Source organism: Streptomyces sp. NPDC058646 (assembly GCF_042716875.1).
In the GTDB taxonomy this organism is placed as follows: Bacteria; Actinomycetota; Actinomycetes; order Streptomycetales; family Streptomycetaceae; genus Streptomyces.
Map to the genome: position 1 here is coordinate 228,261 of NZ_JBHXRK010000006.1, position 46,941 is coordinate 275,201.

Genomic DNA, 46,941 nt, shown 5'->3' on the forward strand with positions numbered 1-46,941 from the left:
CGCAGGCCCGTATCGACTCGGGCCGCCAGCCGGTGATCGGCGTGAACAAGTACCGGGTGGAGAACGACGAGCAGATCGACGTGCTCAAGGTCGACAACTCCTCGGTGCGCAGCCAGCAGATCGCGAAGCTGCGCCGGCTGCGCGAGGAGCGCGACGAGGCGGTCACCCAGGACACCCTGCGGGCGCTGACGAACGCGGCGGAGCGCGGCGACGGCAACCTGCTCGCGCTGGCGGTGGACGCGGCGCGCGCGAAGGCGACCGTCGGTGAGATCTCGGACGCACTGGAGAAGGTGTACGGGCGGCACGCGAGCCAGATCCGTACGATCTCGGGTGTGTACCGCAACGAAGCAGGCGAGTCCCCCTCGGTGGAGCGCACCCGTGCGCTGGTCGACCGCTTCGAGGAGGCGGAGGGCCGCCGTCCGCGCATCCTGGTCGCCAAGATGGGCCAGGACGGGCACGACCGCGGCCAGAAGGTGATCGCGACGGCCTTCGCCGACCTGGGTTTCGACGTGGACGTCGGCCCGCTGTTCCAGACCCCGGCGGAGGTGGCCCGCCAGGCCGTCGAGGCGGACGTCCACGTGGTGGGCGTCTCGTCGCTGGCGGCCGGGCACCTGACCCTCGTACCGGCGCTGCGCGAGCAGCTGGCGGAGGAGGGCCGTGAGGACATCATGATCGTGGTGGGCGGTGTCATCCCGCCGGCCGACGTCCCCACGCTGCTGGAGATGGGCGCGACGGCGGTGTTCCCGCCCGGAACGGTGATCCCTGACGCGGCCCACGACCTGGTGACGCGGCTGGCCGCGGACCTGGGCCACGAGCTGTAGGCGCCCCGCGGATGCCCCCGAAGATCGACATCGACGTGTACGTCAAGGGCGTGCTCGACGGGAAGCGTGCGCACATCGCGCGCGCCATCACCCTCGTCGAGTCCACCCGGGCCGACCACCGGGCCCTGGCCCAGCGGCTGTTGACGCAGCTGCTGCCGCACGCGGGGCAGGCCCGCCGGATCGGCATCAGCGGGGTGCCGGGGGTGGGGAAGTCCACCTTCATCGACGCCTTCGGCACGATGCTGACCGGGCTGGGCCACCGGGTCGCGGTGCTCGCGGTCGACCCGTCGTCGAAGCGCACCGGCGGCTCCATCCTCGGTGACAAGACGCGGATGGAGCGGTTGTCCGTCGATCCGGCGGCGTTCGTCCGCCCGTCCCCCTCGGCGGGGACGCTGGGCGGGGTCGCGAAGGCCACCCGGGAGTCGATGATCGTCATGGAGGCGGCGGGCTACGACGTGGTCCTCGTCGAGACGGTCGGCGTGGGCCAGTCGGAGACCACGGTCGCCGGGATGGTCGACTCCTTCCTCCTGCTGTCCCTGGCCCGTACGGGCGATCAGCTCCAGGGCATCAAGAAGGGCGTGCTGGAGCTGGCGGACGTCCTGGCGGTGAACAAGGCGGACGGCCCGCACGAGCGGGAGGCGAAGGCGGCGGCCCGTGAACTGTCGGGCGCGCTGCGCCTGATGCACCCGGCCGACGCGGCCTGGACCCCGCCGGTCCTGACGTGCAGCGCACGCGAGTCGGCCGGGCTGGACGAGGTGTGGAACCGCCTCGAACAGCACCGGACGCTGCTGGAGGCGGGCGGCAGGCTGGCGGCCAAGCGGGCCGCGCAGCAGGTGGAGTGGACCTGGTCGATGGTCCGCGAGGAACTGCTGGAACGCCTCCGCGCCGACCCGGCCGTACGCGACCTCGCCCCGGCCCTGGAAGCCGCCGTCCGCGCCGGCACCACCACGGCCACCTCGGCAGCGGACCAACTCCTGGCCGCCTTCACCCGCCCCTGAACCGCTCCCCCGGCCCGAACCCTCCCGGCCGGGCCGAACACTCCCGGCCGGGGCGGGCCCACACGGCCGGCGCGGGCCCCGGTCCCGGGAGGGTCATGCGTCGACGAGGACCGCCCCGCCCACGTCCAGCGTCCCGCGCAGGACCCGGGTCCGCTCCTCCACCCCGCCGGAGGCGAGCAGCGCGGACAGGACCGCGATCCGCGCCTGCCCGGCCCGCAGCGTCCCCATCGGCACGGCCCCGGCGGCCACCAGGTCCACCGCCCCGCCCTGCGTGTAGATCTCGGTGACCGGCCCGGCCATCACCCGCGTGGTCAGCGCGACCAGCACCCCCCGCGCGACGGCGGCCCGCACCGCGTCCGCGATCTCGGGAGTCGCGTTCCCCGCACCGGTCCCGATGAGGACGATGCCCCGCGCACCCGCCTCGACGGCCGCGTTCAGCAGCACCGCGTCCCCGTCCGCGTGGTGCATGACCATGTCCACGCGCGGCGGCACCTCCGGCATGGCCGGCAGCGGCAGCGGCGCGGACCGCTGCGGCGCGCGCAGCATGGTGACCTTGCCGTAGCCGATCTTCCCGAGCAGTTCCTTCGACGGGTCGGCGAACGCGTCCAGCGCCACGGCCTCGGTCTTCACCGTGCCGCGCGCGGCGTGCACCCGCCCCGCGAAGGCGACCAGCACACCGAGCCCGCGCGTGTTCGCGGCGGTGAGCAGCGCGTCGTACAGGTTGCCCGGGCCGTCGCCGTCGGCGGTGCCCATGGGCCGCTGCGATCCGGTGAACACCACGGAGCGCGGATCGTGGTGGTGCAGGTCGAGGAGGAAGGCGCTCTCCTCCAGCGTGTCGGTGCCGTGGGTGACGACGATGCCGTCCACCCCGGGGTCGGCGAACACCTCGTGCACCGTGCGCAGCAGGGTCAGCTGGTGTGCGGTGGTGAGCCGGGGGCTGTTCACGCTGAACAGGTCGACCAGCTCGACGGTGACCCCCTCGGGCACCGGCGCGGTGGCCATGACCTCGCGGCCGTCGGCTTCCGCGGCGAAGCCGGAACCCTGCCAGCGGCTGGCTATCGTCCCGCCGGTGCTGATGACGACGATCCGTCCCATTGGCCCGAGGCCGCCCTTCTGTCGTACGTGAGTGACATCTCGTACAGATGTGCTGAAAGCAGCAATGATAGGGAGATCTACGCGCAACGCGATTGCCTCTTCGAGCTGCCGACCTGACACATTGAGGTGGATAATTGCGGCATGGACGCGATCGACCGGGATATCTTGCGCGAGCTCCAGGCGGACGGCCGTCTCAGCAACCAGGAGCTGGCCCAGCGGGTGGGCCTGACCCCCTCCCCCTGCATGCGCCGGGTCCGCCAGCTGGAGCAGGACGGGGTGATCCAGGGCTACCGCGCCGTGATCTCCCCCGAGGCGGTGGGCCGAGGTTTCGAGGTGCTGGTCTCGGTCGAGGTGCGCCGGGACCGGGAGGCGGTCGAGGCCTTCGAGGCGGCCCTGCAGGACATCCCCGACGTCATCGAGGCGTACCGCCTCTTCGGCAGCCCCGGATGCCTGCTGCGGATCGCGGTCGCGGACCTGCGCGCGTACGAGCGCCTCTGGATCGAGCAGCTCACCGCCCTCTCAGGGGTCACCGAGGTCAACTCACAGATCATCATGAAGCGCATCAAGGAGCCGACCGGTCTGCCCGTCGGGCGCTGACGCACCGGCGGTTCCCGCGGTGAGGACCTCGCGCGGGACGGTCCTCGGGTGGCCGGGGCGCTTCCACTCCCTGGGATAGCCGACCGACACCTCCTCGAAGCGCACCCCGTCGTGCCAGGTGGTCCGGGGGATGTGGAGGTGGCCGTAGACGACGACGCCCGTGTGGAAGCGCAGGTGCCAGTCGGCCGTGCGCTCCGTCCCGCACCACTGGGCGAACTCCGGCAGGCGCAGAATGTCCAGCGGCGCCCGTACCAGGGGGTAGTGGTTGACCAGGACCAGCGGGACCTCCGGGTCGCAGGCGGCGAGGCGTTCCTCGGTGTAGGCCACCCGGGCGTGGCACCAGTCCTCGCGGGTGGGGTACGGGTCGGGGTGGAGGAAGAACTCGTCGGTGCACACCACGCCCGCCGCGAGGGCCTGGGCGAGGGACTCCTCCTTGTTCGCGGCGGTGGGCGTGCGGAAGCTGTAGTCGTACAGGACGAACAGCGGCGCGATCCGCACCGGGCCGCCCGCCCCCTCCCACAGGGCGTAGGGGTCCTCGGGGGTGAGGACGCCCAGGTCGCGGCAGAGTCCGACGAGGTGTTCGTACCGGGCCACCCCGCGCAGTGCGTCGGGATCCTGCTTCGGGGTCCACAACTCGTGGTTGCCCGGAGCCCAGATCACCTGCGCGAACCGGTCCCGCAGCGTCCGCAGGGCCCAGGCGATCTGCTCGGGCCGTTCCGCCACGTCACCGGCCACGATGAGCCAGTCGCCGTCCGACTCCGGCCGGATCCCCTCCACGATCGCCCTGTTCTCCGCGTGGGCCACGTGCAGGTCGCTGATGGCGAGCAGCCGCGGCCGGACCGGCTGCCCCGTCGGGTGCTCCGTATCGATCTCACTCATGACGGCACGGTGTCACCCGCCGCCCCCGCCCACACCCGGAACGGGCGCTTCGGGCCCGAAACGGTCCGGACGTCCCCTCAGGCCCCGACCAGATCGGCCTTGTTCATCGCTACCACGGTGTGCGAGGACTCCGGCGCAGCGGAGGAGGAGGCGAGCTGGGCGGCGGCGCCGATCAGGATGCCGGTGGCGGCGAGCGCGAGCAGGACGAAGGAGAGACGGCGGTTGCGCATGGATCCACTCCTGGGGTGCGGTACGGGTGTGCACGTACGGGAAGGCGCCGCCCGGCGGGCGGTGCCTTCGACGGTAGGACGGATCCGTCGGCGGACGCGAGCACTCCGCGCAGATGACGGTCAGCCGTCCGGTTGCGCCTGGGGGAATGCGCCGGTCCACGGCGGAATTCGGACGAACGCGAAGCGATATGGACCCTTCCGGGGCAAACCTCCCTCTTCCCCGGCAGCATGAGGCCCGCACATGTCATGACCTAGCGGGGCACTGCACCTGACCAGGGGGGAACACCACATGAGCAGAAACATGTCCGCGGCCGCTGCCGCCGTCGTCGCGGCCGCACTGCTGGCGGCCGCGGGACCGGCTTCGGCGGCCGGTCCCGGAACCGTCTGCAAGCCCGACCTCAAGCACCTGGAGAACGTGACGCCCGGCGCGGCGGCGGAGGTCCTGGGGCTGGGGGCCGGGGACCTGGCCGTCGGCACGTCGGACGAGCTGCCGGTGTACTGGCAGGGCACCCGCCTGTACCGGGTGCCGCTGCCGGCCGGCTGGACCGAGGGCAGCGTGCGCAGCGTCAACGCCAAGGGCCTGATGGCGGGGACGCTCAGCCGGGACGACCGCAAGCAGGTGCTGTTCACGTACCAGAAGGGCGCGCGGTCGGTGCAGATCCTCACCGCACCCGCGGACCGGGCCGGGGGGACCGGCGGGATCGCCGTCAACGACGCGGGCCGGGTCGCCGGGGTGACCGGCGCCGTCGCGAAGGAGTGGCAGGACGGCAGGCTGGTGCGCGAACTCCCGCTGCCCGCCGGGGCGCAGGACGAGACCCGGATCGACAAGATCTCCGGGATCAACAAGCGGGGCGACATCGTCGGCTCGGCGTACCGGTGGAAGGAGCAGGACGGCTGGCCGAACATCCTGTACCGGTCGTACCCGGTCGTCTGGCCGGCCGGCGGCGGTCCGGCGTACGCGCTCCCGGGCGTCGACGAGAACAACCCGGCCCGCGAGACGCACCCGGCCGGGATCGACGACCGCGGCATCGTCGCCTCCGCCGAGGTCTCGTCCTGGCACGGCACCCTCGACGCCGTGGGCTACGTCTGGCAGAGCCCGTACACCGCGGCGGCCACCGCCCTGCCCGTCCTGCCCGGCCAGGAGGAACTGGAGATCGAGGACCTCAGCCCCACCACCAACCGCCTGGTCGGCACCGCGATGACCTACCTCGACGGCGGCTACGCCAAGCCCTCCCAGGCCACGTACCAGGTCGGGCGCGGCCCGGTGAAGGTCCTCCCGGTCCCGGACCCCCTGTCGGGCGCCCGCGCCACGGCGGTGTCGGACGACGACCGGGTGGCAGGCACGATCGCGGACGCCCCGGTCATCTGGACCTGCGCCTCCCGCCAGGCCCACCTCCCGCAGAACTGATCCCGCCCCACACCCGCCACCCATGCCGTCCCCGGGCCACGGACCCGGGGGCGGCGTGCAGGCGAGGGCTCAGAACGCGGCGGGGACGCCGTCCTCGTCGAACGGACGGCACGCTCCCGCCGACGCGACGTCGTGGACGATCCACTCCGGCACGCCCCGGCGGAGCCGACCGGCTCGCTCGACGCGCAGCTCTCCTCCAGCCGGCGCAGGATCTGGCAGCGCCGCGGCTGCTGCGGCCCGACGTGTGCAGAACGGGCGCGTACGGATCGCCTCGCGTACGGCGCCGCCCCCGGGCCAGGCCCGGGCCCTGCCGCGCCCGGCCGTTGTTCCGACGACCGGGTCGAGCCAGACCAGCAGCTCCAGCTCGGCCGGGCCCCGCAGTTCCTGCACGGGCAGCCACCGCTTGCGGCAGACGTCCTCACCCCCTGCCGGACAGGCACATGAGGAGGCAGTGCGCAGCAGGTCGCTCCGGCTGAGCCCCACGCCCGTGCCGTTGACCGACTCGAAGATCCGGTGGACGCCGGCGCCTTCGGCGACCGGCAGACGGGCACGTAGTCCTCGACCGGCGACGCACCCGGGCACGGCGCCCCCGCCCTCCGGGCCGTCGGCCGAGCTCACCCCCGTGAAGCTCGACCCCGGCCCGGCCGGCGCCACCGCCCCCCTCGACACTTCAGTGGCGGCGAAGCATTGGTAACGTACACCAGAGTGACTGTCCGGCGTCAACCAGAGTGTTGCCGGTGCCAGCCTGAAGGGCTTCGAGAAACACTGTGGTGGGCAAAGACTCGGCATCACGCCAAGGAGGCCGTGTACATGGAGGATGACCAGTCGCCCACCTTCGCCCAGCTCCTGGACCACCTCTTCCGCGAGGTGCACCCCCCTTCCCGGGGGCCGTACACCTACGCGGAGGTGGCCGAGGGCATCCGCAAGGCCGCGACCGGAGAGGGGCGCGGGGTGACGGCGAGCGCCATCCAGCAACTGCGCACCGGCGCCAAGCGGAACCCGACGCGACACACCATCAAGGCCCTGGCCGACTTCTTCGGCGTACCGGCGGGCTACTTCGTCGACAGCGCGGCGGCCGAACGCACCAAGGCGGAGATCGACCTCCTCACCGCCATGCGCGACCAGGACGTCCGCAAGGTGGCCCTGCGCGCCAACGGCCTGAGCGTCGACAGCCTGAAGATGCTGTCCACCGTGATCGAACAGGCCCGGAAGCTGGAAGGGCTCACCACCGACGACACCGCGCAGGACCTGAACCTGGACGACTGAACCGCGCACCGGGCGGCGATCATGCGATCCCCGCCCCGACGCCACACCCCCCGGTGGCCGCTCCTCGCCAGGGGGCACCAGGCGTTCCCCGGGACAGGGACGACGTCCGGGGCCGCGGAGCACGTCCGCGTCAACACCCCGCCCGCACAGCGGAGTCGCGGACATGTCAGCATGGGGGCGCGCATACCGGGCTTCCAGGGAGAGGCCCGCAACGGCCGACCGCCCCGACCGGCGTCACCGGAGTGAGGACATGGACTTCGAGCAGCTCCGCGCCGCGTGTGAGGCACGCGTCGAGGCGCTTCGACTCCCGCACCGCTTCAGCACCCGCGACCTCCGTGACGCCGTGGCCGGACAACGCGGACGCCCCATCATCCTGCGCCCCCTGAGCACCTTGGGTGCCATGGACGCTCCGTGCGGGATCCGCCTGGAGACCCCGGACGCCGACCTGTTGTTCTACGAGGAGGCCACCTCCCCCCTCCACCAGAACCACATCCTCGCCCACGAGATCAGCCACATCATCTGCGACCACCCCGGCAGTCTGGAACTGGACCGGGACACCCTCCGCGCCATCGGTTTCCACCCCACCCTCGTCCAGCGCATGTCCGGCCGGACCAGCTACACCAGCGAGGACGAACGCGAGGCCGAGGTGATGGCCAGCGTGATCCGGCACCTCATGTACCGAGGACGCGAGGCTCCGCCGAGCCGGCCCGCCAGCGGCGCCGAGAGCTGGGACGCGCTGTTCGCCGAGCCGCACAGGAAGAAGCGCCACCCGAAATGATCAACATCCTCTTCACGGGCACGGCCGTCGTTCTGCTGTGCTTCGCCGTCTACTGGGTGCGAGGGCGCGGCGGACACCGCCCCACGGGCACCTGGGCGATGGCGGCGCTGCTGACCTCGTTCGCCCTCGCCTTCGCCTCCTACGCCCCGGCCGTGGAGCGCGCGGTCGAATCGGTGGTCCCCCACGTCGCCCGGCTCCTCAGCAACACCTTCACCCTGACGGCGGCCACCTCGGTCCTCACCTTCCTCTTCCAGCTCAATCTGGACCGCGAACGGGCCCACCGGCAGATCCGACTGCGCGTCATCGCCCTCGCGATCTCCGTCGCCGGCATGACCGCCTTCTTCGCCGCCGAACAACTCACGGGCCGCAACCGGGTGTTGTACGCGTGCTACGTGCTCATCTACATCTCCTTCCTGGGGTACACGGCCAAGGACTTCCTGCTGCAGACCTGGGCCCAGTCCAAGCGGTCGACCCGGCGCAGTCAGCGCTGGGGCCTGCGCACGACCTCCGTGGGCTGTGGTTTCGCCCTCGCCTACGCCGCGTACAAGCTCTTCGCCCTGGTCTCCATCGGCCTCGGTCTGGGGCTCGTCCCCGACCACGCCCGGTGCTCGACGCCGCTGACCCCCTTCCGCTGCGCGTTCAGTGTGACCGCGCCCGCCGTCGCCGTGCTCCTCATCACCGTCGGACTCACCCTCCCCGCCCTGCTGTGGCCGCTCAGCCAACTGCGCCGGCGCCGCTGGGAACGGAACTCGTTCACCGCGCTGGAACCGCTGTGGCGGGAGGTCACCGCAGCGGTCCCCGAGGTCGTACTCGACCCGGGGAACACCGCGGCCGGCGGAGCCGACGCCCACGACCTCGACTTCCACCTGCACCGCCGGGTCATCGAGATCAACGACTGCGTGCTGGCCCTGCGCCGGTACCGTCCCGCGTCGGTACGCGACGCCGCAGCCGCCGAAGCCGCCCGCCGCGGCACGGCGGGTACCCCCCGGGGCGACGCCGAGGTGGAGGCGGCGGTCGTCGCCGCGGCCGTCGCCGCGAAGCACGCCGGAGTCACTCCCGAGGGCGACGAGGCGCCACCCGCCGCCGGCACCGCCTCCCGCAAGGGCGACCTCCAGGCCGAGACCGCCTGGCTGCTGCTCGTGGCGGACGCCTACGCACGCCGCCCGGCAGCCGCGAACGCGGGCGCGGCCGCATGACCGCCCCCCAGCAGGATCCGCTGCGCGACCCGCGCTTCTTCACCGACCCCTACCCCACCTACGACCGACTGCGCGAAAGCTGCCCGGTCCAGCGGATCCCCACCGGCTCCGGCGGCCACCACGCCTACCTGATCACCGGCCACGCCGAAGCCCGCGAGGCGTTCACCGACCCCCGCCTGTCCAAGGACTCGGCCCGCTTCTTCGCCGATCGTCCCTCGAACCGCGACCTGCACCCGGCGATCTCCCGCAACATGCTGGCGAGCGATCCTCCCGCGCACACCCGCCACAGGCGGGTGGCGACACCGCTGTTCACCACCGGACGCGTCCGGGCACTGCGCCCGTACATCACCCGGGTCGTCGACGACCTCATGACCACGTGGCGACCTGGCACGGACATCGACCTGGTCGCGGACCTGGCGGTGCCCCTGCCGGTCACCGTGGTCTGCGAGCTGCTGGGGGTGCCGTCGACGGACCGCGCCACGCTCGCCGCCTGGTCCCACGACCTCTTCGACGCATCCGACACCGACCGCATCGACGCCGCGTCGCACCGGATCGGCGACTACCTGACCCACCTGGTCGACACGGCCGTCGCCACCCCCGGCGACGGCCCGCTCCACTCCCTCCTGCGCGACTGCGAGGAGGGCGGGCTCGACCGGGACGAGACCGTCTCCCTGGCCGCGCTCCTCCTGGTCGCCGGACACGAGACCACCACCCAGTTCATCGGCAACGCGGTGCTGGCCCTGCTCGGGCACCCGGAGGCCTTCGACCGCCTGCGCCGGGACCCGGACCTGATCCCCGGCGCCCTCGACGAACTCCTGCGCTTCGACTCCCCGGTGAGCGTGGCCACCTTCCGCCACAGCACGCAGGACCTTCGCATCGGCGGGGTCGACATCCCCGCGGGCTTCCCCGTGCTCATCGCTCCCGGGGCCGCGAACCACGACCCGGCGGCGTTCCCCGACCCCCACCGCCTCGACCCCGACCGCGACGCCGGCGGCCACCTCTCCTTCGGCCACGGCATCCACCGCTGCCCGGGCGCCCCCCTGGCCCGGGCCGAGGCGGACATCGCCCTGCGCACCCTCCTGACCCGCTTCCCGAACCTGCACCTGGCCGTCCCCGCCGATTCCCTGACCTGGCGCCGAACCCGCCTCACCCGCGGCCTCACCACCCTCCCGATCACCCTGGCCTGACGCACCGGGCAGACGAAAGCCCGCCACGGATTCCCGGTCCAGGAAATCCGCGGCGGGCACGGGAGCGGGGCGGGTCAGGCGGCCTTCGCGACCGGCTCCAGGATCGCCACGCACTCCGTGTGGTGGGTCAGCGGGGGGGAAGGGATACTCAGGCTGACGCCCAAGAAACTCGCAGGTCGGAGGTCACTCGGTGACCCTGACAGGGCAGCCGTGCGTCAAACCCCGGGCGGCCCCGACAGGGCGGCGTTCACCTTCGCGTCGACGAACGAGAGCGTGGCCAGGTCCCTGACCTTGCGCGGGCCCATCTTCGCTTCGCTTCGTCGCCCGCCGGGTGAACTCGTCGATGGTTTCCGCGAGGTGGGGCAGGCCGAGCATGCCGGCCGTGGTGCGGATGCGGTTGCCAGGGGGAGCTTCCCCTGGCCGCTCAACGCCGGCCCTCCTGCACACCCAGGGCGGCGCGGAGGGTTGCGAGCACCTCCTCCTGCCTCGGAACCAGATAGAAGTGGTCTCCGGCGAACCTCTCCGCCCGGAAGCCGGCCTGCGTGGCCCCCGACCATCCGGCCATCTCCGCGCCGGTTACGTAAGGGTCGGCAACTGCGTTGAGCGCCAGAACCGGTGTCACGGCGAGGGGTTCCGCCAGTGGCGCGTAAGCCTCAAGCAGGGTGAAATCTGCACGGATATAAGGCAGGACCAGATCCCGCAGCTCCAGATCCGCTAGGACCAGAGCATCGGTGCCTCCCATCTTCATCAGTTCTGCGGCGAGGGTCGCGTCGTCCAGCCCTGCGACGGGCGGTCTACTGTCGGCGACCTGCGGCGCACGGCACGCCGAGGCGAACAGATAAACGGGTGGCTGACCGATCTCCTCAAGATGACGAGCCGCCTCATAGGCGACCAGAGCGCCCAGGCTGTGACCGAACAGGGCCGTCGGGCGCTCGTCCAGCGTGGCGATCGCTTCGCCGACCTCGCGGCCGAGCTGTTGCAGATCCTCGGGAAATGGGTCTCCGAAACGATCGGCCCGCCCCGGATACTGGACACCGACTACCTCGACGTCGGGTCCCATGTCCCAGGAGCGGAAGGCCGCGGCAGAGCCGCCCGCGTGCGCGAAACAGACGAGCCGCGCCTGGGCACCGGGCAGGGGTCGGGGGCAGCGGAACCAGATCTCGGACGAGGTCCGCGGAGCGCGGCGAATTCTCAACTCCCCACCATCTCTTCCCTCTCTGAGTGGACCACCCGGCCTCTCGCGAGCACAGCGGTGACGGCGCGGAACGCATCGTTCTCCTCCGCAGGGCCGATACTGATGCACACTCGCTCACCGCCTGGTGAGGTTTTCACAAGCAGAGGCTCCACTGGACGGTGCACCAGTCCGGATGGTAGGCCGCGGGCATGAGCCCTTCGAGCCGCCATCCGCCCCCTTGCATGAGGGCAGTGGTCGCGGGCGACGCCGGAAGATGCGTATAGAGCTTCCGGCCCAGGGTTCCGAAGAGTCGGGGGATCTCGTCGAGCATGAAGCCGAACGCTTCGGGAGACCTCGCGCACAGCGGCATGAGCTTCACCGGCTCCCCCTTCTTGGGGCCGGCGGCGACGGTTCCCTGTATCGCCCCGAACGAATCCACCGCCACATGAATGATCTTGTATTTCTGATTGAGGTCCCTGCCGAACCGGCGGCCGTGGCCATCGAACAGCGCCCGGACCCAGTCGTCGTCCACGCCCTGGAAGGCGCTGGGCATCGAATCCAGGATGAGATCGCGCACCACGGCCGCGTCGCCGTCCTCGAACAGGCGCATGTGCAGGTCACACGGTGACTCGCCGTCTGCCGCGACGAGCCCGCGGTAGAGAATCAGCTCGGTCATGCCGGGCTTGTACTGGTTCGGCGACTCCCCGGCGATCCTGAATCCATGGCGCGTGAAGAACGCGATGGCCGGCGTGTTCTCCGCGGCGACCGTGCAGTAGAGCTGCCGCGCGCCCTGCTCCCAGGCGAAAGCCAGGGCGGTGCGGAGGAGCACGCTTCCGAAACCGTCGCGCCGGCGATGGCTCGGAATCAGGATCAGCGGGCTGATCTTGACAGTTCCCTGCCGTTTGACCGCGAGGTGCAGGACGCCCAGTCGCTGCGCTTGCGGCGAGCCGTCCGACCAGAGAACGAAGGTTCGCTGCGCCACTGAGAAATGGCCGTAGCTGTCGGTTCCCGCGGCGAGATGGGCGTCGAGGACCCGGTCCGCGTGCGCCTCGTGATCCCCGTCGTAGAAGGGGTCGAGACTTGACGCGAAGATGCTTCTCAGGAATTCCCGGTCGCCTTCGGTCGCGAGCGCCACGACGGGACCCGACGGACATGGTGAGGCTTCAGCGCTGAATTCGTTGTTCGTGAGGATTGTCATCAAACATCAACCTTGTCTGGTCGGGCAATGTGAGACGCGTTCGAGTGATCTCCGGGACGCGTGAGCAGCGCGTCAGGCGGGGCGTCCGCCAGGCCGGGCCATGAGGGGGCGCCGCCCGCCGAACCAGGCCACGAGTGCGGCCAGGGATCCGCCCACCGCGGCCGGCGTGAGCACCCCGCCGACCCCGGAGTCCTCGATGAGGAGCCCTCCGAGCCGTGTGCCGAGCGAACTGCCCGCGACGGTCCCCGTCATGACCCAGGTGAAGGCCTGCGCAGTGGTGCCGCTGGGCGCATGGATGCCGACCAGCTCGTACTGAACCGCCGTCAGCGGCCCCCAAGCCGTCCCGCCGCCGGCCGGAGCCGACGCCATCGTCCACACATCCGTCGCGGCCAGTGGCAGCAGAAGCCCCGCCGCGAACAGGGTGACCGCGAACGTTCCGCCGGCGATCACTGCGGTGATCACAAGAAGTCCGGGGGAGCGAAGCGGGCCGAGCCCGTGCTCCTGGGACACCGTCACGAACAGGACGATCCCGAGTGACACCAGGAAAAGGGGGGAGACGGCCGTAGGCGGAGGCCTTCATGGCGCGTCCTCCGTCACCAGTTCGAAGGCACCCAAGACCTCGGTCATCCGGTCCTCCACGATCTGCCGGGCCGGGCCGACGATCTGCACGTAACCGGCGGAGGCGTGGGAGGCCCGCTGATCCGGCAGGACGTCGCCGCTCGCGACATTCATCCGGCCGTGAACCACCCCGGGCATGGAGAGCAACGTCTCCAGGGGCGTGACCTTGACGACGCGACCGGGCTCGTAGGGGAGCAACAGGTCTCCGGCACAGCGCGGCGCCGAGTACTCCAGCGACGGCATGCGGCCCAGGTACGTGTCGAGCGTCGCGGCCATCATGTCGAAGTTCCGGGCGAGCCCGTGGTTGGAGGGCAGCTCGCAGCCGGCGAGCCTGGCTCCCACCTCGCTCATGTGGACGTCGCCGTCGTCTGATCGAAAGAACTCCATGTGCAGGTAGCCGTGGTCGATGCGCATGCCGTCGACGATGCGCTGAACCAGTTCCTTCGCGTCGATGCCCAGTTCGTCGTCGACGCCGAGGCTGATGGAGCCGTTGATGCCGCCGTAGACGGTTTCCAGCAGCGCGCACGGCGTCCACGAGACGTAGGTGTCGAGGACCCGGCCGCGAGCGACGAGAGCGCACAACTGGTACTCGCGTCCGGTGAGGAACTCCTCCACCATCCACCGCCGCGAGGCGGGCAGGGGAAGGAGCTTCGCGAGATCGCGCTCGTCATCGAGCTTGTAGGTGTCGATGGACGACCAGCCGTCAACCGGCTTGAGGATGAGCGGCCATCCGTGCGCGGCAGCGAAGGCGAGGACGTCGTCGCCGTCCGCGACCTCGGCGAACTCCGCACAGGGGACGCCGATTTCCCGGAACCGCCGCTTCATCGCGGTCTTGTCCCGGACCCAGGCGACCTGCTCGGCGTCGAGGTGCGGCAGGCCGACGAGGCCGGCGAACCGCTGGGATGCCTCCTGCAGGGGCTCCTGCGGATTGCAGAAGTGGGCCGGTCGTGCCGGAAGCCCTGCCACCCAGGTGAGGTAGCGTTCAGCCTCCTGCCGGAGGTCGGTGTCCGCGGCGATGGTGAACGCGGGGATGTCCGCCGTGCGCAGGAGGTACTCAGCGGGCAGTGAGGAGAGGTGCTCTTCGAACCTCAGGAGCACGAGGTCGAGATCGTCTCGGCTCAGGACGTGATCGGTGAAGGTGCCGGGCCGGCCATCGACGAGCAGGAGACAGGGACGCATGACTTCTCTCCGGAGAGGACTGAGCGGACGAGGTCGCTGGAGCGGATCCGTTCGGGCCAGAAGGTCCCTGGTCCGGGCGGATCCGTCACGGAAGATCGCGCATGAGTCGCCCTCGGCCAGGTTCGGGGGAAGCCGTCGGAGCAGAGCGACGTGCGGTCTCTGAGAACAGGGTGGTCGGGGAACTGCGCATGGTCTTCCAGTCCGCGGTCTCACGGACATGCACCAGCCCGCCCCGTCCCGAAGTGCGCAACTTGGCGTGGTGAAGCTGTCGGCCCCCGCGGATCCCGTGGTGCCGACCATGGCACCGTCTGGGTGGACTGCGCCCATGGCCTGGGCGCAGTCCTCTCCCCTGCCTCAGCCGATCACTCGGCTGGAGGATGAGCGACGCAGACCGCGCGAAGCGCGCAGGTTCCTCGTCACCGTGAGCTTCTTGAGCCAGCGGTCGCGTCCGTCGTACTTCGCGCGGAAGGGACGTCGGCCGTGCACCGCGGTGAAGTTGTCGACGTAGACGATGTCGCCCGGCTCAAGCACGACGTCGTACTCGGAGATCATGAGCTTTTCGCAGATCTCCTTGAGCGCCACCTCGGCCTCGGGGTCGGTATCGAAGGTCTTCATGTAGAAGGGGTCGAGCCGCAGGTAAGGCTCATCGGGGTGACCGAAGAGGACGGCCACGGGCTCCGGATCGTCCCGCAGCTTCTGGATCTCCGACAGTCCGAAATGGGTCCCGTCGTCGGGGGTCTGGCCCAGGTGCTCGGTGTCGGGATAGATCACGTAACGGCGCTCGGAGAGGATCCTCTTGGCTTCTTCGCTGAGCTCGATGTCCCGAATCGAGGCGACCGTCGTGGGAATCCGGTCGAGGTTACGGATGCCGAGCAGGCCGACATAATCGCACCGATAGGGGTGGAACGCGTCCTCGGTGTGCCACCCGAGCAGGACGTCACTGCTGTGGCCGCTCTGCTCCTGCTCGACGCCCGGCAGTGGCAGGACGTTCTGGATGAGACTGCCGTTCTGGATGGTCGACCAACCGAAGACCTCGCCGAGGCACATACCGGTGAGCGCGAGGAAGATTTCCTCCCTCCGCAACGAGTCGGCATCGGCCCAGCTCGCCGGGGTCGGCTCGATCGCGTCCGGGTCCATGCGGAGGCCCCGGATCGCGAACGCGCTACCGGTCTCCCCGTTGCGGAAACCGCTCAGCGCCTCGCGCAGACCCGCGGGGACGCCCGCCAGATACCGCCACGCGAGGTCGTACAGGTCACCGGTCCTCGGGTCGTGCCCGGCTCGCAGGATGTCGTCGATGACAGCGTCGAACGCCTCGTTGTCTTCTTCGCTCAGCACATAGGTCACGAGCGTCTTGGGGGGCATGAGTGTTTCCGCCTCTCTCATTTAACGGCTTTGACGGCGACCATCGAGTCGGCCCACCAGTAGGTGCAGTCACTCGGCGGCGCGAGATCGCGCACCACCTCGACCGAGAACGAGGAGAAATGCCTGAGCAGGCTGCGCTGGTGGGAGCGTCCGACGGTGTCGATCTCGTTGGTGTAGTAGGAGAAGACGCCTCCGGTCCGAAGATGGGCGGCGGCCGCCTCGAAGAAGTTCTCCGCGTAGTTGGTGCTGTGCACGACCGTGTCGCGATACTCGCGCTCGTTGGTCGGATAGGTGTCGAAGAAGATCGCGTCGAACTGTCCGAGCTGGTCGATCACCTCGTCCCAGAACCCGCGAACCAGCCGGATGTCGCGGTCCGGGTAGCCTTCGCGCCACCGTTTGAACTCGACGATGACGTCTTCGTTCGGCTCGATGACCGTGTGGGAGGCCGCTCCGAACTCCTGGATGAAGGTGGCCGAGATTCCCATGCCGAAGCCCACCTCCAGCACGTGACCTCGGCTCTCGGTGACGTGGGCCGCCATCGCCCGCATGAGCGGGCGCTCCCAGTCCTGCATGACCTCCTGGCCCTCGATGACGAGCTCCGAGGGCGTGTACCGAGCTCCGCTCCGATCCCAGGACCCATTGATGGCAGGTCGGTCGACGCCGCGTTCCTGCGACGCGACGAGCCGGTCCAGGTGCTCCAGATCCGACTGGAATTCGCTGAGGGAACGTTCCAGCATCCAGGTGCGACGGTGACCGACCGGCGTCCCGAGAAATCCTGGATCGCTGACCGAGACCGTCACGTCGAACGCTGCGGAACGCGTCTTGAAGGTCTCCTTGGCGGCGAGACGGGCCGAGTCGCGCCGTACCAGGTCCTCCACGAGCTCCGTGAGATCCGACAGACGGCTGTGCTCCATGAGCTGACGCAGCGGAACCCGGACTCCGAACACCTCGCCGATGCGCGCACTGAGTCGTGAGATCTTCAGCGAATCGCCGCCGAGATCGAAAAAGTCATCTGCCCCGGTGGCCGGCGCAGTGCCCAGCAGCGACTCCCAGATCTCCGAGAGCCCGGCTCCGGTGCGGGAGGAGGACCGGGCCCCCTTCGGGTCGGCGACGATTCGCCCCGCAGCGGGCAGCGCCGCCCGGTCAACCTTGCCCCCAGGCGTGAACGGCAGCGCGTCGAGCGTTGCCCACTTCGCCGGGACCATGTGGTCCGGGAGCCGTTTCCGGAGGTCCTCGGCGAGCTCCCGCACATCCACGTCTCCCACGACGTAAGCCGTGATCGCGACCTCGTCGCGGTCCATTTCGGCCCGAGCGTGAGCCGCGCGGACGCCCGGATGAGCACGCAGAGCGTGCTCCACCTCGCCGAGCTCGACCCGGAAACCGCGGATTTTGACCTGCCCGTCCCGCCTCCCGTGAAACTCGAGAACGCCGTCCGACCGCCTGCGGACCATGTCCCCGGTCCGATACATGCGTGTACCGGACTCACCCGCGAACGGGTCGTGCAGGAAGCGGGCGGCGGTCTCCTCGGCGCGGTGCAGATAGCCGGCGGCGACGCGCGGCCCGGAAATGAACAGTTCCCCGACAGCACCGTCCCCGACGGGGCGCAGCTGTTCGTCCAGCACGTTGACACGGGTTCCGGGGAGCGGCGACCCGATCGGGACCGACGCTGACGGGTTCTTCCCCTCAGCCATCGCCGGAGTGACCGGGTACACGGTGGCGGTGATCGTGGCCTCAGTGGGCCCGTAGCAGCAGATGACATCCGCCGGAACGTCCTTGGCGAACCACTCTTGAAGGTCCCCGTAGCGGATGACGTCATTGCCGATGTTCAGCAGCCGCAGGGTGCGCAGGCGGGGATCGCGGCGTTCTACATGGGCAAGCGTCTCGCGGAAGTAGGCCGGCGAGATGTCGGCCACCGTGACGCCGAACTCCGCGATCTTGCCGGGAATCTCCTGCGGCATCCAGACATCTGCGTCGGGCAGGATGAGCGTGGCGCCGCTGAGGACCGCGAGGCCGAGCTGCTCCAGTGACACGTCGAAGACCGGGCCCGCCAGCATCAGGATCCGGTCGCCGGAGCTGCAACCGTAGACGTCCCCGACCCTCGTCAGGTGGTGGAGGAACGCCTCGTGGCTCACCATCACGCCTTTGGGCGTGCCGGTCGAGCCCGAAGTGTGGATGATGTAGGCGAGATCACCATGCGTATCAGGCGGTGCCGCGGACGCCGACAGACGTTCAGTGCTCAGGCCGCGACCGATGCGAGCGTGGGCCTGTGCGGCTTCAGCGATCGACTGCCTGCGCTCGGCCGGCTGGTCCGGATCGATCGGGACGTGGGTCCCGCCGGCCCGGAAGACTGCCAGGAGCGCCACGAAGTGGTCGATCGAGCGCGGGATCTCCACCGCCACCCGCGCTCCGTGCCCGACGCCCAGGTCTCGCAATCGGATCGCGAGCTGCGTCGCCCGTTCGTCCAGCTCGGCGTAGGTCAGCACGGCACCGCCGTGCTGGATGGCCGGCGCGTCGGGTGTGAGCAAAGCGTAGTTCGCCAGGTGGTCGGCGAGGGTCCTGGGGACCGGCTGCCCCGGGCCGTCCAGGGGTGGTGCGCCACGTCGATCAGCGTCTGCCATCGTCCGGCGCTCCACGTCTGCATGAAGGGCTGACAATCTAGACCCTCCTCCGTATCTCCTGTGGTCCAACGGCAGCGGTCGAGCCCTGCCACAGTTCCGCTTCAGCCGGAAGGAGCCCCGGCCTGCCTGGCTGGAGATCCTCGGCACTGAGACGATGTTGCTTCAGTTGCCAAAACGATGTCAACTCTTGACAAGTTTTCTTGCCTGAGATGTGCCTAGAGGGCACCTTGCCGTGGCTCTCGACCAAGCCCTCATCCCGGTGCCGTCCGCCCCGGGCCACGGGCGGCGCCGGCGCAGCCCGTGCGCATGTTCATGGCCGAACTTGGCCCACCACCCGGCGGATGGTCCCGTACGAGACCTCGACGCCGCGCTCGGGCATCAGCTCCTCGACCTCGCGGTGTGGAGCGGGAAGCGGAGGTCGCAGCCCCACGCAGGGGGACATCGCCCGGGGAGCAGGGCCGCCGGGGCGAGGTGGCGAAGCTCCAGCACGGCGTGTGGCCTAAAGTAGGGGGTACAGCCCCCTTAGCACGACTGTCGTGCCAGGAATTTCCAACAGCTTGCCACAGCTGGCAATGATGTAGTGAGTTCTTAGTGATCTGACACAGTCGCCCTGCAAGTACGTGACGAGTGGAACGTGGAATCTCTGAAGCAGCCCGACTTCGGGCGCCGCCTCAAGCAACTGAGAACCGAGCGGCACCTGTCGCAGGCGGCCCTTGCCGGTGAAGGCATGTCGCCGGGTTACCTCTCCCGCCTGGAATCCGGCGCCCGGCCGCCCACCGCGCAGATGGTCGCCTACCTCGCCCAGCGACTGGACATCACTGTCGAGAAGCTCGCAGGAGAGCCGGGGGGTGACGTCAGTTCGCTTGCACGTGCTCTCGTTTCCGCGACCTCTGCGGGGTCGGACGCGGCAGTGGAGGCATTGGCGGAACACGGGGCCCTCGATCCCGGGGAAGACCCGTTCCTTCGCGCCCAGGCTCTTTGGCTGCTGGCTGATGTGTCAGGACGGACCGGAAGCCGGCAAGAGGAACAGAATTACCTGGAACGCCTCGTCTCACTCAGTGATGACCTGGGGCTCGACGACCTCAGGTCCCGGGCCCGGTCCCGGCTGGGCCGCTCCCTCCGGGCGACGGGAGCGATGCGTCGGGCAAGGGAGATCGCAACAGGGGCCCTGGAGATCGCTCGCGGAACGCCGCTGGATGCGCCCGAGATCGCCGGTGCTCTGATCACGATGATCTCCATCGAGGCCGAGGACGGCCAGCTCACCACCGCCCTGTCCTACGCGGACGAATTGCGCGGCCTCGTTCCGAACGACAGGCTCGACCTGCGGGCCGAGGCCCTGTGGGCGTCGGCAACCGTCCGGGTCCGGCTGGGCGACTACGCGACCGCGGAGCGGCACCTGGAAGAAACGCTGCAGCTGCTCGCCACTCACCACGATGCGAACCTCTGGCTCCGCGCCAGGCTCGCGACCGCCTCCCTGTATCTGCAACTGTCCCCGCCCAAGACGGAGATGGCGCACCGTCGGCTCGTTGAGGTCTCCCACGCGGTCGAGATCACCGGAAGTCCCCTGTACCGCCAGGAAATGCAGCTTCTCCTTGCCTACCTGGCCTACCACGAAGGCCGGTTGTCCGACGCCAGGGCGGCCTACGAAGCCCTGCACGACTCCACGCTGCTGCTCACATACCGTGACAAGGCGCGATTGGCGGCGCTCGACGGCCTGCTCCTCATCAGTGAGGGAAAGACGACCGAAGGTACGGAGACTCTCGAGCAAGTGGCGTCGAGCGCCCGTGACGAGGGCAACTTGGATCTCACCGCCGACATCTGGCGCCTCTTGGCCAAGGCACTGGCAGGACTCCGATAGATCAGCCCGGTACGACGCCGAAGTGGCGGCGGGCCATCGTCACGGCCAGGTCCTGCACGGCGTACGCGGTCAGGTAGTAGGCCTGGGGCGAGGTGCCGGCGGACAGACGCAAGGTGAACTCGGCCTCACGGTCCTCATCGGGCGCGACGCGGATCCTGTGCAGGGCCGGCTCCACCGCGCAGTCGGCGCGCAGGTAGCGCGGCACGTGGACGCCTAGGCGCAGCGGGCCGGTGCGGGCACCGCGAACCACCAGCCGTGCCCGCAGGACGCCGCCCTGGGGCACCTCGTCGTCGGCGTGGACCAGGACCGTTGGCGCGCCGGGCAGGCGCAAGGAGACGTCCCCGCAGCGCGGGCAGATGACGCACTCGGTGTCGAGCGCGGTGGGCACCAGGGCCCTGCGGGTGTACCGCTCGGCGGGCCGGCCGCAGTGGCACAGCACCTGCACCGCGGAGGACGCGTCGAGGCGGCTGCGGTCGCCGAAGTGGGCCGGGTAGTCGCTGAGCTCGGTCTCCGGGTCCTCGGCGATCCGTGTGGCGATGGCCTGGTCCAGGGACTGCAGATCGTCCAGGAGGCTGCGCATCGTGCCGGTCTGGTCACGCACCGCCAGTGAGCGGCGGGTGACCAGCCCGTCGCACTTGGCGGCGAGCTTGCCCAGCCGGGGACGCAGCGGGTGGTTGGGGGGCAGCAGCCCGCCGGCGAGGTAGGCGGTGAGGCGGGCCGAGGTGGTGAGAAGCAGCGGCTCGGGGTCCACGGACGGCGGCTCGGGGGTGGGGCCCGCGTCGTCGGCGGCCATGCCGAAGTGGAGGTAGGCGGGGAAGGGCTGGGCGGTGGATATGCCGGCGTTCAGGCTCGGGGCGGAGGGAGCTCCGGAGAGGGCAGCGTCCATCCAGACCCGGTTCTCGACGCGGTCGGAGTCATGGATGGTGACCGCGGCGACGACGTCCTTGGCGGTGCCGTCGATCGCGTTGAGCATCAGCTGGAACTTCGGGTCGTAGCTGGCCGCGTCGGCGAAGGGAGCGTTGTTGCACGAGCTCAGGACGATCTCGGCGGCGCGGACCTCGCGCAGCTGGATCAGCTTGTCCATGGGTTTGTAGCAGGTGGGGCCGTAGGCGCAGGCCGGGCCGAGAAGCCCCGGGGCGCGCGGGGCGGTCTCGTTCAGGCCGCACACGGTGAAGTCGGCGAGGTTGATCGAGTCGTCCTTGCCGTGGCCCTGGAAGAGGATTCGCCTCCAGCGGGTGCCGAGGACCTCGGTTTTGATGTCCTCGCTCTCCACGTCGCGTTCGTCGCGCAGGTGGATGCCCGCCTGGGCCAGGGGGCGGTCGGTGGAGGTGTACAGGCCCAGCTGCTGGACGTCCGTGGCGATGCGGGCGTACTGCTTGGCGGTGAACCAGGCGAGGGACGCGGCGTCACGGCCGGTGAGGAAGGTGATCTGCATGTCGGCGCGGCGGGCGGCAGCCAGCAGGACGTCCCACAGCGGGTCGAGGGTGAAGTGCTCGTACAGGCCGGCGATCACCAGAGAACGCGCGGGGGCGGCTCCGGCCTCCGTGGTGCTGCCATCGCCAGGGCCCTCCCCCTCGTCCGGCGCCCGGCGTCGCGCGCCGGGTTCATCGAAGAGCTCGGCTGCGAGTTCCTTCTCGTCGAGCCACTCCTCGGCCAGCGGTGCGATCAGTGCCGCGAGCCCTGCGGGCAGGGTGCCGGGGCTCAGCAGGATGCCGCGTGCGCGGGGGGCCGGGCGGCGGACACCCGCGTACACCGTGGCTGCGCGCCCGGCGGAGGCGACGAGGTCCGGGCGGCCACCGGTCCACACCGGGACGGTCGCGGGCGAGGGGTCGGTGAGGAACTGCTCGACGGCCGCGGTGTACGTGGCCGGGTCGTCCACCGTCCGGAAGGGGGAGGAGGCCGGGACCGCCGTCCCGTCGGCGTCGGCGTGAAGCGCGGACTGCATCAGCGGGTGACTCCTTCGTGGAGGTTCGAGGGCTCCCGGAGGCCGGGAGCCTCCTGTCTCTCCGAGGCCCAGGCCAGGGTCTCGGCCAGCGTGCGCCAGATCTCGGAGGACAGGTGGACGTTGGAGGCGTTCTGGGCCTCCTGGGCGAGTTCCTCGATACGGCGGACGCCGGCTTCGCGGTCGCCCTCTAGGATGCGGATCTGGTGGGCGAGGACCTCAAGCCGGATCCGGTCGCGGAAGGTCAGCTGCGGCAGGGCGTCCGCGAGCTGTTCGCACAGCCCCTTGGCCAGCGCCAAGTCGCGCTGGTGGAAGGCAAGATGGGCCTTGATGACGAGAAGCTCCTGGCGGTACAGCGGGCCTTCGAAGAGGCCCAGGGCGCGTTCGGCCTCGGCCAGCCACTGCTGGGCCTCGGTCACCCGGCGCGGGATCATCTGCAGGTACAGGGAAGCAGCGGCCAGCCGCAGCCGCAGCATCAGGTCGTCGTGGCTGGGCAGGTCGGTCAGGGCCCGCTGCAACAGCTCGGCTGCGCCCTGGTGGTCACCCTGGCGGATACGTACGTTGGCGGCCGACCACAGGGCCTCGGCGCGCAGCACGGGGGGCAGGACGTCGATCGGTTCCAGCAGCTGGTCGGCGAGCCGGCGCGCCTCCGTGATCAGGCCCGACTCCGCCTCGACCGAGACGAGCACCAGTCGGGCGCGGACGGCGTCCGCCACGGGGACGGCCCCGTTGTCGGCGATACCGAGGGCGGTCTGGGCGACGGCGCGGGCCTCGTCGATGTCACCGACGGCCCGCAGGCAGCGGGCGAGGAGAGTGCGGGAGCGCACCTGGAGGGTGGACATCGCGAGGCGGTCGCTGAGCTCGGTGAGTTCGCGTGCCGCGGCGAGTTCGCCCTGGCGCTTGCCCCGCTTGGCGTGCAGCTGGGCCAGCTTCCACAGGGACAGCCAGCGCAGGGAGAGATCCTCGCCGCTCTGCGCCCGCACGGCCTCGCCGAGCAGCCGTAGGGCGTCGTCGGTGTCGTCCGAGGAACTGGCGGAGGCGAGGGCCTGACCCAGGAGCGAGGCGTGGGTGCCCTGGAAAACGGACGCGGGCACGCCCAGTCGCCGGGTGAGATGGTCGAGCACCTTGGCGGTCGGGCGCCGGGCCCCGGACTCCAGGCGTGACAGGTACGCGGTGGACATGCCCCCATCGGCAACCTCGGCCTGGGACAGGCCCCGTTCCTGCCGGAGGGTCCTCAACAGCTGTCCGAACTGGGGTTGTTCGAGCACTTAGCCATCCCTGAGCCTGTGGGTCCCCCGTGAACGGAACCATCTTCAGCGCGGGACACAGGGTTGTCAACTCTTGGCAACCCCTGACCGGTGAGGGGGCGGCGACCCGGCAAAGCGGGCCGGCACGGGGCTGCGGACTGCGCAAGCCCCGCCCGGACACCGCTTCCGCCCGGCGTGGGACGCCGCACGCGGCGCAAACCCTCCCCGCGACGGGCGCCCCGCGGATTACGGCCAGTCGATGGGGTCCGTGACGGCCGGAGCCGACTGCACGCTGACGTCGCGCGCGCCGTGCAGCGGCCAGTCGATCCTCACGTGCGCGGACCGGGCCACAGGGCCCTCTGTGCCGGCGTCGACGGCGGCCGCACCGAGTGCGAGGACGGCGGCCGACAGGACGGCGGTGGTGGTGGTGCGACGACGGGCGTTCTCCATGAATTCCCCCGGAATGTTGGTGGTGGTTCTGTAGGCCCACCGGAGGCTGACAAATGCGCGGTCGGACCGGCTCGGAAAGGGGAGTCCCCGGAAGCCGGCGGCGGCCGCTCGGTCAGGTCGAAGCTAGATCACTTGCCAAAGCTTGACAACTCTCAAGCAAGATTGACAAATTTGTTCGGCCGCCCCTAGCGTCCTGTCACGAACGAGAGAGCCGCGGTGATGCCGAGGCCCTGTCCCGGATGTCTCGGCGCCCGCCGCAGCGGGCGCGCGCGGTGACGACAGGGCGTGTGTTCCCGCGCCAGATGGCGACCCACGGTGCGGAGCCCCACGGCACCTGCCACTGGCTGAACAAGACCGTGCCCACCCGGGCACGCGCACGTCCCGTGTCATGCGGGAGTCCTCGGCCGGACGGCACCTGGTGTGAACAGCGACAGCAGCCCAGCGACCCAGACCAAGGTGGTCACACGGTGACAGCCCTGACCCATACGCCCCTGCCCACGACTGAGCCGCCCCCGGCCGGTTCCCTGCGCATCCGCGCGGCCGGCGAGGACGACCGGGACTTCCTCAGGTCCCTCTTCACCAGCGCGCTCAGCCCGTTCTACGACGGTGACCACGCCGCGCACGCCGATCGCGTCCTCGATGCGCACCTCGCCTCCGGACGCGACCCGTTCGGCCACTTCTCCCACTCCCAGCGCACCTTCATGCTGTGTTCGGACGACACGCCCGACGCCGAGCGGCTGGGTGTGCTGCACCTGGTGGTCAAGCGCCAGGGCACGGTGAAGATCAGTCCGCTGATCCTCGTGCCGGAGCACCGCAGTCGCTCCGGGCTCGGCACCGTGCTGTTGCGCGCGGCGGAGGACTTCGCCCGCAAGGCCGGGGCCCGGCAGCTGTACTGCACGGTCGCCGCCGCCAACACCGCCGCGATCGACTTCTTCCTCCGGCATGCCTTCGTGCCGGCGGGCAGCGCGCCCGGCCAGTACAAGTCGGACAGCGCCGAGCGCATGCTCTACAAGGACCTGACCCTGCGCACGGAGCCCGCCGGGGACGACCACACCGGCGCCGCGAGCGGCACCCGCATCCGCCTCTTCCGGCCCCAGGACGCGCCCGGGCTGCGCGAGCTCGTGGGGCGCGTGATGCAGCCCGCGTACCGGGGTGTGAACGCGGACTGGGTGGATGCGCTTATTGCCGGGCACGACCGGCGCCACCACGGTGATCTCAACCAGAAGTTCAAAATCATCCACGTGGCGGTGGACGAAACGGGCACCGTGCGCGGAGTGGCCGCCGCGGGCCCGAAGAAGGGCCTCTCCGTCAAGCTGATGCCGCTGTGCGCGGACCGCCCGGCCGTCCTCGCCCAGCTCCTGGACCAGCTGCCCGACTTGTACCGCGGGCTCGGTCGCAAGCTCTACACCCACCAGCCGCCGGATCCCGCCATCACCGCGCTCATGCAGAGCCGCCGCTGGTCCCTGGAGGGCCTGATGCCGACCGCGTACCACCCCGACACCTGCACCGTTCAATGGGGCCTGATCCTGCCCGCAGCGCCGCACCGCACCGGAGACGCACATGAATGACCTGGACCAGTACGCCGACGAACTGCATTCCTTCGTAACCGCACGCGGCTGGGACGCCTTCCAGAACCCCAAGGACCTGGCGATGGCCCTCGGCGGCGAGAGCGGGGAACTGCTGGCGCTCCTGCAGTGGCTCACCCCGGAGGAGGCCGCGGCACGCCCCTTCGAGGACCCCGGGTTCCGCCGCGAACTCGCCCACGAGCTGGCCGACATCCTCAACTATCTGCTGCGGCTGTCCCGCTCGGCCGGTATCGACCTGCTCGCGGCCGCCCGCGAGAAGCTCGCCCTCAACGAGCAGCGCTACCCGGTGGAGCTGGCACGCGGCAATGCCCTGAAGTACGACCGGCTGACCGAGGCGGGAGAACAGGCATGATCGGCACCACTCCCCCGCCCCCTGCGTCCGCTGCTGCGGCGCACACCGCGGCCGGCCGGCGCACCGGCGACAACCTCACCGGTGGCCTGCGTGTCTTTCTCGCCGCGCCGTTCGTGCAGTTCATCGATCCGGCCGATGGCGTGGTCCGCCCTCAGTGGAGGCAGCGGCTGTCGGCCTTGCGTGAGGCACTTCTCGACGCCGGGCACGCAGTCTTCAATGCCCACCACAACGAGGGGTGGGGCGAATGGGGTCTGCCCCCGCAGGAGTGCGTCCCCTCCGACTTCCGCGCGATGCAGTGCGCCGACCTGGTGCTCGCCTACCCTGGAACCCCGCCCTCCACGGGCGTCGCACTCGAACTGGGCTGGGCCTCCGCGCTGCGCAAGCCCGTCGGCCTGCTGCTCGACCCCGGCACCACCTACAGCCCGATGATTTCGGCACTCGGCGAGGTCTCCCCGGTGCTGCAGCTGCCGTTCGACGGCAGCTGGTCCGCGCAGTGCCTCGACGGCGCGGTCCGCACCGCCCTGGACTGGGCGGCCGGTCTCGGCGTCCGGCCGGGGCCGTGGAGCGCACCGGAACTGGACCCCGCCCTCGCCTACCACCGGCACGCGACGGACCGCCCCGGCACGCCCGCGGCGGAGCCGGCCGCTGCGGAAACGGTGGTGGCGGCATGACGACCGCACTGCGGACACTCCCCGCGGCCGCCGGACCCGCCCAGCCGCCCACCGCCGTGACCGTCGCCCTGTGCGGTGTCGAGTTCGGCTGGGGCAGCGCCGGGAAGCTCGGTGCGATCGTGCACGCGCTGCGGGCGGAGCTCGGCGACCGCGTGCGCTTCGTCGGGATCGGCTCGCGGCTCGGCCGCGAGATCGTACGCGGCCACGGTGTCGAAGAGTGGCACGACGTCGACCTCACGGACGCGCGGGCGCTGCGCGCCCTGGTGGACGAGCGGGCCCTCGACGCCGCCGTGTGCGTCCTGGACCGGGCCGCCGCAGTGGCGCTGGAGGACGCCGGCTGCCCCGTCGTGTTCGTCGACAGCCTGCCCTTCCTGTGGACGAAGGACGATCTGGACAGCCTGCCGCTGCGAGCCAGCGTCTACTGCGCGCAGCTGGTTCCCGGGCTGCCGGGTCCGGCCTGGCCCGTGCTGGCCCGTGTGGAGAACCTGCGCTGGGTCGAGTCGGTGGTCGTCCCCGGGCCGGTCCGGACAGGACGCGAGATGCGGCCGGCCGGCGAACGCCGCGCGGTGGTCAGCCTGGGCGGTCTGCTGTCACCGCTGCTGGACGACCCCTCCGCCTACCTGTCCCTGACGGTTCCGGCCGCGCTCGGCGCTCTCGCCGCCTGGGGCGCCCGGCAGGTCACGCTGTGCGGCAACGTGCCCGAGGGGATGTTCGACGACATCACCGTTCCGGAGGGCCTGGACATACGAAGCGGCGCCCTCGGCCACCAGGGCTTCCTGGCCGAGATCGCCGAGGCCGACGTCCTGCTCACCTCCCCCGGTCTGACCACGCTGCTGGAGACCAGCACGCGCGGGGTGCCGGTGGTGTGCCTGCCCCCGCAGAACATCAGCCAGATCCTCAACGCCTCCTTCTACGCCCAGGCCACCGAGGTGCCGGTCGCCGAGTGGCCCGAGGAGGTCTTCCGCGCCCACGAGGTGCTCGACGCCCGCCTGGTCACGGCATCCGGTGACGTCGCGGACGGCGGTGGATCGCCCGGCGAGGACGCCGCCCTGGAACTGATCTACGGCGGGATCGCGCGCGCCGCCCGCACCCCCGCGCCAGTCCGCGCGGCCCTGACCGAGCGCATCGGCGCTTGCCTCGCCGCGGTCGAGCGGCAGCAAGGCCAATGGATTGCCCTGGCCCGGCTGGTCGGCACCGGTGGCGCGGCCCAGGTCGCCGACATCGTGCTGGCCACCGCGGCCCGCCGCGGCACCAGCCACCGCCCCGCCGACCTCCCTTCCTGAAAGGCTGACCGATCATGCAGGAACGACACCGCTATCTGTTCATCCGTGTGCTGGAGGCGTGCAACGCCGACTGTTTCATGTGCGAGTTCGCCCTTTCCCGGGACACCTACCGGTTCAGCCCGGAGGACTTCGCCGAATTGCTGCCGGAGGCGGTGGCGAAGGGGGTGGGCTACGTCCGCTTCACCGGCGGCGAGCCGCTGATGCACCGGGACATCGTCGACCTGGTGCGCCTGGGCACGGAGCACGGCATGCGCATGTCGCTGATCACGAATGGCATGTTCCTGCCCCGCTTCGTAGACCGGCTCGCCGACGCCGGGCTGGCCCAGGTGATCGTCAGCCTGGACGGCTCCTCCGCTGCCACCCACGACGTCTACCGCCGCTCTCCCGGCATGTTCGACAACGGTCTGGAAGGGCTGCGCCGGGCAAAGGAGTTGGGGATCATCCCGCGCGTCAATTCCGTCGTGGGACCGCACAACTTCGCGCAGATGCCCGAGCTGCAGCGGGTACTGACCGACCTCGGCGTTCAGCAGTGGGAGCTGTCCGCGATCAAGCTGGACCGTGAGATCCGCTATCCGTCGGCGGAGGAGGTCATCGCCGTCTGCGAGCCCGTCTACACCGCCGACCCGACCAGCACGCTCGTACCGCTCGGCAAGCGCTTCTACGGCGACACACCCGAGGAGCAGAAGGCCTTCTTCGAGGAGTCCCTGCCGCCGCGCGCATCGGAGCCGCTGTGTCTGGTCACCGACGACGTGATCTACCTGGACGGCAAGAACGGCCGCATGTTCTCGTGCAGTTGCCTTCCGCACAAGGAGGGGGACGAGGGCCCCGGCGGCGCGCCGCTGCGCACCGACGACGGCAAGGTCATGCTCGACAGCCCGGTCTTCCGCACCCACGCGGATCTCTTCAAGCAGCAGGGTCCGACGATGTGCGGCGGCTGCTCCGCGACCGCCGCCGGCTACAGCGACGACCTCGCCCGCATGGGCGCCGTACCGGCCTGGCACTACTGACGGCCCCGCCTTCCCCTCACGCCCGCCTCTGGAACCGACCGCGCCCGGAGCCACCATGTCCTCACCCACCACCGCCCCGCCGCGGCTGCGCGTGCTCGCCGCCGCCCGATCCGCGCTGGAGTCCCAGGCCGCGCTGCGCCATGTCAGCGCCCACCTCACCGAAGTCGGGCTGACCGGTGAGCCGGACGCCGGCCCCGCCCCCGACGCCGCCGTGGTGTGCGACGACGATGTGCTCGCCGCGCGCCTGAGCGCCTCCGGCGTGCCAGTTGTGTTCGTCGCCTCCGGTGGCCCCCCGCCCGGCGGCACCTGGCCGCCGTCGACCGTCCGCTGCCTGCACCGGCCCGGCTGGCTGGGCGGGCAGCGCGCCAAGGGCGTGCACACCGTCGGCACGATCGCCCCGCCCCGGGCCGCCCGGGCGCGTGCGGCGCGCGGCGCAGTCGTCCAGCTGTCCACACCGGACCTGCACCCCGGCGACCACGCGGCCGTCGCCCGGGCGGGTGCGGCCCTGCGCGCCGCCGCGGAAGCGGCACGGTACGACGGGAAACCGCTGCTCGGTGTGGTCCTGGACGCGCCGTTGCCCGTGCGGTCCGCCCTGCTGTCCGCGGCCGGAGAGGACACCGGCGCGCTGCCCGTCGCAGGGGTCGAGGAGGCCGCCACGGAGCGGCTGCTGGCCGAGGCGTCGCTGCTGGTCTCCTCGCCCCTGCTGACTGCCGTCAACCAGGCGCACGCCGCCCGGGTCCCGCTGCTGCTGCTCCCGGCTCTGGACGCGGACCAGGCCGGTCGGCTCGCCGGGATCACGGAGGCGACCGGCGTCGAGGTGCTCGATGCGGCCGCACCGGACACCTCGGCCGACCGCGCCGTCCGAGGTGCCGACCCGCTCTGGAACCGCATTTCCCGGGCACTGGAGCACGCCGGCGACGACCGGCGCGGCGCCCAGCGCGTGGCCCGTCAGGTCCGGCAGCTCCTGCTCGCCCCGTTCTGACGCGGCCTCTCCCCGCAGCCCCTGCCCACCCACCTCGAACGGAAGCCTGCTGATGCTGCGTCCCTTCCCCTACGGCGCCAACTACCTCTCCCTGGAGGACACCCCCGAACTGCACCGGTCCCTCGACAACAAGGTCCTCTTCCGGTACAGCGCTCCCGCGCCGAGCAACGCCGACCTGCTGGAGGCGTACGCGGCCGAACGGCTCGGCGCGGGTCGCGCGCTGACCGTGCCGAACGGCACACAGGCCCTGCGTGTGGCGCTGATGGGCACCCGACCGCGGATCGGCGACCCCGTGTACATACCGGCGGTCACGTTCGTCGCGGTGGCCGGTGCCGTGCTGTCCTGCGGGCTGGTTCCGGTCCTCGTCGACGTCGACGAACGGTTCGGCCTGGATGCCTCGCTGCTGCCCGCGGACGCGGAGCGAGTGGTGGTGGCGCACATGGAGGGCACCGTCGTCGACCTGCCCGCGCGGGTGCCGTACCTGATCGAGGACACCGCGCAGGCCATGGGCGGACGCCACGCGGACGGGCGGCACGCCGGGACCGTCGGCTACGCGGGCACGTTCAGCTTCCACCACGCCAAGATCCTCACCTCCGGCGAGGGCGGCCTGGTCGTGGTCCGCGACCCCGCCCATTGGGACAGCATGCGCTCCTACACCGACCACGGCTCGGCCCGCGAGCAGGGCAAGTACCCGGGCTGGAACCCCGGCGCTTTCTACGGCGAGAACCTGTGTGCCAACGAGGCCGTGGCCGCCGTACAGCTCCAGCAGTTCCGGCGGCTGGACGAGATCCTCTGCTCTCTGGAGCGGCACTACGCCCTGACGCTGGAGGCGCTCGGCGAGCGCTCGGACGTCACCGTGATCGCCAAGCGCCCCGGTGACGTCAAGACCAGCGTGCGGCTGCTGCTGGAGTCGCGACATCTGCGAGACCGGGCCATGGAGCGGCTGGAGGAACGGGGGCTGCCCTGCTGGACCCTGGACAAGTACCTTCTGCCTGAGCACCCGGTGGTGGCGGGCCGCGCCTCACTGTACGCGGACGGGTTCCCGTGGAACCTGGCCGACGGCGAAGACCGTTACGCGCCGTTGAGCCGGGACGGTTTCGCCGCAACTCGCGACAGGCTGGGCCGCACCCTGTGCATACCGCTCACCCCGGAAGCCGACGAGGCGGAGCAGATCCTGCTGGCCAAGGAGATCGCCGCCGTCGTTGCCGCGCTCTGAACGGCACCTTCCCCCGCCCGGCAGACCGTCCCTCCTCGTGGACCGTCCCCACGAGAACCGAGAGAATGCCATGACCCACGCAGCATCCGACAGCCGGCCCGAAGAGCCGTCCCCCGAAACCGACTCCCAGGCCCCGCCCGCCGGGAACCGGTTCCTCACCGTCCTGAGCGACAAGGCCATGCGCGGCCCACTGCTGTGGAGCACCGTCGGCCGCTTCCCGCTGTACCTGGTCACGCTCGCCCTCGTGGTGTTCGCCACCTCGCGTGGCACGGGCTACGGCTCCGCGGGCCTGCTGCTGGCCTGCTACACGCTGGGCGGTGCGGTGCTTGCGCCGGTCGTCGCCCGCCGCGTCGACGTACACGGCCAGACTCCCCTGCTCCTCCTGACCGGTGTCGTCCACCCGCTGGCGCTGATCGGCCTCGTGTGCACCGCGCCCGACGCCCGCATCCCGCAGCTGGTGTGCGCGAGCATCGCGGGCGCCACGATCCCGCCGATCAGCGGCTGTGTCCGGTCGCTGTGGAGCGCGCTGCCCAGCGGCAGGGAGGCGGGCTTCTCCCTGGAGGCGGTGCTCAGCGAGGTCTTCGTCATCGGCGGACCGCTGCTGCTCAGCGCCCTGCTGTTCCGGGGGACCCCCGCCACGGCCCTGGTCGTCGGCGGGGTTCTGGCGGGCGTGGGGGCCATCGGTTTCGCCACCACGCAAGCCTCGCGCAACTGGCGCGCCGAGGAGACCGAGAGCGATCTGCTGGGCGCGCTGCGCTCGCCGGGCCTGGTCCGACTGCTGGCCATCCTGGTCTGCGCGGCCGTGTCCATGGGCGTGTTCAACCTGGTCCTGCCCGCCTTTGCCGAGGAACACGGCTCCGCGGACAGCGTCGGCCTGATCTTCGGTGCCTGGGGCGTCGGCGGGGTCGTCGGCGGGCTCTGGTACGGCAGCCGTACCCGGAACTGGCCCGCCGAACGCACCTTCGCCATCGGCCTGCTCATCCTGTCCGGGTTCACCGCGCTGCCCCTGCTCGCCTGGGACAACTGGTCGATGGGCGTGGCCCTCGCCCTCGGCGGCGTGATCATCGCCCCGGTGACGGCCGTGGAGTACGAACTCGTCGCGCGCACGGCCCCGTCAGGCGCCATCACCGAGGCCTTCACCTGGGTCATCACCGTGAACGTCGTGGGCACCGCCGTCGGCGCTCAGCTCGGCGGTCTCCTCGTCGGCGCCTACGGCACCTGGGCGGCCTTCGTCGCCGCAGTCGCCGCCCTGCTCACGGGCGCCGTCGGCGCCTTCGCCGTACGCCACCGGTTCACGGCCCCGGCCGGCGCCCCCGACCCCACCCACCCGGATCCAGCGGAGCCGGAGCGGTACGACTCCACCGCCCTGCGCCCGCCCAAGGATTCCGCATGACCGATCCCCGTCCCTCCCTGCTGCTGGTCGACGGACGTCTCCGGGCAGTGTCACCGACTCCGTCATCGGCCGGGCGGACGTCGACGTCACCCTGCTCCGCTTCGAACGCCGCGCCTCGTACCTGCGGGCGGACCACTGCGAACGCACGAAGCACCGGCCGTCCTCCACCGTCGCCGACGGGTGCCGCTGGAGCGGGAGGCGGCCCGTTATCGGGACCGGGCGGCGCGGCAGTCGCCACCGCCCCGGTACTTCTGCCCATCCGCAGGAGCCCCTGCAGGAGATCTCGCAGGCCTTCGCCGCACTCGCCGGGCTGCCGCACCTGGATCAGGAACAGGTCCCCTGGGTGCGCCACAAGCCGCGGATGAAAGACCGCTGCCGCGAGCTGGGCATCCCCTGCGCCCGTTACCGCACGGCCACCGCGCTCGACGACATCCGCGCGCATGCGTGCTGGACGCCTGGCCGTCGTGGACGCCCGCGGCGCTCCTGGAGGCGATGCCCCGGCGGCCCCGGGGACCCCTGTCCGCCGGCGGCGGCCCGGAAAAATAATGAGCAGCCGTCGACCGGGCCCGCCTGGCACCGTGGTCCGGGAACCGCCCGGCACCACAGCGCGACGGCGCACCAGACCGTATCCGTACGGCAGACAAGGACACAGGAAAGATGGGACATCTAGAGGCCTCTCACCTCGAGTACTACCTGCCCGACGGGCGGACACTGCTCGGCGACGTGTCATTCCGGGTGGGCGAGGGAGCGGTGGCGGCCCTGGTCGGCGCGAACGGCGCCGGCAAGACGACCCTGCTGCGGCTGCTGTCCGGCGAGCTGAAGCCGCACGGCGGCACGGTCACGTCGAGCGGCGGTGTCGGGGTGATGCGGCAGTTCGTCGGCTCGGTGCGGGACGAGAGCACGGTCCGCGACCTGCTGGTGTCGGTGGCGCCGCCGGGCATCCGGCAAGCCGCGCAGGCCGTGGACGCGACCGAACACCTGATCATGACGGTGGACGACGAGGCCGCTCAGATGAAGTACGCCCAGGCCCTGGCCGACTGGGCGGAGGCACGCGGCTACGAGGCGGAGACCCTGTGGGACATGTGCACCATGGCCGCGCTCGGCGTGCCGTACGAGAAGGCGCAGTGGCGTCAGATTCGCACGCTTTCGGGCGGTGAGCAGAAGCGGCTCGTCCTGGAGGCGCTGCTGCGCGGTCCCGACGAGGTGCTCCTGCTGGACGAGCCCGACAACTACCTGGACGTACCGGGCAAACGGTGGCTGGAGGACCGGCTCGGTGAGACCGGCAAGACCGTGCTGTTCGTCTCGCACGACCGGGAGCTGCTGGCACGGGCCGCCGAGCGGATCATCGCGGTGGAGCCGAGCCCGGCCGGCTCCGACGTCTGGGTGCACGGCGGCGGTTTCGGCACCTTCCACGAAGCCCGGCAGGAGCGGTTCGCCCGGTTTCAGGAGCTGCGCCGCCGCTGGGACGAGAAGCACGCCCAACTCAAAAAGTTGGTGCAGGACCTGCAGCAGTACGCGGCGCGCAGCGACGACATGGCTTCTCGTTACCAGGCGGCGCGGACCCGGCTGCGCAAGTTCGAGGAGGCCGGTCCGCCGCCGGAGCCACCGCGCAAGCAGGAGATCCGGATGCGTCTGCACGGCGGGCGCACCGGGGTACGGGCCGTCACCTGTGAGCAGTTGGAGCTGACCGGGCTGATGCAGCCCTTCTCTCTGGAGATCTTCTACGGCGAGCGGGTGGCGGTGCTCGGCTCCAACGGGTCGGGCAAGTCGCACTTCCTGCGGCTGCTGGCCGGGGAGGGCGTGACGCACACGGGCACGGTGACACTGGGCGCACGGGTGGTACCGGGTCATTTCGCCCAGACACATGCGCATCCCGAATTGATGGGGCGCACCCTGGTGGACATCCTGTGGACCGAGCACGCCCGGGACCGGGGCGCGGCCATGTCGGCGCTCCGCCGCTACGAATTGGACCGGCAGGGTGACCAGGCTTTCGACCGGCTCTCCGGCGGGCAGCAGGCGCGCTTTCAGATCCTGCTGCTGGAACTGCAGGGAACCACCGCCCTGCTGCTGGACGAGCCGACCGACAACCTGGACCTGGAGTCGGCGGAGGCCCTGCAGGAGGGGCTGGAGGCGTACGAGGGGACGGTCCTGGCGGTCACCCACGACCGCTGGTTTGCACGGTCCTTCGACCGCTTCCTGGTGTTCGGCAGCGACGGCCGGGTACGCGATACGCCGGAGCCGGTGTGGGACGAGCGCCGCGTGGAGCGGGCACGCTGACGGAGTCAGGCGTGTGCCGTTCAGACAGCCGAGATGATCGTCTCGCTGGTGTATCGGGTGACGCAGAAGCTGTTGTCGGTCCCCGGCGGTGCTGCTGCGTGGGGAGGCGGCCAAGGACGCTGAATTGCTGGTGCTCCGGCAGGAGAATGCGGTACTGCGTAAGCAACTTGCGGGCCCGGTGCGGTACGAGCAGGCGGACCGGCTCCGGTTCGCAGCGCTGTCCTCGCCGCTACCCGGATGGCGCTGGGCGCAGCTGGTTCCCGTGAGGCCAGGGACGTTGCCCGGTTGGCACCGACGGCTTGTCGCACGCAGGCGGGATTACAGCGATCGCAGGGGCAAGCGGCCTGGCGCGGTCTCGGTCAGGATGCCGCGGTCGGCCAGCCGTTTGACCTTGAACCCCTCCGCGATACAGATCAGCCGGGGCTACTCCACAGCACCTGGGACGCGGCGCCCGCCCCACGCCGGTCGCGGACCAGCTGCTGGAACTCGGCCCGGTGGTCGGTCAGCCACGCCAAGCGGCAAAGGCCTGAGTGATCACGCCGGCGTCGCGCCCGCGCTTGTATGCGACCACGACGTGCGAACCGTTCTCGTCCAGGCCCCGCGAGTCGATCCGGCCGCCGTGCACCGGCCCGGTGCTGTACTCGCGGGCCGGGTGCCGAACGCCCAGCATGGCAGGCGCCCCACCGCCGCCTGGTCGCTCTCCGTGGCGCATGAGTGAGCCGGATTGACCCCTTCGGCCCTCTCGACCCCGTCGGCCGACCGGAGTGTGGGCAGAACCGCAACGGACTCGCACAGCAGGCCGAACCCCGTCCCGAGGCTACGCGAAGGAGCTCGAACGGCGGCGCCCCTCCACCCTTCGAGGCCCTTCGGCCAGGGCAGTCCGAGGTCTGCGATCTGCCCATAAATGACCTGACATCTCATCAGGACGAGCGTCGAATGAGCGTCACGAGCGCCATGTCAGCGTCAAGATATCGCCCGTAACGCCCACAGCGCACATCCTGCGCACTGACAAAACCGCAGGTCAGGGACCCTTCGCCACCGGCTCCAGGATCGCGACGCACTCCACGTGGTGCGTCACAAGGAACAGTGCAAGCCGAAGCAGGTGAAAGGAAGTCGCCGGTCCGGGCCTGCGCCGGCGGCGGTCCACGACCGCATGCGGTCCACGTCGCTACCGACGTGGACCGCACGATCGGGCCTCCTTCCCGAGCTCATGCGTATCCGACGATGGAAGTCGTCAGGCTGCGCACGGAGGGGGCCCGGCCTTCACGGGGTCGGGTCAGCGGACGCCGGCCGTCGCCCGGCGGCGCGCGTACACCACCGCACCGCCGATCGCCGCCAGGGCTGCGGCCGCGGTGACGGAGATCGGCTGCCAGGACTCGTCGGTGACCGGTGTCCCGGACGCGACGGCGCCCTGTTCCGGCTGGTCCTCCGCGAGGCCGGCGTACCCGCCGGCCAGGCCCTTGCGGTCGTACTCCGAGCCGGGCATCTTGTCGCCGTAGCGGGCGGTGACCAGCTTCTGGTAGGCGGCGAGGGTGACGCCGCGCTTTCCGCCGAGGCCGGTGGTCGCCTCCTCGTTGAGCGGCTCGACCATGCCGTCGGCGGTGAGCCGGTACCAGGCGCGGATCTGCGGCTCGGTGAAGGTACGGGCCTGGGGAGTACCGCGCTCGGCGAAGCCGACCTCGGCGTCCCCGTCACGGATGCCGGCCAGCTGCCAGCCTTCGGCACCGACGGCCTGCGGGCCGCTTCCCGGCGTAGCGGGGTTCCCCTTGGGCGCGAGCAGTACGGCGGCGTGCTTGCCGTCGGAGGCGGTCACCCGGGAGGCCAGGTAGGAGAGCCGGAGCGCGGTCTGCGGGGTTGCCTGGGTCTTGCCGGTCACGAACTCGGGGCTGATCTCGAACATCGGCACCGGGTCCTTCTTGAGATCGAACCCGGGCGGCGCGGCGACCGCCGCGGGTGCGTTGCCCGGGGTACCGACGGCGCCGCCGTCCGCGGCGGGGGCCGTGCGGGGCTGTCGGGCCGAGACCAGGAAGCGGGAGACGGTGTCGTGGAGTTGGTCGCTCCGGAGGGCTTGCTGGGCGGACTGGTAGCCGGCGATGCCGTCGCCCTCCGCGGCCTGTGCGGGAACGATTGCGCTCAGGGCGGCGGCGAGTGCCGTCGTGGCGAGGACGGCGGCCCGGACTACCACCTGCTTGGGGTGTCGCGTGGTCTGCATGGTCGGTCTGCTCCTCAGCCCTGGATGCCGATGCGGGAGTGGGTCCACTGGAACGAGTTGTTGTTCGCGTAAGTGGAGTGGTTCCACCAGGTGTAGGTCTGGGTGGTCTGCCACGGGTCGCCGACCGCGATCATGTTGGTGGCGCTGTCGTAGCCGTAGATGACGTTCATGTGACCGCCGCCGGTGCGCCAGCCGAAGCGCACGGCGAACGGCCGGCCTGCGTCGATCTCGGCGGCGGACTCGCCGAACGAGGCGTTGCGGTACAGACTGCGGCCGCTGTTCCTCAGTCCCAGCCTGGCCAGGCCATTGGCCATGTCCTCCAGCGTCGCGGGCTGGTTGTTGCAGTCCACCCAGGTTCCCTGGGCGGCGAGCTGGCAGAACTGCTCCTGGCTGACGGATCGGCCCCAGTGTTTGGCGATGGTCACGCCGGAGGCGTCCCAGCACCACTGGGTCCTGACCTGCTTCTGCATGTCGATCGGCAGTGTCTTCGCGGTCGTGGGGGGACGAGTGGGGGTGGGTTTCGGGTTCGGGCTCGAACCGCAGATCGGCAGGGGGGTGGTGTTTTCCCTGATGAAGGCGTCGGCGATGTAGTACGAGCCGGTGTAGATCCACCGCGGGTTGTTCTCCACGGTGTCGCCGGTGGTCCGGCAGGACATCTGGATCTTGGCGCCTACCTTCGAGGAGCCCTTCAACTGGGCCGAGAGGGACGGCTTGGCCCGGTGGTTGACGGTCTTGTAGTTGCCCTGCCCGCCGATGACCGTGCCGCTGACCACATCGGCCTGGGCGAGGGTATTGAAGCCGAACAGCAGACCGCCGGAGAGTGCGGCGGTGATCGCGGCTGTCAGCGCTTTCTGCCGGCGGGACGCGCGACGTTTGTGCATCATGCTCCTTGATCTGAAAGATACGGGAATGGCCTGCCCGGCAGCCCGGTCGTCCGGTCTGCGCGACAGATGTCGTAGGGCGCCTGGCTCGGCGGCGGCATACCGATGGATGCCGGGCAGTCAGCCGGTTGGCGCCGAACGGAACGGCGTGGGAACCTCACGGCCGCCACGATGTTGGGGCTCACACGACGCGCTGGTTACGGACCGCTTCGCCCGTCGCCCCGCGGCTGCCTGCGGGCTCGGGCCCGGCGGACCAGCAGCATCCCGGAAGCGGCCCCGGCGAGGGCGGCCATGGTCAAGCCCGTCGTTGTCCAGGAGAAGGTGCTCCCGTCGCCGGCCGGGGCCGGCCGGGCGGATGCGTCAGCCGAGGGCACGGCTACGGCCGGAAGGCTCGCAGGAACAGGAACGGGTGCGGTGGGCGCGGCGGAAGTGCTGGGGCGGTGCCGGGTCGGCGACCGGTACGGAGACCTCGCGTTCGGCGTGTCCGCGGGAGGGGAACCCGATGTGGACGTGCACCTTCCAGGTGCCGGCAGGCAGGACCTCTGCCGTGCTCCAGCCGGTGCGCGTGCCGCAATCCCGGACCAGCTTCCAGGGGCCCGCGGTGCGGGTGCCGTCCGCGCTGGTCGCGTCCACCGTGGCGGCGACCGCCTCCTCGATGGCGTCCCCGTCGTTCTCCCCGGTGATGTCGGTGGTGAGGTGGCCTTCCCGCTGCCCGGTGATCATGACTTTGACGGTGTCGCCGTGGGCCTGGGTCGGGGTCGCCAGGGCCAGGGCCTGGCGAGGAGGAGGAACAGGACCCCGAGTCCGGTACGTGCCGGGGGGGCTGTGCCGTGTACGCATCGTTGTGGTGCTCCCTGGTGCGGTGGGGATGCGAGGGGCGGTGGGGGAGCCGGCGGCCGGCCGCATGGGGAAGGTGGCCGGCCGCCGTCGGTCGATCAGACGGTCGAAGGTCAGCCGACCTTCTGGACCGTCCAGACCTGCGTTGCGCGCCCGTCGGCGCGCTGGAGGTCGAGCAGCCGAGCGTCGTAGTACGGGCGGTTGCTCGCGGTGAGGGCGTATCCGCCGCTCGCCGGGCGGGCCGGATCGGAAACCACGGCCTTCGGCGCGGCAGCCGGTGCGAGGACGTCCGCGGCGGCGTCGGCCTGAGCGGCGGTCCCCGCCTGGGCATTGTCGCCGAGCCCGAAGTAGGCGATGCCACCCGCTGATGCCGCGGCCGACGCAGTGGCGGCGGAGAGGAGTATCAACCGGCGCGGTTTGCGCCGGTGTTGACGTTTCTTTCGACGGTAACCCGTCATGCGCACCTCAATTCCTGGCCGGAGGAGTGGGTGCACGGAAGCCTGCCAGACGGGTGCGATGGAGAATTCGGACAAACGGGAATGGGCTTCGAGATATCCGACTGTTACCTTGGGGGTTATATCTGATGATCTATCAATTAACCTTAGGATCAAGGTAGTTGCACCTGTAGACGCGAAAAGGTCCAGGCCATCTCCGTTATGTCGTTATGGAATCGAGATAATCGAGTGAGGCTTGCTGACGGAAATTCAGTCAGCGATTCACCTAATTACTACTGGACGAATTCCCCCTGTTACGAGCGGTAAGGAATCCCTGGCTCCGCCCGAGGGCGACGACTCGGCGGCGCGAAGGCCTTGATGCGCGACGGGGCCGACTGTCGGCGGGTCGCACAGCCACGGGTCCGAACTGCCCCCTATGCCCTGATCGTCGCCTCACATCCCATCGCTCTCCCGCCCCCGGCACGGGTGATCGGCGTGAGCCGGGCCGTGTGTCAGCCCTGAAGTCCTAGCTCGGCCTTGGGACCGGTAGGCCCGCGTATTCAGGAGTCGCGAACCTCAAGGCCGCCGAGGGATGGGTCGTCACCGGGCATCACAACGACGCCCTTGACCCATGTCGAGGAGGCTCACGATCAGTCGGAGATCACTGGTGGGCTGTTCGGACGTTCCGAACGCCATCGGGAACGGCACCGAACTCCACTTCGTCCACGTCGAGGGCAAGCGAGGCTCAGGTTCCGCCAGTTTCGGTCACCAGCCTGGTGGCAGTCTTGTCGTGGTGGCCGAGCGCCTTCGCGATGACGAGGCCGGGGCTTGGCGGACGAGTTGGCGGATCGCCGAGGCAAACCGCTCGACGCCATCGCGCTCTAGTACTGGTCGCCCGCCGCGGATACGTTCACCCGTGAGTAGTGCTCGGGAGAACTGCCATTGGGTGCCGTAGCCGCGGCAGCCCGCGCCGGCCCGACTGTCGTCGTCTGGGTCCGATAGCGGTAGCGAGTCGATACGCCCGCCGTGCACCGGCCCAGTGCTGTACTCGCTTGCCAGGGATCGGCCCCGGCCATCGTTTCGCTGTGGGCCTCGACGAGGTCCTGCACATCCGCCTCGACCTCTGTCAGACGTGGCACGACCTCGGTCACGCCGCCCTTCGTGTTGAACGGCTTCAGGCGGGAAGCCGGGATGCGGGCGAGGACCATGGACCGCCGACCGGCAGAGAAGGCCGCCTGCCATGCCAGGCGTAGCCCTGGTGCGGGAGGCGGCTCTTCCGTGCTCATGATCCGTCAGGAAATGCGCCGGGGGTGCGTCAAACGTGCGTCACGAGCGTCGATCCATCGCCCTCAACGCCCGCGCCGCCCAGCATGCACACTGCCCTGAACCGCAGGTCAGAAGCCCTTTGCAGTCAGTTCAAGGAGCGCGACGCACTCGACATGATGGGTTTGTTGTCAGAAACAGATGGAACGAAAACAGGTAGAAAGCAATCGCAGGTCAGAGCCATGCAGGACTGACTTCGTGACGTATGTGATGTGCGCTATGGGTGCTGCGTGCGCAAACGTGACGCTAGTTTGCCGCTCGGAACGGACCTCGACAGCGGCCGGATGCGGCTTTCTCCTGGTGCCACCAGGGCGAGGCACACCAGACATTGAGGCAGCCCGACCGCAGGCTCATCCGGGTTGCCGACGTCCGGCCCGCGGCCCCTGGCCACGGCCACCGTCACCGTGACGGCCCCGGCCGTGAGGCGGCCGGGACCTTTCTGGGTCGCGTCCGACCGGCCCTTCAAAGGGAGAGGCTCGCCGTATACCGTTAGGTGATGGGCTGAGGTCGGCCTCCGCGGGCAGGCAGCCGAACGCAAGCGTCTGGGTGACCTGGAGGAGGCCCAGCAGAAGCGCATGCGATGGGAAGCCGTGAAAGCGTCAGGCCACGGCCGAATACGCAGAGGCATACCGCGCCCGCCACCTTGAAGCACAGAACGCGGCGTGGAGGCGCGCAGCGGGTCTTGTCGAGTACCTCGGCGCACTCCGACTCCACGCGGAGAGTCTGCCGCTCGGACCGGCCAAAGACGAAGCCGAGGCGTGGATCACCTGGGCCGAGGGCGACGCACAACGACTGAATCCACTCAACGGTTCACCGCTGATGCCGGAATTGCCGAGCCCGGGGCCGAGGACCTCAAGCCGTTCCTGCATGGCTTGAGCCCCTACGGACCCAGCTACTGAGCACCCACTCTGCCGGCTGCCGGCCTCGCTGCCACACCTGGCAGCGCGCTCGCCGCCACAACCAGCGACGGCGGAACGGACCGATCTTCTTCAAGTCTCCGCAAAGCCAGACCGCACAAACCGAGCTCAGCACCCAGCCCGACCTGCACGATCACAGTCCTGCCACCACGTCAGAACGGGCGTCAAATGAGCGTCATTTCAGGGTCAAGATATCGCCCGTAACGCCCACAGCGCACATCATGCGCACTAACAAAATCGCAGGTCAGGCGCCCTTCGTCACCGGCTCCAGGATCGCCACGCACTCCACATGATGCGTCATCGGGAAGAGGTCGAAGACGCGCAGGGTGCGGATCTTGTAGCCGTTGTCCTTGAAGTAGCCGAGGTCGCGGGCCAGGGCTGCCGGGTCGCAGGCCACGTACGCGATGCGGCGGGCGCTGAGGCCGGCGATGTGGCGGACCGTCTGCTTGCCCGCGCCCGCGCGGGGCGGGTCCAGGACGACCAGGTCGCATTCGGTGATGCCGGTCTTCGGCAGGATCTGCTCGACCTTGCCCTGCTCGACACGGACCCGCGGGAAGTCCGCCAGGTTGTGCCGGGCGTCCTCGACCGCGCGCTTCGTCGACTCGATGCCGAGCACCGCGCCCGTCTCGCCGAGCCGCTCCGCCAGCGCGCCCGCGAAGATGCCGACGCCGCAGTAGAGGTCGAGGGCCATCTCGCCCTTGCGCGGCATCAGGCCCTGCATGACGGCCTTGATCAGGGTGTCCGCGGCCTGGGGGTGGACCTGCCAGAAGCCGCCCATGCCGACCCGGTACGTGCGGCCGTCCGCGCGCTCCCGTACGAAGGGGCGGCCGTGGACCCGGTGGACCCCGCCGTCCTTCTCCTCGACCCGGAGCACCGAGACCGGCTTGTCCAGCTCGACGAGGGGGAGGCGGCCGCCGGGGCGCGGGGTGAGGACGACCTGGCGGTCGCCGGAGCCGGAGGCGGCAATGGCCTCGACGGAGGCCATCTGGGGCCAGTCCTGCTTCTCGATGCCGAGTTCGCTGACGCCGGTCGCGGCGATCATGCAGTGGTCGACCAGCTCGATCTCGTGCGAGCGGTGCTTGCGCAGACCGGCGTTGCCGTCCTCGTCGATGGCGAACTGGACCCGGGTGCGCCACTGCGGGACCTGGCCCGCGGGCAGCTTGTCGCCCTCGGCCGGCATGACGGTGCCGTCCCAGCCGGCCTCCTCCGGGGTGAGGCCGGCGAGCCGCTTCAGCTGCTCGGCGACGACCTCGCCCTTGAGCCGGCGCTGGGCGCCGGGCTTGGCGTGCTGCCAGTCGCAGCCGCCGCACTTGCCGGGGCCGGCGTACGGGCAGGGGGCCGGGACGCGGTCCTTGGAGGCGTCGAGGACGGTGATCGCGTCGGCGCGGAGGTAGCGGGAGTCCGCGTCGCCCTCGGTGACCTTGGCGACGACCTTCTCGCCCGGCAGGGTGTGGCGGACGAACAGGACCCGGCCGTCGTCGGTGCGGGCGATGCAGTGACCGCCGTGCGCGACGGGGCCGACCTCGACCTCGTACTCCTCCCCGACCAGTGACTGCTTCTCGTTCTGCTCGACGCTCGTCATGGTGGGGAGACTCCAAAAACTGAAACAACGGAAAGCGGCCGGACGACCGACCCACCAGTTTACGTGGATCTCGTCCGGCCGTTCACCAACCCGTTCAGCCCTTCGGGGTGCCCTTCCCCGTGGGCTCCTTCGGCGGCCTGGACGCCCGGGGCGTGTCCACCGGCCCTCGCCGCACCGCACCCGGGGCGTTCCACTCCTGCCGCTTCTTCGCCCGCCTCTTGGCGAGTTCCGAGGACTCCAGCTGGTAGGGCACCGAGGTGACCATCACGCCGGGGGTGAAGAGCAGGCGGCCCTTGAGCCGCAGCGCGCTCTGGTTGTGCAGGAGGTGTTCCCACCAGCGGCCCACGACGTACTCGGGGATGTACACGCTGACGGCGTCGCGCGGGTTCTCGCTGCGCAGGCCCTTGACGTACTCCACCACCGGGCGGGTGATCTCGCGGTAGGGGGAGTCGAGGATCTTGAGCGGGACGTTGATCCCCCGGCGGTCCCACTCCGTGCGCAGGGCCTTGGTCTCCTCCGGGTCGACGCTGATGCTGAGCGCCTCGAGGGTGTCGGAGCGGGTCAGCTTGGCGAAGGCCAGGGCGCGCAGGGTGGGCTTGTGGACCTTGGAGACGAGGACGATCGAGTGGACCCGGGAGGGGCGCACGCTGTCGTCGCTGGGGCCTTCGGCGGCGGCGATCTCGGCGGAGACCCGGTCGTAGTGCTTCCGGATCGCGGACATCGTGCCGTAGAAGATCACCATGCCGAGCAGGGCGACCCAGGCACCGTGGGTGAACTTGGTGGCGAGGACGATCACCAGCACCATGCCGGTGAAGAAGGCACCGAAGGTGTTGATGGCGCGCGAGCGGTGCATGCGGCGGCGCGCCGACGGCTTGCGCTCGGTCCTCAGGTGCCGGTTCCAGTGCCGGACCATGCCGATCTGGCTCAGCGTGAAGGAGACGAAGACGCCGACGATGTAGAGCTGGATCAGCTTGGTCGAGTCGGCGTCGTAGATCCACACCAGCAGCATGGCCGCGCCGGCGAGCAGCACGATGCCGTTGGAGAAGGCGAGCCGGTCGCCGCGGGTGTGCAGCTGGCGCGGCAGGTAGCGGTCCTGGGCGAGGATCGAGCCGAGCAGCGGGAAGCCGTTGTACGCGGTGTTGGCGGCCAGGAACAGGACCAGCGCGGTGGCGGCGGCGAGCAGGATGAAGAGGATGCTGCCGTCGCCGAAGACGGCTTCGCCGACCTGGGAGATCACGGGGTGCTGGACGTAGTCGTCGCCGACCGGCGTGCCGTTGCGCAGCAGGTCGGTGGCCGGCTTCTCGGCCATCTTCACGTCGGTGGCCATGGCCAGGCCGATGATGCCGCAGAACATGGTCACGGCCAGGCCGCCCATGAGGGCGAGGGTGCTGGCCGCGTTCTTGCTCTTGGGCTTGCGGAAGGCGGGTACGCCGTTGCTGATGGCCTCGACGCCGGTCAGGGCGGCGCAGCCGGAGGAGAAGGCCCGCAGCAGCAGGAAGACCAGCGCGAAGCCGGCCAGCCCCTGGTGCTCGGGTTTGATCTCCAGGTCCGCGGTGGGGGCCTTCATGGTGTCGCCGAGGACGAGGCCCTTGTAGGCGCCCCAGGCGATCATGGCGAAGACGGCGCCGACGAAGACGTAGGTCGGGATGGCGAAGAGCTTCCCGGACTCCTTCACCCCGCGCAGGTTCATCAGCGTGAGGAGCAGGATCATGACCATCGCCGAGAGCACCTTGTGCTCGATGACGAAGTGCACGGCGGAGCCGAGGTTCTCGACTCCGGAGGAGATCGAGACGGCGACGGTGAGGACGTAGTCGACGAGCAGGGCGCTGGCGACGGTGAGGCCGGCCCTGGGGCCGAGGTTGGTGTTGGCGACCTCGTAGTCACCGCCGCCGCTCGGGTAGGCGTGGACGTTCTGCCGGTAGGAGGCGACGACCGTGAACATCAGCACGACGACCGCAGCGGCGATCCAGGGGCTGAACTGGTACGCCGACACACCCGCGATCGACAGGACCAGCAGGACCTCGCCGGGGGCATATGCCACCGAGGAGAGCGGGTCGGACGCGAAGACGGGCAGCGCGATCCGCTTGGGAAGAAGGGTTTCCCCTAGGCGGTCGCTGCGCAGCGCCCGGCCGATCAGGATCCGTTTGGGCACGTCGGTCAGTTTGGACACGCAGAGGATCGTAAGCGTTCGAAATGGGACCGGCGAACCCCGACCCCCTCCCCGCACACTCCCGCCGCAATTCGTCCCCGACTGCACCGCAACGCCTCACACGTGTGACCGCCCGTGTGTAGCTTGGGCCGTGGTCTGAGACCCTGTGAAGCCAGAGCATGCAATGAGGCTGGAAACCAGCAAGCGCTGACAGCCGGAAGGACGGCCGTGCACATCGTCATTATGGGCTGCGGAAGAGTGGGTTCTGCCCTCGCGCAGACCCTGGAACAGCAGGGGCACACGGTCGCCGTGGTCGATCAGGACCCCACCTCATTCCGTCGGCTGGGTGCCGGATTCGGCGGCCGCCGCGTCACCGGGGTGGGCTTCGACCAGGACACCCTGCGCGAGGCCGGGATCGAGGAGGCGGGAGCCTTCGCCGCGGTCAGCAGTGGTGACAATTCCAACATCATCGCCGCCCGGGTGGCCCGGGAGATGTTCGGCGTCGAGAACGTCGCCGCCCGCATCTACGACCCCAAGCGCGCCGAGGTCTACCAGCGCCTGGGCATCCCCACCGTGGCCACCGTGCGGTGGACCGCCGACCAGATGCTGCGCCGGCTGCTGCCGTCCGGCGCGGAGCCGCTGTGGCGCGACCCCAGCGGGGCGGTCCAGCTCGCCGAGGTGCACACCTCCACCGCCTGGGTCGGCCACCGGATCAGCAAGCTGCAGGAGGAGACCGGCGTACGGGTCGCCTTCCTCACCCGGCTGGGCGAGGCCATCCTCCCGTCGTCGGCGACGGTCCTGCAGGAGGGCGACCTCGTCCACGTGATGATGCGCACGGACGAGATCGACAAGGTAGAGGAGGCCTTCGCCGAAGGCCCCGAGGAGGCACACGCATGAGAGTCGCTATCGCCGGGGCAGGCGCGGTGGGCCGCTCCATCGCGGGCGAGCTGCTGGAGAACGGGCACGAAGTGCTCCTGGTCGACAAGGCGCCGACCGCCATCTCGGTCGAGCGGGTGCCGCAGGCCGAGTGGCTGCTGGCCGACGCCTGCGAGATCACCTCGCTGGACGAGGCCGCGCTCCAGCGCTGCAACGTGGTCATCGCGGCGACGGGCGACGACAAGGTCAACCTCGTCGTCTCGCTCCTCGCCAAGACCGAGTACGGGGTCCCGCGCGTCGTGGCCCGCGTCAACAACCCGAAGAACGAGTGGCTCTTCAACGAGTCCTGGGGCGTCGACGTGGCCGTCTCCACGCCGCGTCTGATGTCGGCCCTGGTCGAGGAGGCCGTCAGCGTCGGCGACCTCGTACGGCTGCTGCGCTTCAGCCACGGCGACGCCAACCTGGTCGAGCTGACCCTGCCGGCCGACTCCTCGGTCGCCGGCACCCAGATCGGCGACATCAGCTGGCCCGAGGACACCTCGCTGGTCACGATCATCCGCGGCAACCGGGTCCTCACCCCGCACGGGGAGGAGACCCTGGAGCCGGGTGACGAGCTGCTCTTCGTGGCCGCCCAGGCCCGCGAGGAGCAGCTGGAGGACCTCCTCCAGGCCCGCCGCTAGGCTCCGGGCCCGCCGGCTCGGCCCGCAGTCCACGCGGGCACACCGGGACGAAGGAGGGGGGGGGGGGGGGCCCCCCGGGGCCCCCCCCCCCCCCCCCCCCCCCCCCCCGGGGGGGGGGGGGGGGGGGGGGGGGGGCCCCCGGCCCCCCCCCCCCCGCTTAGGGGCCCCCCCGCGGCCCCGGA

At 70.5% G+C, this 46,941-nt stretch carries 39 protein-coding genes and 3 pseudogenes (1 of these 42 cut by a window edge); 20 read left to right on the forward strand and 22 right to left on the reverse strand.

Annotation, left to right across the window (positions count from 1 at the left end; all coding sequences use genetic code 11):
* Together scpA and meaB are read left to right on the forward strand one after the other, a co-directional pair.
* Positions 1 to 821, forward strand: partial view of a methylmalonyl-CoA mutase gene (gene scpA / locus ACFWUZ_RS10255; protein WP_384370186.1) — the final stretch only. It extends 1,372 nt beyond the left edge of the window; only the last 821 of its 2,193 coding nucleotides appear in the window; the start codon falls outside the window, past its left edge; its stop codon occupies positions 819 to 821.
* A gap of 11 nt (positions 822 to 832) precedes the next feature.
* On the forward strand, positions 833 to 1,819 hold the full coding sequence (gene meaB, locus ACFWUZ_RS10260) for a methylmalonyl Co-A mutase-associated GTPase MeaB (RefSeq protein ID WP_384370190.1): 987 nt from the start codon (positions 833 to 835) through the stop codon (positions 1,817 to 1,819).
* 93 nt (positions 1,820 to 1,912) lie between these two features.
* On the opposite strand, the gene ACFWUZ_RS10265 is transcribed toward meaB, so the two are convergent.
* Positions 1,913 to 2,914: an asparaginase gene (locus ACFWUZ_RS10265; RefSeq protein WP_384370193.1), complete on the reverse strand. Its 1,002-nt coding sequence runs from the start codon at positions 2,912 to 2,914 to the stop codon at positions 1,913 to 1,915.
* A 141-nt stretch (positions 2,915 to 3,055) separates the two neighbouring features.
* Between ACFWUZ_RS10265 and ACFWUZ_RS10270 the strand changes: the two genes are divergently transcribed.
* Positions 3,056 to 3,511 (forward strand): Lrp/AsnC family transcriptional regulator, encoded by a 456-nt coding sequence (locus ACFWUZ_RS10270; RefSeq protein ID WP_031145634.1) that lies wholly within the window; start codon positions 3,056 to 3,058, stop codon positions 3,509 to 3,511.
* Here the strand turns inward: ACFWUZ_RS10270 and ACFWUZ_RS10275 are convergent.
* Both ACFWUZ_RS10275 and ACFWUZ_RS10280 read right to left on the reverse strand, forming a co-directional pair.
* Entirely contained in the window at positions 3,455 to 4,390 is a 936-nt protein-coding gene (locus tag ACFWUZ_RS10275) for a metallophosphoesterase family protein (RefSeq protein ID WP_384370197.1), read from the reverse strand. The genes ACFWUZ_RS10270 and ACFWUZ_RS10275 overlap by 57 nt on opposite strands.
* 77 nt (positions 4,391 to 4,467) lie before the next feature.
* Positions 4,468 to 4,620: a hypothetical protein gene (locus tag ACFWUZ_RS10280; RefSeq protein WP_384370200.1), complete on the reverse strand. Its 153-nt coding sequence runs from the start codon at positions 4,618 to 4,620 to the stop codon at positions 4,468 to 4,470.
* Positions 4,621 to 4,909: 289 nt separating this feature from the next.
* Between ACFWUZ_RS10280 and ACFWUZ_RS10285 the strand changes: the two genes are divergently transcribed.
* The gene (locus tag ACFWUZ_RS10285) at positions 4,910 to 6,028 is read left to right on the forward strand and encodes a hypothetical protein (RefSeq protein WP_384370203.1); all 1,119 of its coding nucleotides are present in this window, start codon (positions 4,910 to 4,912) and stop codon (positions 6,026 to 6,028) included.
* Positions 6,029 to 6,097: 69 nt separating this feature from the next.
* Here ACFWUZ_RS10285 and ACFWUZ_RS10290 read toward each other — a convergent pair whose 3' ends face one another.
* Positions 6,098 to 6,646: a hypothetical protein gene (locus tag ACFWUZ_RS10290; protein WP_384370206.1), complete on the reverse strand. Its 549-nt coding sequence runs from the start codon at positions 6,644 to 6,646 to the stop codon at positions 6,098 to 6,100.
* Positions 6,647 to 6,838: 192 nt separating this feature from the next.
* Here ACFWUZ_RS10290 and ACFWUZ_RS10295 point away from each other — a divergent pair, with 192 nt between their 5' ends.
* From ACFWUZ_RS10295 to ACFWUZ_RS10310, 4 genes are all read left to right on the forward strand, one after another.
* Positions 6,839 to 7,294, forward strand: a complete 456-nt coding sequence (locus ACFWUZ_RS10295) for a helix-turn-helix domain-containing protein (protein WP_384370209.1) — start codon at positions 6,839 to 6,841, stop codon at positions 7,292 to 7,294.
* A 250-nt stretch (positions 7,295 to 7,544) separates the two neighbouring features.
* Positions 7,545 to 8,072: a regulator component gene (locus tag ACFWUZ_RS10300; RefSeq protein WP_384370212.1), complete on the forward strand. Its 528-nt coding sequence runs from the start codon at positions 7,545 to 7,547 to the stop codon at positions 8,070 to 8,072.
* Entirely contained in the window at positions 8,069 to 9,268 is a 1,200-nt protein-coding gene (locus tag ACFWUZ_RS10305; protein ID WP_384370215.1) for an MAB_1171c family putative transporter, read from the forward strand. Before ACFWUZ_RS10300 ends, ACFWUZ_RS10305 begins: the two co-directional genes overlap by 4 nt.
* Complete coding sequence (locus tag ACFWUZ_RS10310) at positions 9,265 to 10,455, forward strand: cytochrome P450 (protein ID WP_384370218.1); 1,191 nt, start codon at positions 9,265 to 9,267, stop codon at positions 10,453 to 10,455. The genes ACFWUZ_RS10305 and ACFWUZ_RS10310 overlap by 4 nt, the downstream gene beginning before the upstream one ends.
* A gap of 218 nt (positions 10,456 to 10,673) precedes the next feature.
* Here the strand turns inward: ACFWUZ_RS10310 and ACFWUZ_RS10315 are convergent.
* The 7 genes and pseudogenes from ACFWUZ_RS10315 to ACFWUZ_RS10345 form a co-directional block, all read right to left on the reverse strand.
* A pseudogene (locus ACFWUZ_RS10315) lies at positions 10,674 to 10,830 on the reverse strand (ATP-binding protein); the annotation flags it as partial.
* Between the two features lie 49 nt (positions 10,831 to 10,879).
* Positions 10,880 to 11,758: a thioesterase II family protein gene (locus ACFWUZ_RS10320; RefSeq protein WP_384370221.1), complete on the reverse strand. Its 879-nt coding sequence runs from the start codon at positions 11,756 to 11,758 to the stop codon at positions 10,880 to 10,882.
* Between the two features lie 25 nt (positions 11,759 to 11,783).
* The gene (locus tag ACFWUZ_RS10325) at positions 11,784 to 12,827 is read right to left on the reverse strand and encodes a GNAT family N-acetyltransferase (protein WP_384370224.1); all 1,044 of its coding nucleotides are present in this window, start codon (positions 12,825 to 12,827) and stop codon (positions 11,784 to 11,786) included.
* A 72-nt stretch (positions 12,828 to 12,899) separates the two neighbouring features.
* A complete protein-coding gene (locus ACFWUZ_RS10330) occupies positions 12,900 to 13,343 on the reverse strand; it encodes a hypothetical protein (protein WP_384370227.1) in 444 nt (147 codons plus the stop codon).
* 60 nt (positions 13,344 to 13,403) lie between these two features.
* Positions 13,404 to 14,624 carry an ATP-grasp domain-containing protein gene (locus ACFWUZ_RS10335; RefSeq protein WP_384370230.1) on the reverse strand — a complete coding sequence of 407 codons (1,221 nt, stop codon included), beginning with the start codon at positions 14,622 to 14,624 and terminating at the stop codon, positions 13,404 to 13,406.
* Positions 14,625 to 14,978: 354 nt separating this feature from the next.
* Positions 14,979 to 15,986 (reverse strand): guanitoxin biosynthesis L-enduracididine beta-hydroxylase GntD, encoded by a 1,008-nt coding sequence (gene gntD, locus ACFWUZ_RS10340; RefSeq protein WP_384370233.1) that lies wholly within the window; start codon positions 15,984 to 15,986, stop codon positions 14,979 to 14,981.
* A 17-nt stretch (positions 15,987 to 16,003) separates the two neighbouring features.
* The gene (locus tag ACFWUZ_RS10345; protein WP_384370236.1) at positions 16,004 to 18,604 is read right to left on the reverse strand and encodes an amino acid adenylation domain-containing protein; all 2,601 of its coding nucleotides are present in this window, start codon (positions 18,602 to 18,604) and stop codon (positions 16,004 to 16,006) included.
* Between the two features lie 634 nt (positions 18,605 to 19,238).
* Here ACFWUZ_RS10345 and ACFWUZ_RS10350 point away from each other — a divergent pair.
* Positions 19,239 to 20,462 carry a helix-turn-helix domain-containing protein gene (locus ACFWUZ_RS10350; protein ID WP_384370239.1) on the forward strand — a complete coding sequence of 408 codons (1,224 nt, stop codon included), beginning with the start codon at positions 19,239 to 19,241 and terminating at the stop codon, positions 20,460 to 20,462.
* Position 20,463: 1 nt separating this feature from the next.
* Here the strand turns inward: ACFWUZ_RS10350 and ACFWUZ_RS10355 are convergent, their stop codons facing one another.
* The 3 genes from ACFWUZ_RS10355 to ACFWUZ_RS10365 all read right to left on the reverse strand — a co-directional run bounded on the left by ACFWUZ_RS10355 (position 20,464) and on the right by ACFWUZ_RS10365 (position 24,101).
* Positions 20,464 to 22,407: a hypothetical protein gene (locus ACFWUZ_RS10355; RefSeq protein ID WP_384370242.1), complete on the reverse strand. Its 1,944-nt coding sequence runs from the start codon at positions 22,405 to 22,407 to the stop codon at positions 20,464 to 20,466.
* Complete coding sequence (locus ACFWUZ_RS10360; protein ID WP_384370245.1) at positions 22,407 to 23,672, reverse strand: helix-turn-helix domain-containing protein; 1,266 nt, start codon at positions 23,670 to 23,672, stop codon at positions 22,407 to 22,409. Before ACFWUZ_RS10360 ends, ACFWUZ_RS10355 begins: the two co-directional genes overlap by 1 nt.
* A gap of 225 nt (positions 23,673 to 23,897) precedes the next feature.
* A complete protein-coding gene (locus ACFWUZ_RS10365; RefSeq protein WP_384370248.1) occupies positions 23,898 to 24,101 on the reverse strand; it encodes a hypothetical protein in 204 nt (67 codons plus the stop codon).
* 467 nt (positions 24,102 to 24,568) lie between these two features.
* On the opposite strand from ACFWUZ_RS10365, the gene ACFWUZ_RS10370 reads away from it, so the two are divergent.
* The 9 genes from ACFWUZ_RS10370 (at position 24,569) to ACFWUZ_RS10410 (ending at position 34,868) form a co-directional block, all read left to right on the forward strand.
* Positions 24,569 to 25,669 carry a GNAT family N-acetyltransferase gene (locus ACFWUZ_RS10370; RefSeq protein ID WP_384370251.1) on the forward strand — a complete coding sequence of 367 codons (1,101 nt, stop codon included), beginning with the start codon at positions 24,569 to 24,571 and terminating at the stop codon, positions 25,667 to 25,669.
* Positions 25,662 to 26,039, forward strand: a complete 378-nt coding sequence (locus tag ACFWUZ_RS10375) for a nucleotide pyrophosphohydrolase (protein ID WP_384370254.1) — start codon at positions 25,662 to 25,664, stop codon at positions 26,037 to 26,039. Before ACFWUZ_RS10370 ends, ACFWUZ_RS10375 begins: the two co-directional genes overlap by 8 nt.
* Entirely contained in the window at positions 26,036 to 26,710 is a 675-nt protein-coding gene (locus ACFWUZ_RS10380) for a hypothetical protein (RefSeq protein ID WP_384370257.1), read from the forward strand. The genes ACFWUZ_RS10375 and ACFWUZ_RS10380 overlap by 4 nt, the downstream gene beginning before the upstream one ends.
* Positions 26,707 to 27,993, forward strand: a complete 1,287-nt coding sequence (locus ACFWUZ_RS10385; RefSeq protein ID WP_384370260.1) for a hydroxymethylcytosylglucuronate/cytosylglucuronate synthase — start codon at positions 26,707 to 26,709, stop codon at positions 27,991 to 27,993. Before ACFWUZ_RS10380 ends, ACFWUZ_RS10385 begins: the two co-directional genes overlap by 4 nt.
* A gap of 14 nt (positions 27,994 to 28,007) precedes the next feature.
* Positions 28,008 to 29,000, forward strand: a complete 993-nt coding sequence (gene blsE, locus ACFWUZ_RS10390) for a cytosylglucuronate decarboxylase (RefSeq protein ID WP_384370263.1) — start codon at positions 28,008 to 28,010, stop codon at positions 28,998 to 29,000.
* Between the two features lie 55 nt (positions 29,001 to 29,055).
* Entirely contained in the window at positions 29,056 to 29,982 is a 927-nt protein-coding gene (gene blsF / locus ACFWUZ_RS10395; RefSeq protein ID WP_384370266.1) for a CGA synthase-related protein, read from the forward strand.
* A gap of 52 nt (positions 29,983 to 30,034) precedes the next feature.
* Entirely contained in the window at positions 30,035 to 31,198 is a 1,164-nt protein-coding gene (locus tag ACFWUZ_RS10400; protein ID WP_384370270.1) for a DegT/DnrJ/EryC1/StrS family aminotransferase, read from the forward strand.
* A gap of 70 nt (positions 31,199 to 31,268) precedes the next feature.
* Positions 31,269 to 32,591, forward strand: a complete 1,323-nt coding sequence (locus ACFWUZ_RS10405) for an MFS transporter (protein ID WP_384370273.1) — start codon at positions 31,269 to 31,271, stop codon at positions 32,589 to 32,591.
* 657 nt (positions 32,592 to 33,248) lie between these two features.
* Positions 33,249 to 34,868 carry an ABC-F family ATP-binding cassette domain-containing protein gene (locus tag ACFWUZ_RS10410; RefSeq protein WP_384370276.1) on the forward strand — a complete coding sequence of 540 codons (1,620 nt, stop codon included), beginning with the start codon at positions 33,249 to 33,251 and terminating at the stop codon, positions 34,866 to 34,868.
* A 393-nt stretch (positions 34,869 to 35,261) separates the two neighbouring features.
* Here the strand turns inward: ACFWUZ_RS10410 and ACFWUZ_RS10415 are convergent.
* The 8 genes and pseudogenes from ACFWUZ_RS10415 to ACFWUZ_RS10450 form a co-directional block, all read right to left on the reverse strand.
* A pseudogene (locus ACFWUZ_RS10415) lies at positions 35,262 to 35,538 on the reverse strand (transporter); the annotation flags it as partial.
* A 606-nt stretch (positions 35,539 to 36,144) separates the two neighbouring features.
* On the reverse strand, positions 36,145 to 37,080 hold the full coding sequence (locus tag ACFWUZ_RS10420) for a hypothetical protein (protein WP_384370279.1): 936 nt from the start codon (positions 37,078 to 37,080) through the stop codon (positions 36,145 to 36,147).
* A 14-nt stretch (positions 37,081 to 37,094) separates the two neighbouring features.
* The gene (locus ACFWUZ_RS10425; protein ID WP_384370282.1) at positions 37,095 to 37,964 is read right to left on the reverse strand and encodes a papain-like cysteine protease family protein; all 870 of its coding nucleotides are present in this window, start codon (positions 37,962 to 37,964) and stop codon (positions 37,095 to 37,097) included.
* Positions 37,965 to 38,321: 357 nt separating this feature from the next.
* The gene (locus tag ACFWUZ_RS10430) at positions 38,322 to 38,684 is read right to left on the reverse strand and encodes a hypothetical protein (protein ID WP_384370285.1); all 363 of its coding nucleotides are present in this window, start codon (positions 38,682 to 38,684) and stop codon (positions 38,322 to 38,324) included.
* A 227-nt stretch (positions 38,685 to 38,911) separates the two neighbouring features.
* On the reverse strand, positions 38,912 to 39,205 hold the full coding sequence (locus ACFWUZ_RS10435) for a hypothetical protein (protein WP_384370288.1): 294 nt from the start codon (positions 39,203 to 39,205) through the stop codon (positions 38,912 to 38,914).
* Between the two features lie 1,020 nt (positions 39,206 to 40,225).
* Positions 40,226 to 40,440, reverse strand: a pseudogene (locus ACFWUZ_RS10440) (hypothetical protein); the annotation flags it as partial.
* 1,276 nt (positions 40,441 to 41,716) lie between these two features.
* Positions 41,717 to 43,054, reverse strand: a complete 1,338-nt coding sequence (locus ACFWUZ_RS10445; RefSeq protein ID WP_384370291.1) for a class I SAM-dependent RNA methyltransferase — start codon at positions 43,052 to 43,054, stop codon at positions 41,717 to 41,719.
* A gap of 94 nt (positions 43,055 to 43,148) precedes the next feature.
* Positions 43,149 to 45,224 carry an APC family permease gene (locus tag ACFWUZ_RS10450; RefSeq protein ID WP_384370294.1) on the reverse strand — a complete coding sequence of 692 codons (2,076 nt, stop codon included), beginning with the start codon at positions 45,222 to 45,224 and terminating at the stop codon, positions 43,149 to 43,151.
* 207 nt (positions 45,225 to 45,431) lie between these two features.
* Between ACFWUZ_RS10450 and ACFWUZ_RS10455 the strand changes: the two genes are divergently transcribed.
* Positions 45,432 to 46,100 carry a potassium channel family protein gene (locus ACFWUZ_RS10455; RefSeq protein WP_384370297.1) on the forward strand — a complete coding sequence of 223 codons (669 nt, stop codon included), beginning with the start codon at positions 45,432 to 45,434 and terminating at the stop codon, positions 46,098 to 46,100.
* Positions 46,097 to 46,759 (forward strand): TrkA family potassium uptake protein, encoded by a 663-nt coding sequence (locus ACFWUZ_RS10460; RefSeq protein WP_030765850.1) that lies wholly within the window; start codon positions 46,097 to 46,099, stop codon positions 46,757 to 46,759. Before ACFWUZ_RS10455 ends, ACFWUZ_RS10460 begins: the two co-directional genes overlap by 4 nt.
* The last annotated feature ends 182 nt before the right edge of the window (positions 46,760 to 46,941 follow it).

What these genes read in the sequence shown, in the direction of transcription:
- ACFWUZ_RS10270 (WP_031145634.1), top strand. Translation starts at nt 3,056, where the DNA reads ATGGACGCGATCGACCGGGATATCTTGCGCGAGCTCCAGGCGGACGGC.
- ACFWUZ_RS10310 (WP_384370218.1), top strand. Translation starts at nt 9,265, where the DNA reads ATGACCGCCCCCCAGCAGGATCCGCTGCGCGACCCGCGCTTCTTCACC.
- ACFWUZ_RS10345 (WP_384370236.1), bottom strand. Translation starts at nt 18,604, where the DNA reads ATGGCAGACGCTGATCGACGTGGCGCACCACCCCTGGACGGCCCGGGG.
- ACFWUZ_RS10380 (WP_384370257.1), top strand. Translation starts at nt 26,036, where the DNA reads ATGATCGGCACCACTCCCCCGCCCCCTGCGTCCGCTGCTGCGGCGCAC.
- blsE (WP_384370263.1), top strand. Translation starts at nt 28,008, where the DNA reads ATGCAGGAACGACACCGCTATCTGTTCATCCGTGTGCTGGAGGCGTGC.
- ACFWUZ_RS10335 (WP_384370230.1), bottom strand. Translation starts at nt 14,624, where the DNA reads ATGCGTCCCTGTCTCCTGCTCGTCGATGGCCGGCCCGGCACCTTCACC.
- ACFWUZ_RS10375 (WP_384370254.1), top strand. Translation starts at nt 25,662, where the DNA reads ATGAATGACCTGGACCAGTACGCCGACGAACTGCATTCCTTCGTAACC.
- gntD (WP_384370233.1), bottom strand. Translation starts at nt 15,986, where the DNA reads ATGCCCCCCAAGACGCTCGTGACCTATGTGCTGAGCGAAGAAGACAAC.
- ACFWUZ_RS10400 (WP_384370270.1), top strand. Translation starts at nt 30,035, where the DNA reads ATGCTGCGTCCCTTCCCCTACGGCGCCAACTACCTCTCCCTGGAGGAC.
- ACFWUZ_RS10325 (WP_384370224.1), bottom strand. Translation starts at nt 12,827, where the DNA reads ATGACAATCCTCACGAACAACGAATTCAGCGCTGAAGCCTCACCATGT.
- blsF (WP_384370266.1), top strand. Translation starts at nt 29,056, where the DNA reads ATGTCCTCACCCACCACCGCCCCGCCGCGGCTGCGCGTGCTCGCCGCC.
- ACFWUZ_RS10430 (WP_384370285.1), bottom strand. Translation starts at nt 38,684, where the DNA reads ATGATCACCGGGCAGCGGGAAGGCCACCTCACCACCGACATCACCGGG.
- ACFWUZ_RS10295 (WP_384370209.1), top strand. Translation starts at nt 6,839, where the DNA reads ATGGAGGATGACCAGTCGCCCACCTTCGCCCAGCTCCTGGACCACCTC.
- ACFWUZ_RS10300 (WP_384370212.1), top strand. Translation starts at nt 7,545, where the DNA reads ATGGACTTCGAGCAGCTCCGCGCCGCGTGTGAGGCACGCGTCGAGGCG.
- ACFWUZ_RS10410 (WP_384370276.1), top strand. Translation starts at nt 33,249, where the DNA reads ATGGGACATCTAGAGGCCTCTCACCTCGAGTACTACCTGCCCGACGGG.
- ACFWUZ_RS10425 (WP_384370282.1), bottom strand. Translation starts at nt 37,964, where the DNA reads ATGATGCACAAACGTCGCGCGTCCCGCCGGCAGAAAGCGCTGACAGCC.
- ACFWUZ_RS10285 (WP_384370203.1), top strand. Translation starts at nt 4,910, where the DNA reads ATGAGCAGAAACATGTCCGCGGCCGCTGCCGCCGTCGTCGCGGCCGCA.
- ACFWUZ_RS10420 (WP_384370279.1), bottom strand. Translation starts at nt 37,080, where the DNA reads ATGCAGACCACGCGACACCCCAAGCAGGTGGTAGTCCGGGCCGCCGTC.
- ACFWUZ_RS10275 (WP_384370197.1), bottom strand. Translation starts at nt 4,390, where the DNA reads ATGAGTGAGATCGATACGGAGCACCCGACGGGGCAGCCGGTCCGGCCG.
- ACFWUZ_RS10355 (WP_384370242.1), bottom strand. Translation starts at nt 22,407, where the DNA reads ATGCAGTCCGCGCTTCACGCCGACGCCGACGGGACGGCGGTCCCGGCC.
- ACFWUZ_RS10405 (WP_384370273.1), top strand. Translation starts at nt 31,269, where the DNA reads ATGACCCACGCAGCATCCGACAGCCGGCCCGAAGAGCCGTCCCCCGAA.
- ACFWUZ_RS10445 (WP_384370291.1), bottom strand. Translation starts at nt 43,054, where the DNA reads ATGACGAGCGTCGAGCAGAACGAGAAGCAGTCACTGGTCGGGGAGGAG.
- ACFWUZ_RS10305 (WP_384370215.1), top strand. Translation starts at nt 8,069, where the DNA reads ATGATCAACATCCTCTTCACGGGCACGGCCGTCGTTCTGCTGTGCTTC.
- ACFWUZ_RS10280 (WP_384370200.1), bottom strand. Translation starts at nt 4,620, where the DNA reads ATGCGCAACCGCCGTCTCTCCTTCGTCCTGCTCGCGCTCGCCGCCACC.
- meaB (WP_384370190.1), top strand. Translation starts at nt 833, where the DNA reads ATGCCCCCGAAGATCGACATCGACGTGTACGTCAAGGGCGTGCTCGAC.
- ACFWUZ_RS10365 (WP_384370248.1), bottom strand. Translation starts at nt 24,101, where the DNA reads ATGGAGAACGCCCGTCGTCGCACCACCACCACCGCCGTCCTGTCGGCC.
- ACFWUZ_RS10385 (WP_384370260.1), top strand. Translation starts at nt 26,707, where the DNA reads ATGACGACCGCACTGCGGACACTCCCCGCGGCCGCCGGACCCGCCCAG.
- ACFWUZ_RS10460 (WP_030765850.1), top strand. Translation starts at nt 46,097, where the DNA reads ATGAGAGTCGCTATCGCCGGGGCAGGCGCGGTGGGCCGCTCCATCGCG.
- ACFWUZ_RS10265 (WP_384370193.1), bottom strand. Translation starts at nt 2,914, where the DNA reads ATGGGACGGATCGTCGTCATCAGCACCGGCGGGACGATAGCCAGCCGC.